The sequence below is a fragment of the Nonomuraea sp. NPDC003201 genome, assembly GCF_053590415.1.
Map to the genome: position 1 here is coordinate 30,621 of NZ_JBSFTC010000014.1, position 53,337 is coordinate 83,957.

Here is a 53,337-nt window from a genome sequence, read left to right on the forward strand (position 1 = left end):
CGCCGGCTCCTCCAGCACCCTTCCGGGCTCGCCGACGGTGTTCAACGGCAGCCTGGCCGACCTTGCCGCCTTCGCCGGTTCGCCGAGTCTCGGCGCTGGCCGGCCGACGCCTTCGAGACCCTGACCGTGGTGAGGGAGCCCAGGCCGCGGGCGTGGTCGGTACGGGGCTCGCGGGCCAGGCCGGAGTCGACCACCACCCGGACGCCGGGCACGGTCAGGCTCGACTCGGCGACCGACGTGGCCAGCACCACCCGGCGGGCCGGGCCCGGCGCGAGCACGGCGTCCTGGACGTGGGCCGGGGCCTGCCCGTGCACCTGGAGCACCGCCACGCCGTCCAGCATCCCGGCGACCCTGGCGATCTCGGCCACGCCGGGCAGGAAGCACAGCACGTCGCCCTCCCGTTCCGCCAGCGCCCTGCGGACCACCGAGGCCACGTGGGACAGCAGCGCGGGGTCGACGCGGAGGCCGTGCGGCGGGGCGACCGGGCGGGCCGGCGGGGCCCACACCGTTTCGACGGGGTACGCGGCGCCGGTGGCCGCGACGATCGGGCCGCCGATCAGCCGGGACCACGGTTCGGCGTCGGCGGTCGCCGAGGTGGCCAGCAGGCGCAGGTCGGGCCGGAGCGTGTCGCGTACGTCCAGGAGGAACGCCAGGGAGGTGTCCGCGTCCAGGTGCCGCTCGTGGCACTCGTCGAGCACGACCGCGTCCACCCCGGCGAGCTCCTGGTCCCGCTGGAGGCGCTGGAGCAGGACGCCGGTGGTGACGACCTCGACCATCGGGTTCGCGCCCGTGTGGCGCTCGCCCCTGATCGTGTAGCTCACGCCCATCCGCCTGGCCGCCGCGCGCACGGCCAGCCGCCGCGGCTCGGCGACCAGCACCCGCATGCCCGCCTCGGCCAGGGCCAGGGGCACGACCGTCGTCTTGCCCGTGCCGGGCGGTGCCGTGAGCACCGCGCTGCCGTGCTGCTCGAGCGCGGCGAGCAGGTCGGGCAGGACGTGCCGGATGGGCAGCGAGTCGTGGCGCATCAACGCGGGGCGGGGACGTCGGCGCTCGGGATCAGGGCAGGGCTCGGGATCCCGGCGGCGGAGAGGACCGAGTCGAGCAGGCCGGGGAAGCGGGACTCGAGGTCGTCGCGGCGCAGGCTCATGAACTTGAGCCGTCCCTCCTGCTTGGTGATGACCACGCCCGCCTCGCGCAGCGTCCGGTAGTGGTGCGAGGCCGTCGACTTGTGCACGCCCAGGTCGTCACCCGCCTCGCCGCAGTTCATCACGCCGCTCAGGGCGAGCCGGACGACGATCTCCAGGCGGACGGGGTCGGACAGCGCCCGCAGGACCTCCGTGAGCTCGATGTCCTCCGTAGCCGGGTGAGGTAGCAGGCGCATGGTCAAACCCTACCTTCGTTCTATTGTTTGACAACAATCCAACTATACGTCAGTTTGATGCATGTCCAACTTTTTCCTGGAGGCCCCATGACTTCGCAGCTCTACCCGCTTGCTGCCGGAAATTTCGCCATCGGTACGGGCATGTTCGTGACCGCCGGGCTCTTACCGCCCATCTCGAAGGAACTGGGGATCTCGTCCTCCGCGGCGGGGCAGCTCATGACCGTCTTCGCGTTGGCGTACGCGGTGCTGTCGCCCGTCCTCGCCGCCCTGACCGCCCGGCTGTCGCGCAGGACCGTGCTGCTGGTGGCCCTCGGCGTGTTCGTGCTGGGCAACGTCCTGACCGCGCTGGCTCCGACGTACCCGCTGGTCATGGCCACCCGGGTGGTCGCGGCGGCGGGGGCGGCGATGTTCACGCCGACCGCGTCCGGCGTGGCGAACGCATTGACCGAGCCCGAGCGGCGCGGGCGCGCGCTCGCGCTGGTGATGGGCGGGATGACGGTCGCGAACGCGATCGGCGTGCCCCTGGGCACCTGGCTGGGCTCGGTCTCGGGCTGGCGGTCCACGCTGTGGATGGTGGCGGGGCTGGGCGTGATCGGGTTCGCCTGGGTCGCGGCGGTGGTGCCGGTGGTCAGGATCCCGACGTCGGGGCGGCTGCGGGAGCGTCTCGCGCCGCTGGGCGACCGGCAGGTGCTGGCGGTGCTGGTGACGCAGCTGCTGCTGTTCGCGGCGGCGTTCACCGCGTACACCTACATCGGGTCGCTGATCGACCTGCCGCTGCCCGCCGTGCTGTGGGCGTGGGGGATCGGCGGCATCGTGGGCAACCAGCTCGGCGGGCGCTTCACCGACCTGTACGGGCCGCGCAGGATGGTGCTGCTCGCCCTGGGCGCGAGCACCCTGTTCCTGGCCCTCATCCCCGTCGCGAACCTGGCCCTGCCCGTCGCCCTCGTATGGGCGTTCCTGTGGGGCGCGCTCGGCTGGCTGGTGGCCCCCGCCCAGCAGTTCAGGACCGTCTCCGTGGTGCCCTGCAACGTGCCGATCGGCCTGGGGCTGCTGTCGTCGGCCCAGTACGTGGGCCTGTTCCTGGCCGGGCTGGCCGGCGGCGCGACGCTCGACTGGTACGGCAGGACGGGCGTGATCGTGCTGGCCACCGCGTTCGGGCTGGTGGCGCTGCTGTTCACGCTGGCCACCTACCGTCCGCAGGCGGTCTCCCCGAAGGAGGGCGTGTCCGTCGGGTAGCGCGCCTTCGGCCAGAATGGTGATCATGTCCGAAGACATCGACCCCCGGAACGAGCCCGCGCCCTTCGGGGCCGTGGTGCTCCTGACGGCCGCCTCGGCGGTGGCGGTCATGGGGCTCACCGCGTTGCTGTCCCAGCCGCCCGGGCTGAAGTTCCTCCTGCTCGGCCCGATCGCCCTCGTCGTGTTCGAGGTGGTCGTCCACGAGGTGTGGTGGCAGCGGTGGTGGGGTGCGATCCCCGGCGCGGTGGCGGGCCTGGCGCTCTACTTCGAGGGCCGCGCCGCGCTGAGCGACCTCGTCGGCGACGCCTGGGCCCACCCCGTCGCGTACGTCGCCGCCTGGACCCTCTTCGCCGTCGTCTTCGCCCTCTGCAGCCGCTACCCCCGGACCCTCCGGCCGACGTGATCTTCTCCGCCGCGTAGGGGACGCCGGATCGGTCCGCAGGCGGACGACGGGCGGCGGGCGCGGCGCCTACCGTCGTCGGCATGTTGAACGACCAGGTGACCTTTCGGCGCATCGCGGCGGGCGTACTGCTCATCGTGGCCCCGCTGCTCCAGGCCGTCGCCGTCGTCGTCGATCCAGGCACCTGGGGCGACGACCGGGAGGCGGTCAGCTACGGCGCGAACCCCGCGCTCGCCCAGACCGAGTCCGCGCTCTACCACTGGAGCTGGATGCTCATGGCCGTGGCCGCGCTCGGCCTGGCCCACCTCACCCGGCGCAAGGCCACGCGGCTCGGCCACGTGGCGGCGGGTATGACGGTGATCGGCTATCTCTCGACGTCCGCGCTGCTCATGATGGACCCCGTGGAGTGGTGGCTCGGGCAGCACCACCCGCCGGAGGAGGCCCAGCGGATCCTCGACGAGATGCTGAACCTGCCCGGGGTCATCATCGGCTTCCAGATGCCGTGGATCTTCTTCGCCGTCCTCGGCCTGCCGCTGCTGACCGCGGCCGTGTGGCGGGCGGGCTTCGTCGGCTGGTGGGTGCCGCTGCTCGTCCTCGTCGGCTACGTCGTCTCGTTCCCCGTCCCGTACGGGCCCCTGACCGTGGTGTTCTGGATCCTGCCCGTCGTCGCCCTCGGCTGGACCGGGTTGAAGATCCTGCGCATGGGCGACGAGGCGTGGGCGGCGTACTATCCGGCTCCGGCCCTCGTGTCAGCCTAGGGCCGGGATCCAGCCCGCGGTGACCGCGAGGATGAGGAAGAAGCCCAGGACGATCCGGTAGATCACGAAGCCGGTGAAGCGGTGGGTGCTGATGTAACGCAGGAACCAGGCCACGGCCAGGTATCCGACGACGAACGAGATGACCGTGGCGAGGATCGTCGGCCCCCACTCGGGGGCCGGGCCCTTGCCGATCTCGCGCAGCTCGTAGACGCCCGAGCCCAGCACGGCGGGGATGGCCAGCAGGAACGAGTATTTGGCGGCGTCCTCGCGGCGGTAGTCGAGCAGCAGGCCGGCGGTCGTGGTGCCGCCCGAGCGGGACACCCCGGGGATCAGGGCGAGCGCCTGGGCGAAGCCGTACACGATGGCGTGGGCGAAGCTGAGGTGCTTCTCCAGCGTGAGCTTGTTGCGGGCGGTGCGGTCGGCGAACCAGAGGAGGAGGGCGAAGACGATCAGCGTGGTGCCCACCAGGCGCAGGTCGCGGAAGACGGTCTCGATCTGGTCCTTGAATATCACGCCGAGCACCACGATCGGCAGCGAGCCGACGATGATGTACCACCCCATGCGGGCGGCCCAGTGGCCGCGCAGGTCCTTGTTGAACAGGGATCTGGTCCAGGTGGAGATGATCTCCCAGATCTCCTTGCGGAAATAGATCAGCACGGCCAGCTCGGTGCCGATCTGGATGACGGCGGTGAACGCCGCCCCTGGGTCCTGCCAGCCGGCGATGGCGGAGACCACCCGGATGTGGGCGCTGGAGGAGATCGGCAGGAACTCCGTGAGCCCCTGGACCAACCCCAGAACCACCGCTTCTAGCCAGCCGATCACGACGACAACCTTCCGAGAACGCGGGAGTGACGAGGGTGAGGCTAGCGGATGCCGGGGCCGGTGGGTTGCTCGCGTCGCGTACAGAGTCCCGTACGGCCACGAGGAGCACCGACCCCGTGAGATCTCAGAGGCGCTGCCACATCGCGGCGGCGGCCTCGGCGTAGTCGGTGAAGTCGCGGGCCGGGCGGCCGAGCGCCTGCCGCACGCCGTCCGCCACGGAGGCGTTGCGGCCGTCCAGGATGCCGGTGAACAGCGCGGCCAGGCCCGCGGCCTCCTCCTCGGGCACGCCGTTCTTGACGGCCGCGGTCACGTACTCCTCCGGCGTCACCCGCGCGAACGAGATCTCCCTGCCGGTGGCCCTGGACAGCTCCTCGGCCGCCTGCGCGAACGTCAGCAGTCGCGGCCCGGTGAGCTCGTAGAGCCGGCCCGCGTGGCCGTCCCGGCTGAGCGCGGCGGCGGCCACGTCCGCGATGTCGTTCACGTCCACGAACGGCTCGGGGACGTCGGCGACCGGCAGCGCGATGACGCCTTCGAGCACCTGGTCGTAGAAGAAGCCCTCGCTGAAGTTCTGCATGAACCAGCTGCAGCGGACGATCGTCCACTCGGCCCCGGACTCCCGCACGGTCCGCTCGCTGGCCTCCGCCTCCGGCTCGCCGCGCCCGGACAGCAGGACCAGCCGCCGCACGCCGCCGCTCACGGCCAGCTCCGTGAACGCCTTGACGTCCTCGTACGCGCCGGGGAAGGCCAGATCGGGGACATAGGCGAGATAGACGGCCGTCGCGCCGTCGAGGGCCGTCGGCCACGTGGAGCGGTCCTGCCAGTCGAACAGGGGGCGGGACCCGATCCGCACGGGCAGGTCGAGAGCGTTGAGTCGGTCGACCACGCGGCGGCCGGTCTTGCCCGTGCCGCCCAGAACCAGAATCGTCATATATCTAGTAAGCCGCCATACCCATAAGACTCTCCATGGTTGAGAAGCGCAATGGCATATGCGATCGTCTAACCCATGGACCAGCTGGCGGCGCTACTGGACGGCCCGCGGGCCCGTGGCGCCTTCCTGCTCCGCTCGATCCTGGATCCGCCCTGGTCGATGCGCATCCAGGACGAGGCCCCGCTGTCGCTGATCGCGCAGGTGCGCGGGGAGTCGTGGATCGCGTTCGACGCGGGTGAGCCCGTGCGCCTGTCGCCGGGGGAGGTCGCGATCGCCCGGGGGCCGCGGCCGTACACGGTGGCCTCGGAGCCTGGCCTCAAGCCGCAGGTCGTCATCCTCCCCGGCCAGGAGTGCCGCACGATCGACGGCGAGTCGCCCTACGACACCATGTCCATGGGCGTGCGCACGTGGGGGAACGACCCGTCGGGGGGCACCGTGCTGCTCACCGGCACGTACAACCTGGAGGGCGAGGTCAGCAGGCGGCTGCTGGACGCGCTGCCACAGCTGCTCACCCAGCCGGGAGACCCGATCAGCTCGCTGCTCGGCGCCGAGATCGTCAAGGACGAGCCGGGCCAGGAGGCGGTTCTCGACCGGCTGCTCGACCTGCTGCTCATCGCGGTGCTGCGCTCGTGGTTCGCCACTCACGCGAACGAGGCGCCCGCCTGGTACCGCGCGATGGGCGACGCGGTGGTGGGCCGGGCCATGCGCCTGCTGCAGAACAATCCGGCGCACCCGTGGACGGTCGCCGCGCTGGCCACCGAGGTGGGCGTGTCCAGGGCGTCGCTGGCCAGGCGCTTCACCGAGCTGGTCGGCGAGCCGCCGATGTCCTTCCTCACGGACTGGCGCCTGGCGCTGGCCGCCGACCTGCTGCGGGAGCCGAACGCGACGATCGGCTCGGTGGCCAGGAAGGTGGGGTACGGGAGCCCGTTCGCGCTCAGCGCGGCCTTCAAGCGGGTGCGCGGCGTCAGCCCGCAGGAGTACCGGGCCGGATGAAACCACTGCTGCTGCTGGACGTGGACGGCGTGCTCAACCCGATGGGCCGCCCCACTCCGGACTTCCGGCGCTACCGGTGCACGATCGACGGCGAGGTCTACACCGTGCACCTCAACCCGCGCCACGGCCGCAGGCTCCTCGACCTGGCCCTGGCGACCGGCTCCGAGCTGGTCTGGGCGACGACGTGGGAGCAGCACGCCAACGACTGGATCGCTCCCAGGATCGGCCTGCCCTCGCTGCCCGTCATCCCCGTGGACCCGAACGTGGTCTCGGAGCGCGGGGAGATGTTCAAGACGCAGCATGTGGCCCGCTATGTGGGCCGGCGGCCGTTCGTCTGGTTCGACGACCAGGTGTGGGCGGAGGACGAGGAGTATCTCAGGGTGCATCAGGGTCTGGCTGACTTCCTGCTCATCCACGTGGACCCGGCACGGGGACTGACCAGCCGACATCTGGGCATGGCACATGAGTGGCTGACCCTTACAGGGTTTTCTCAGGGTTCCTGACGGGAGTCCGTCGGCCTGTCCGTCCGTTGAACAGGTAGGTCGTCACACACGGAGGAAACATCATGTACCGCTCACGAGAGCACAGGATTCTGGCCGGCGTCTGCGGCGGTCTCGCCGACAAGATGGGCCTGCCGCCCACTCTCGTCCGGATCCTGTGGCTCCTGCTGTCGCTCATCCCCGGGCCGCTGTGGGTCGTCTACGTCGTCATGTGGATCCTCATCCCGGAGGAGCCGAAGGGCTACCGTTCGGCGGCGTGACGTCCGCGACAGGCGCCGGTGGGCCGCCCGCCGCCGCTCGGCCGAGATCGTCCTGCGCGCCACGCCGTGCAGCCAGGCGATCTCGGTGCCGGGGTCGGCACGGTAGGTGTGGGCCGAGTCCGGCACCGCCACGAAGACCTCGGCCACCAGATCCTCGCGGGCCAGGAACGGCGGTCAGGGCCGCGTGCGCCGATGCCCGGGATGCCGCTTATCCTCGAAGGATGAGGGCAAGGCCGCTGACACTCGTCCAGGACGATCTCGTCGACTACGACGCCGCGATGGAGCGCATGACCGACCTCGTCGGGCAGCGCCAGCGGGACGAGCGGCCGGACACGCTGTGGCTGCTCAGCCACCCGTCGGTCTACACGATCGGGCGCCGTACGCCGATGGCCCACCTGCCCGCCCCCGAGCGCGGCATCCCCGTCATGGAGACCGGGCGCGGCGGCCAGCTCACCTACCACGGGCCGGGCCAGCTCGTCGGCTACCTGATCGTCAAGCTCGCCGAGGACCAGGGCATCGTCGACTACGTGCGCGAGGTGGAGCTGCGGCTGGTGGAGGCACTGGGCAAGCTGGGCCTGCCCGCCGAGCGCCGCGACACGCCGCCGGGCTCGGAGCTGCTGACCGGCGTCTGGACCGCCGAGACCGGCCGCAAGATCATCTCGATCGGGATGCGGCAGAGCCGGGGCGTCACGAGCCACGGGTTCGCGCTCAACGTGGACGGCGACCTGGAGCCGTGGAACTGGGCGGTCGCCTGCGGCATGCCCGACGTGGACATGACCTCGCTCAAGCGCGAGCTGGGCACGGCCTCGATGGCCGAGGTCCGCACGGCCGTGGCCACCGCCTTCGAAGCCTCCTGAGCGCTCCTTCAGCCGCGCGGAAAGACCCGCACGTCGGCATCATGTCCGCCACCGTCGAGTTTGCCGTCGCAGGTGTAGAGCGGGGCCTCGAGCGCTTCGGCGAGTGCGAGATAGGAAGCGTCGTAGGACGTGTAGTTGTGCCGCAGCTCCCAGATGCGCTCCGCGATGCCCTTGATCTCGTAGCGGGCGATCTTCAGCGCGAGATAATCGGCTCGCGCCTGCTCCGCCGCGGCCGTGCCGAGCTTGCCGCCGAGCGAGAGACCCCGCAGGGTCGAGAGAACCTCGACATCGAGCAGGTGAGGGGCGTGGACACTCGCCTGGAGGGCGTCGATGAGCTCGGCATCCGCCGCACGTCCCGCCAATGCCTCGACCATCGCGGACGAGTCGATGACGATCATCGTCTGCCCTCGTGGACGGCGTCGAGGATGTCGGCGGTGGACGGCCCTTGGGATCGATCCCGAGACTTGAGCCGCTTGACGATTTCGGCATTGGTCGGCCTGGCGGCGATGTCTGCCAACTCCCTCGCGACGTAAGCCGAAAGAGACATGCCTGCCTCGGCCGCTCGCTCCTTCAACGACTCGGCTACGGGTTCGGGGACATCGCGAATGTAGAGCGTTGCCATAGAGAAATGCTAGCAGTTTGCAAGCAGGCGGGTACGGCCGTGGTGGCCGTACCCGCGTGCCGGGTCAGGAGATCGGGACCTCGTCGACCGTGCGGCGGGGGCCGGTGAACCAGTGCTTGGCCGACAGCGCCCACCACAGGGCGATGCCGACCAGCACCACCCCGACCGCGATCGGGGCGTAGTTGACCGAGGTCCAGTCGAAGGCCTTGTTGCCGGGCACCCCGGCGGGTGAGATCGGCATGATGAAGTAGATCGACACGACGACGATCTCGACGCAGGCGATCCAGCAGAGCACCTTGTACTTGCGGCCGAGCGTCCACGGGCCCGGCTTGAAGGCGTCGCCTGCCCGGAGCCGGAGCCAGATCGGGATGAGGAAGGCCAGGTAGAGGCCGACGACCGCGATCGACACGACGGCCAGGAACGCGACCGGCGTGGTCAGTCCGGGAGGCGCGTAGAGGGCGGGCAGGGTGATCAGGGCGGCCACGACGCAGCCTCCGATGATCGCGTTGACCGGGGTGCGGTTGCGGTCCACCTTCGACCACAGCCGCCAGCCGGGCACGCCGCGGTCGCGGGAGAACGCGTACGTCATGCGCGACATCGACGTCACGCAGCTCATCCCGCAGAAGAACTGGCCGATCGTGGAGATCGCGAACACCACGGTGGCCAGCGGGGCGGAGAGCGCGGTCTCGAAGATGGCTCCCACGAAGCCGGACTGCTTGTTGATCTCGTCCACGTTGGTGGCCGCGAACAGGAACGACAGCAGCAGGATCCAGCCGCCGATCGCCGAGTAGAAGATCGACTGCCACAGGCCGCGGGCGGCGGTCCTGGCCGCGCCCTGGGTCTCCTCCGACACGTGCGCGCAGGCGTCGAAGCCGGTGATCGTGTACTGGGTGAGCAGGAAGCCGAGCGGCAGCACGTAGAACCAGAACGACAGCCCGTCGGAGCCGGCGCCGAAGCCGGAGTTGTTGTTCGTGCCGCCGAAGACGAAGCCGAGCGACTGGTGGTGGTCGGGCGCGAAGATCAGGATCCCGACGACGATCGCGGCGCCCGCGACGTGCCACCAGACCGAGACGTTCTGCAGCAGCGAGATGAGCTTGTGGCTGTAGATGTTGATCAGCGCGTGGGCCACGAGGATGATCACGAACAGCAGGAACGCCTGTGGCAGCGTGGCCTCCCACGCGCCGTCGGTGAGCAGCTTGAGCGTCATGTTGAGGAACGTGGCGCAGCCGTAGTCCACCGACGCGGTGACGGCGATGAGGCCGATCAGGTTGAGCCAGCCGGTGAACCAGCCGTGGATCGGCTTGCCCAGCGTGGCGGCCCACCAGTAGATGCCGCCCGCCGTCGGGTACGCCGACACCAGCTCCGACATGCAGAAACCGATGATCAGGATGAACGCGGAGATCAGCGGCCAGCCCCACGAGATGGCGATCGGGCCACCGTAGTTCCAGGCCTGTCCGAAGGTGGTGAAGCAGCCGGCGAGGATGGAGATGATCGAGAAGGAGATGGCGAAGTTGGAGAAACCGCTCCAGGTGCGGGCCAGCTCCTGCTTGTAGCCGAGCTCGGCGAGTCGCCTGGAATCCTCTTCAGTGGTCATTGAGGTCTCCCTGGGGGGCGTGGAGGACGCTCCATTTGGACTACATCTAGACCATTTCTTTGGCGACGACAAGGCGTTACAGGTGGGTTTCGGGCTCGTCAGGGCGTTCGGCCAACCGCCAGGACGATCTTCCCGGTGAGAGAACCGCCGAGCTGGGCGGCCTTCGCGTCGTCCAGGTCCTCCCACGAGCCGGCCAGGCCGATTTCGAGGGAGAGGTCGTCCGCGGCCACGAGGGCGAGCAGGTGGGCGAGATCGTCGGCGGGGGCCGTCACGTCGCCGAAGGAGTTGAGCGACCTGGCCGGGCCCAGGGAGAAGGTCGAGTTCGGGGGAAAGGTGGCGGGCTGTCCGGAGGCCCAGCCGACGCTCTGGAGGTTGCCGCCGGGCTTCAGCAGGGCCCAGGCGGCGACGAGCGCCGGGCCGCCGACCGTCTCGATCACGACGTCGACCGGCTCGACCCCGTCCAGGCCGACCACGATGTCGACGACAGCTCCGAGGCCGGCCGCCAGTCGCTCGGCGCGTTCCGGTCTGCTGACGGAGGCGATGACGTGGGCGCCGGCGCGCCCGGCCAGCTGCACGGCCAGCCGTCCCACGGCCCCCGACGCCCCGGTCACCAGGACGCGCGAGCCCGGCGCGGGTCCGGCGGCCCGCAGCGAACGCAGCGCCGTGAGGCCGGCCATCGGGAGCGCGGCGGCCCGTACCAGGTCCACCCCGTCGGGCACCACCGCGAGCGAGCCGGTGTCGAACGCCGCCCGCTCGGCCCACGCGCCCGCCCCGAACGCCGCCACCCGCGCCCCCTCGCGCGGTCCCGTGCCGTCCTCGGCGGCGCGCAGGACGACCCCGGCGGCGTCGTAGCCGAGCACGGTGCCCTCCGGCAGGCGGCCCATGTGCCGCAGGTCGCTGAAGTTGACGGACGCGTGACGGACCTCGACGAGCGCCTGCCCGGGGCCCGGCTCGGGGTCGGGCACCTCCGCGAAGCGTCCCTCGGCTCCCGGCCCCGCGATCAACGCACGCATGCTCATTCTCCCCGCTGTCAGGATGCGGACTGTTGGTCCGCTTCGATGGCAGGGATAGTATGAGGACCGACGGTCCGCTTGCAAGAGGAGGTAAGGCCGGTGCGGTCAGACGCGACCCGTAATCGGGAGGCGATCCTGCGGGCCACGGAGGAGCTGCTCGCCGCCCACGGCGCCGAGCACATCTCCCTCGACCGGGTGGCCGCGGCGGCGGGGGTCGGCAAGGGCACGCTGTTCCGGCGTTTCGGCAGCCGTACCGGGCTGTTCCAGGAGCTGCTCGCCGAGCGGGCCGCCGCGCTGGCGCTGGCCATCGAGACACCCGGCTCCGCGCTCGGGCCCGGCACGCCCCCCGAGGGCCGGCTGACGGCCTTCCTGGACGAGCTGTGCGAGCTGGCCGAGCGCAACCTGGCGCTCTTCGCCGCGCACGAGCGGGCCTGCGCCGAGGACAAGTACCGCGATCCGACCTACCTGCGCTGGCACGCGCACGTGACGGCCCTGATCGCCGCGGCCCGGCCGGAAGGTGGCCTGGACGCGGAGTTCGCCGCCCACGCGCTGCTGGGCTCCTTCGATGCCGATCTGGCCCGGCACGTCATGGCGGACGGCGGGGTGGCGCGGCTCAAGTCCGCGGTCAGGAGCCTGGCCGAGACCCTGCTCCAGGGTGCGGCTACTCCGCGAACGCGTCGGTAGCGGCCTGGCAGAAGGCCTTGAGGTCGTCCGGCTTGCGGCTGCTGACCAGGGTGTTGGGCCCTGACGTGCAGATCACGACCTCCTGGTCCGCCCATGTCGCCCCCGCGTTGCGCAGGTCGGTCCGCAGGCTCGGCCAGGACGTGATCGTTCGGCCGCGCACGACGTCCGCCTCGATCAGCGTCCAGGGCGCGTGGCAGATGGCGGCCACGGGCTTGCCCAGGTCGAAGAAGGCGCGGGCGAACCGGACGGCCCGCGGGTCCATCCGCAGGTAGTCGGGGTTCGCGACGCCGCCAGGGAGCACGAGGCCGTCGAACGAGGCCGGTTCGGCGTCCTCCACCGTGGCGTCCACGGCGAACCGGTCGCCTTTGTCCAGGTGGTGGAACGCCTGGATCTGGCCCCGCTTGGTGGAGACGAGCCTGGGCGTGCCGCCCGCCTGCTTGACCGCCTTCCACGGCTCCGTGAGCTCCACCTGCTCCACTCCCTCGGGTGCGACGAGGAACGCGATGGTCTTGCCGTCCAACATGTGATCTCCCCCTTGGGTTGAGTGCTTCCCCCTCCCCTTTCCGGGCGCGGCCGTAGTATGCACCCCTACCCCTAGGGGGTATAGTGGCCGCCAAGGATCAAGGAGTGAAGGAGCGAGGCATGACCGTCACGACGTACCAGGTTGAGGGCATGACCTGCGGTCACTGCGTGAGCGCCGTTACCGAGGAGGTCGGCAGGGTCGCGGGCGTGAGCGGGGTCCAGGTGGACCTGGCGGCCAAGGCCGTGACCGTCACGAGCGAGGCGCCGATCGACCGCGTGCTGATCGACGCGGCGGTGGTGGAGGCCGGCTACGAGCTTGCGGGGGCGATCGAGCTCCTGCCGCAGGCGGGGGGTTCGTGCTGCGGCTCCGGCGGCTGCCACTGATCGCCCCGTAGGATGCCTCATCGTCCCCTTGGGGGTGCCGCATCACGGCAGTCCCAAGGGGACTGAAAATTTACACCGCAAAAGGAAACGAGAATGAAACAATTTTCCGCAGCGCGTTGACACGCGGACTCCCTATGGTGTGCCTTTCTCTACACAGGAAAACCCCCGCCTGAAGGTGAGGCACATATGAGGAAATGGATCGCGCGCCTGGCAGCGCTAGGTGTCGCGCTGTTAGTGGCGGGTCAGGGCGCGACAGCCGCCCATGCCCAGGAGCCCGCGGCGGGGAAGAAGGTACTGCGCGTCGGGGCCACGCAGACGATGGACTCGATGAACCCGTTCCTGGCGGTCCGCCTGGTCTCGACCTCGATCCACCGCTGGATGTACGGCTTCCTCACGGTGCCCGACTCCAAGACGCTGCAGCCCAGCCCGGACCTGGCCGAGTCGTGGACCACCACGCCCGACGGGCTCACGTGGACGTTCAAGATCCGTGCGGCCAAGTGGTCGGACGGCAAGCCCGTCACGGCCGATGACGCGGCCTGGACGTTCAACAAGATCATGACGGACGAGGCCGCCAAGACGGCCAACGGCCCGGCGGTCGAGAACTTCGAGAGCGTCACCGCCAGCGGCCAGGACCTGACGATCAAGCTCAAGTCGCCGCAGGCGTCCATGCTGGACAACCCGATCCCGATCATGCCCAAGCATGTCTGGGAGTCGGTCACCGACATGGCCAACTACGACGCCGAGAAGTACCCGGCCGTCACCAGCGGCCCGTACATCGCGATCGAGCACAAGAAGGACCAGTACGTCAAGCTGCAGGCCAACCCCAACTACTGGCGGGGCAAGCCCAAGATCGACGAGCTGCAGGTCATCTTCTACGACAACCCGCAGGCCGCCGTCGCCGGCCTCAAGAACGGCGACATCGACCTGCTCGGCCGCATGTCCCCGGCCGAGTTCGAGGCCATCCAGAACGACCAGAACATCGAGGCGTGGAACACCCAGGGCCGCCGCGCGGCGTACCTGCAGATCAACCACGGCGCCACCACCACGGACAACAAGCCCGTCGGTGACGGCCACCCGGCCCTGAAGGACGTCAAGGTCCGCCAGGCTCTGCACTACGCCATCGACAAGCAGAAGCTGGTCGACGAGGTCCAGAACGGCCTGGCCAAGCCCGCCGACGGCTCGATCGTGCCGCCGATGTTCAAGGACTTCTTCTGGGAGGCCACGGGCGACGAGAAGGTCGGCTACGACCCCGCCAAGGCCAACAAGATCCTCGACGACGCCGGCTACAAGAAGGGCTCCGACGGCATCCGCACGATGCCCGACGGCAAGCGCAAGCTGGAGTTCCGCTTCAGCATCCACACCGACACCCCGGTCGAGGACAAGCTCGCCGAGTACCTGACGGGCTTCTTCAAGGAGATCGGCATCACGCTGACCACCGTGAAGCTCGACTCCAGCAAGTTCACCGAGCAGACGGGCGTCACCGGTCTCTTCGACATCGCGATCAGCGGCTGGTCGGTCAACCCCGACCCCGAGGAGGTCCTGGCGACGCACCTGTGCAGCCGTCGGCCGGCCCCGGGCGGCGAGGGCGGCGGCACCGAGTCGTTCTTCTGCGACGAGACCTTCGAGAAGCTCTACCAGGAGCAGCTGAAGGAGCTCGACCGGCCCAAGCGCGCCGAGACCATCAAGAAGATGGAGGAGCGGCTCTACACCGAGGCCCCGGTCATCGCGATCTACTACCCGAACGACCTCGAGGGCTACCGCAAGGACCGGGTCACCAGCATCACCCCGATCCCCGAGGACAAGGGCCTCCTGTACGGCGGCAGCGGCTACTGGCCGTTCTACACCGTGGACGTCAAGGCCACGGCGGCGAGCGGCGGAAGCAGCGGCGGCGGCTCCAACACCGGCCTCATCGCCGGCATCGTGGGTGGCGTCGTGGTCATCGGACTGGCGGGCTTCTTCCTGAGCAGGCGGCGTAAGAGCGTCGCAGACGAGCGCGAATGACCACTCCGCTAGAAGCAGCAGAGCCCGCCGTCCAGGCGGCGGGCCCTGGTGATGAGCGCTCCACCAGCCGCGGCACGCTGCAGTACGCGCTGTCCAAGGCCGGTGGGGCGCTGTTCAGCATCGCCATGGTGATCGTGGGGACATTCTTCGTGTTCCGGCTGCTGCCCGGCGACCCGGTGCGCAACCTGGCGCAGGGCCGCAACATGACGCCGGACCAGCTCAACCTCGAACGCCACCGGCTCGGCCTGGACAAGCCGGTGCTCCAGCAGTTCTTCGACTTCGTGGGCAACACGCTCAGGCTCGACCTGGGCACGTCCTACGAGTACAAGCGGCCGGTCCTGGACCTGATCGGCGAGCGCATCGGCCCGACGCTGCTCCTCGCGGGCACGGGTCTGGTCATCGCCGTCAGCCTCGGGATCTGGCAGGGCACGCGGTCCGGATGGCGGCCGGGCACCAAGTTCGACCGCTTCTCCACCAGCGTGTCGCTGGTGCTCTGGTCGGTGCCCACGTTCTGGCTGGGACTGCTGCTGATGATGGTGTTCGGCGTCGGCATCGGGCCCATTCCCGGCCTCTTCCCGTTCAGGGGCATCGAGAGCGTGGACGCGCCGGACGGCTTCGCGTACGTGCTGGACGTGGCCTCGCACATGGTCCTGCCGTGCCTGACCCTGGTGGGCGTGGTCTACGCCCAGTACCTGCTGATCATGCGCTCGTCGCTGCTGGAGGAGGTCAGCCAGGACTACGTGACCGTGGCCAGGGCCAAGGGACTCCGGGACGACGAGGTCCGGCGGCGCCACGCGGTGCCCAACGCGCTGCTGCCCACGGTGACGCTGGTGTTCATGCGCATCGGCTTCGTGGTCGGCGGCGCGGTCACCGTGGAGACGATCTACACCTGGCCCGGCCTGGGGCAGCTGTTCTACCGCGCGATCAAGGTGCCTGACTTCACGCTCATGCAAGGGACGTTCCTGCTGATCACCGTGGCCGTGATCCTCATGAACACGCTGGCCGACGTGGTCTACCACATGCTCGACCCGAGAGTGAGGTCGGCATGACCAGCGTCGCCGCGGCCCGCAGACGGCTCGCCCTGAGCCGGTTCTGGACCGAGTTCCGCACCCACCGAGCAGGCCTCGCCGGGATGGTGGTCCTGCTCATCGCCGTGGTGTTCGCACTGGTCGCGCCGCTGTTCATCGACGAGGGCGTGACCAGCGTCGTCGACGCCACCGGGGGCAAGTTCGCCGCGCCGAGCCTCGACTTCCCCTTCGGGACCGACGAGTCCGGCCGCTCGATCCTGCTGATGATCTGGTGGGGCTCGCGTACGTCGCTGCTCATCGGCTTCCTGGCCGCCCTGCTCAGCATCGTGATCGGCACGGTCATCGGCATCGCCGCGGGGCACTTCCGCGGTTGGGCCGGCGGCGCGCTCATGCGGGTCACGGACTGGTTCCTGGTGCTGCCCTCGCTGGTGACCGCGCTGGTGCTGGCGGCCATCCTGGGCGGCACCACGTTCACGGTGATCATGGCGATAGCGGTCACCTCCTGGCCGTCGACCGCCCGCCTGATCAGGGCGCAGACGCTCGCCGTGGAGGCCCGGCCGTACATCGAGCGGTCGAAGGCGCTCGGCGGCGGGCACTGGCACATCACCACCCGGCACGTGCTCCCCAACGTGGCGCCGCTGCTGCTGGCCAGCACCACGCTGGAGGTGGCCAGCGCGATCGTCACCGAGTCCACGCTGGCCTTCCTGGGCGCCAGCGCGAACAAGACGTCATGGGGGACCATGCTGCGCTCCTCCTACGACTACGGCGCGGCCACGCAGGGCGCGTGGTGGTACATCCTCATCCCCGGTCTCGCCATCCTGGCCGTCGTCATGGCGTTCACCCTCGTCGGGCGGGCGCTGGAGGCCGTGCTGAACCCGCGGCTCAGGAGGGCGGCATGAGTCTGCTTGAACTCGATGATGTGTCGGTGACGTACCGCATCGCCTCGGGCGAGGTGCCCGCCGTGCGCGGTGTGTCGCTGACGCTCGACTCCGGGGCGGCACTCGGAGTCGCCGGCGAGTCGGGATCCGGCAAATCGACGTTGGCCATGGCGCTGATGCGGCTCCTGCCCCGCGACGCGCGCGTCGGTGGCCGGATCCTGCTCGACGGCGAGGACGTGCTCACCATGAAGTGGGGCCGCATGCGCGCCGTACGGTGGGCCGAGGCCTCCATCGTGTTCCAGGGCGCGCAGCACGGGCTCAACCCGGTGCGCAGGATCGGCGACCAGATCGCCGAGCCGCTGCTCGTCCACGGCCTGGCCAAGCCGGAGGCCGCCCGCAAGCGCGTGGCCGAGCTGCTCGAACAGGTCGGCCTGCCCACCTGGCGGGCCCGCAGCTACCCGCACGAGCTGTCCGGCGGGCAGCGGCAGCGGGTGATGATCGCGATGGCGCTGGCCTGCTCGCCCCGGCTGATCATCGCCGACGAGCCGACCACCGCGCTCGACGTGATGGTGCAGGCCCAGGTCCTGACGCTGATCAAGGATCTCGTCGCCGAGCACGGCATCTCGCTGATCATGATCTCGCACGACCTGTCGGTGCTGGCGGACGTGTGCGGGCAGCTCGCGGTCATGTACGCGGGCCGCGTCGTCGAGTACGGGCCGTCCGCCGAGGTGTTCCACGACGCCAAGCACCCCTACAGCCGCGCGCTGGCGGCGGCGTTCCCCACGGTCGGCGACCCGGCCTCGCGGCTGGCCCCGAAGGGCCTCGGAGGCGACCCGCCCGACCCGATGCAGCTCCCGGGCGGCTGCTCGTTCCACCCGCGCTGCCCGGTCGCGCTGGACGAATGCGCCACGCTGGACGTGGCGCTGTGGCCCGCGGGTGAGCGCCGTACCGCCGCTTGCGTGCACGTTCGCGAGAAGGAGGGGGCCTCATGACCGAGACGCAGACCACCGCCGAGGCGGTCTCGACGGCCCGGCCGAGCCTGCTGGAGGCCCGTGACCTGCGCGTGGAGTTCTCCTCGCGCGGCCGCCGCGCCAAGGCCGTGGACGGCGTGAACCTGGCCGTCGGCGAGGGCGAGATCGTGGCCCTGGTCGGCGAGTCGGGCTGCGGCAAGACCACGCTGGCGCGCACGCTGCTCGGCCTCGAACGCCCCACCTCGGGCGAGGTCCGCTACGGCGGCGCCGCCCTGGACTACGGCTCCAGGGCGCTCAAGGCCTACCGCAGGCAGGTGCAGCTCGTCCTGCAGGACCCGACCGGCTCGCTCAACCCCAGGCACACCGTGTACGAGGCGGTCGCCGAGGGCCCGCGCATCCACGGCCTGCCGGACGAGCGGGAGGTCGTGGCCGAGGCCCTGTCCAGGGCGGGGCTGCGGCCGCCGGACCGGTTCTTCCTGCGTTACCCGCACGAGCTGTCCGGCGGGCAGCGGCAGCGCGTGGTGATCGCCGGTGCGCTGGCGCTGAACCCGAAGGTGCTGATCGCCGACGAGCCGGTGGCCTCGCTGGACGCCTCCGTACGCGGCGAGATCCTGGCCCTGATGCTGCGGCTGCGCGACGAGCTGGGGCTGTCGGCGCTGGTCGTCACCCACGACCTGGGCCTGGCCTGGAACATCGCCGACCGGGTGGCGGTCATGTACCTGGGCCGGATCGTCGAGTCGGGGCCGGTGGAGCAGGTGCTGACCGCGCCGCGGCACCCGTACACGCAGGCCCTGATGTCGGTGCTGCCGGAGTCTCCCGAGCGGGTGGTGCTGACCGGCGAGCCGCCGGACCCGACCCGGATCCCGGGCGGGTGCCGTTTCCACGCCCGCTGCCAGGTGCTCGCCTCCGGGAAGGCAGCCGAGGCGGGGGTGGACGCCAGGTGCCGTTCGGAGCTGCTGGACATCCTGCCGGCCGTGCCCGAGGCCCAGGCGGCCTGCTACTACGCGGACGCTCTCGACGCTTAGCCCAGGTCGGCGTCGTGGACCAGGATGGCGGCCTGGACGCGGTTGGCCAGGCCCAGCTTGGCCAGCACGCGGCTGACGTGCGCCTTCACCGTCGCCTCCGTCAGGCGTAGCTCGCGGCCGATCTCGGCGTTGGACAGGCCGCGGGCGACGGCCCCGATCACGTCCTCCTCCCGCCCGGTGAGCCGGTCGAGCTGCCTGCGCGCCACCTCGGCACGGGAGGGGGCGCGGTTGGCGTACGAGGCGATCAGGCGCCTGGTGACCGAGGGCGAGAGCATGGCCTGGCCGCCGGCGACCGTGCGGACGGCGGCGGCCAGCTCTCTCGGCGGGGTGTCCTTGAGCAGGAACCCGACCGCGCCCAGGCGCAGCGCCTCGTGCACGTACGCGTCCAGGTCGAACGTGGTCAGCATGATCAACTTTGGTGCGTCCGGCTCGGACAGGAGCCGCGCGGCGGCGGTCAGGCCGTCCATGCCCGGCATGCGGACGTCCATCAGCACGACCTCGGGCCGCAGCCGCCGCACGGCGGAGACGGCCTCGGCGCCGTCGCGGGCCTCGCCGGCGACCGCGATGTCGCCCGCCGCCTCCAGGATCAGCCGCAGCCCCGAACGGACGAGCTCCTCGTCGTCCACGACGAGCACCCTGATCATGCCGGGATCCTGGCGCTCACGAGGAAACCGCCGCCGTCCTGGGCGCTGGTACGCAGCGTGCCGCCGAGCAGCTCCACCCGTTCCCGCAGCCCCACCAGGCCCCAGCCCGCGCCGGGCAGCTCCCCGGGCGGCTCCTTGGGCGCCTCGTTGCGCACCTCCACCTCCAGTTCCTCTGGCCGGTAGCGGATGAGCACGTCCGTGGCGGCGTCGCCCGCGTGCTTGTGCACGTTGGTGAGCGCCTCCTGGACCACCCGGTACGCCGTCCGCTCCACGCTCGGCTCGACGGGCCGCGCCTCGCCCTCGTCCTGCCTGGTCACCGCGATGCCCAGGGCACGGGACTGGTCGAGCAGCCGGTCGAGGTCCCCCAGGGCGGGCGGCGGTTGGAGCGGAGAGCTCTCGGGCGTGCGCAGGACGCCCAGCACGTCGCGCAGGTTCGTCAGCGCCTCGCGCCCGATCCCGCCGATCAGGGCGGCGGCCCGCTCCGTCTCCTCGTCGGAGGCCCGCATCTCCAGCGCTCCCGCGTGCAGCACCATGAGCGAGACCCGGTGCGCGACCACGTCGTGCATCTCCCTGGCGATCCTGGCCCGCTCCTGCGCCCTGGCCTGCTCGGCCCGCATGACCTGCTCGTGCTCGCGGCGCTCCGCGCGCTCCCCGGCCACTTCCCGGCGGGTGCGCACCAGGAGGCCGAGCGCCAGCGGCAGCCCGATCACGGCCAGCGCCAGGATCAGGGCGTTGCCCGTGGTGGCGGTCATCAGCTCGTACGGGCCTGCCTGGTACACGCCCGCGAGCGCGGCGACCCCGCACACGGCCAGGCAGCCGCCGAGGTAGGCGGCCAGGCGCCGCCCGCTCAGGGTCAGGCCCGCGAAGTAGGAGGCCACCAGCAGCGGCGGCCACATCACCAGCCACACGTAGCCGACGGCGCCCACCGCGGCCAGCGGCCACCAGGACCGCCGCGCCTGCCAGGCGGCCAGGCCCGCGACCGCGGCGACCGCGACGAGCACCGGGAGCGGCAGGCTCGACGGCACCCCGGCCTGCCCCTTCACCACGAACAGCGAGGCCGCGAACACACCGGCGCCGAGCAGCACGAACCGCATGCCTCACAGCGTATGGGCCACCCGGAAAAGGACATTACGACGAAAGTAGTAAGAGCCGATCGACGATCGGGGCGTCCCGGGCGGCGGCCTCCGGCACCAGCCTGGGCCCATGCGTAAAACCCTTGTGACAGTCGCGATGTCCCTGTCCGTCCTCGCCGGAGCCGCTCCGGCGCAGGCGGCCGACCTCGCCCTTCCGAAGCCGACCGGGCCGCGGTCCGTCGGCACGACCAGCCTGCACCTCGTGGATGCGAGCCGCCCCGACCCCTGGAACCCCGAGGCGTCCCGGCGGGAGCTGATGGTCTCGCTCTGGTACCCGGCCAGGAAGGCCGTGGGGCGGCCCGCGCCGTACGTGACGCCCCAGGAGTCGGCCGCCATCGTGAAGGGCTTCCCGGGCGTCTCCCCGGACGCGCTCACGAAGACCAGGACGTACGCCAGGCTCGACGCCCCCGTGCGAGGGGGGAAGCTGCCCCTGGTCGTCATGTCGCCGGGCTTCTCCTTCCCGCGCGCCACCCTGACCTCGCTGGCCGAGGAGCTGGCGAGCAGGGGATACCTGGTGGCGGCGGTGGAGCACACGTACGAGTCGGTCGCGACCACGTTCCCCGACGGCCGGACCACCACCTGTCTGGCCTGCGTGAAGGGCCAGGACAACGTCAAGGTGGCCGCGAGCCGGGTCAAGGACGTGCGGTTCGTGCTCGGCGAGCTGGTCAAGGGCCGGTGGGGCAAGGCGATCGACCGGTCGAGGATCGCCATGGTCGGCCACTCCATGGGCGGGTACGCCACCGCCCAGACCATGCTGGCCGACACCCGGATCAGGGCCGGCGTCAACCTGGACGGCACGTTCGCGCTGGAGGAGCCGCTCGACCGGCCGTTCATGCTGGTCGGGGCGCCGGGGCACGCGCCCGGCTACGGGTCCTGGGACAAGGCCTGGGTCAATCTGAAGGGCTGGAAGCGCTGGATCACGGTGGCGGGGACCGACCACTCGGCGTTCGTCGACTACGCCGTGCTCAGGCCGGCGCTCGGGCTGCCCGCGCAGGAGCTGGACGGCGCGCGGGCGCTGCGGATCACCCGCGCTCACCTGGTCGGCTTCCTCGACCTGCACCTGCTCGGTAAGCGGACTCCGGTCGAGGACCATCCCGAGGTCACCGATCACACCCGGAACGCGTCGGCGTTCTCCGAGGCCCACTGAGCGAAGCTGCGCGCGTCCCGGCCGGTGACCTCGCGCACGGTCGGGACCACCGTGTAGCCGACCTCCGGGGTGTTGCCCAGGGCCTGCATGAGGAACTCGATGGTCTGCTTGCCCATGCCGTCGGCGGCCCACTTGGCCCGCGCCTCGTCCACGGTCAGCTCCACGTACTCGACGTGGCTGCCGATCGACGTCCCCAGGATCTCGACCTTCTGCCTGAGCGTGATCGCCTCGGGACCCGTCAGCACGTACGTCCTGCCGCCGTGGCCGCCCTCGACCAGCACCGTCGCGGCCACGGCGGCGATGTCGCGCTCGTGCACGAGGGCGCTCAGCCGGTCGCCGAACGGCTCCTTGATGACGCCTTCCGTCTTCACCGTCTGCGCCCACCAGCGCAGCGTGTTGGACATGAACTCGACCGGGTGCAGCAGCGTCCACTCCAGGTCGGCCGCGGCCAGCGCCTGCTCGAGCGGGCCGTCCTCGCGCCCGCCCAGCACGGTGACCCGCCGCACGCCCGCCTTGACGGCCAGCTCCACGATCGTGGCGCCGTCCGGCAGGGGCGCGTAGTCGTCGCCCGCGAAGTTGATGAGGTGCGCGCCGGTGACGCCCTCGAAGGCGTCCTCCAGCGTCTCGGGCCGGGCGAGGTCACCGGCGACGACCTCGACGCTCTCGGGGAGTCCGGCCTTGGCGGGGTTCCTGGTCAGGGCGCGTACGTGCTGCCCGGCCGCGAGGAGCTCCTCGACGACGAGACGGCCGACGGTCCCGGTGGCTCCGGTGACGAGGATGGTCATGGCGAACCCCTTTTTCTTCGGAACGGAACGTTCTGCTCTTACTATAGCAGAACGGAACGCTTCATTCCGAATAATTCTTGAGCGAGATGGCGTTCGCGGCGCGGTGGATGGGGCCGGCGATCCTGTCGATCATCCGGTCGCGGCCGGGGAGGTGCGGGAGCAGCCTGATCATCCTGGTCTGGAGCCAGACGGCCAGGGACGAGCCGATCACCATGCCCTTGACGTTGGCCGGCCCGAGCGCCTGGTTCGCCTCGACGAACTCGCGCATCTCGCGCTCGTAGCCCTCCGTCCCGCCGCCGCCGGCCAGCTCGCCGGCCAGCACGTACGCGCCCACGAGCGCCAGGCTCGTGCCCTGCCCGGCGGCCGGCGAGGCGCAGTACGCCGCGTCGCCCACCAGCACGACGCGCCCCTTGGACCAGCGGTCCATGTGGATCTGGGTGACCGAGTCGAAGTAGAAGTCCTTGGCGTCGCTTACGGACTCCAGCAGCGCGGGAACCTCCCAGCCGACCCCCGCCATGGCCTTCACCAGCAGCTCCTTCTGGCCCTCGACGTCGCGGTGGTCGTAGGCCAGCGGCTCGGACGACCACATGAACAGCGCCTTGGCGCGGGTGTCCTGGCGCGTGCTGTAGACGTTCGCGGTCCGGCCGGGGGCCACGTGCACGGCCTCCTCGCGGTCCAGGCCCAAGGTGTTGGGGACGGTGCAGATGGAGATGTAGTAGCCGAGGTCGCGGGCGTACCGGGACTCCTCGCCGAAGGCGATCCTCCTGGTGTTGGAGTGCGCGCCGTCGGCCCCGACGACCAGGTCGAACCTGCGGGGCGCGGAGCGCTCGAACGTCACCGTGCCGTCCGCCGCGATGCCCGTGACGGAGTCGTCGAAGACGTACTCGACGTCGTGGCGGGTGAGGTCGTACAGGAGCTCGTTGAGGTCGCCGCGCATGATCTCGGCGTCGTCGCCCGTGCGCCCGCCGAACAGGTCGGCGTCCATGGTCGCGATCTTCCTGCCCCTGGCGTCGTAGTGGGTGGCGATCCGCATGTCCGTGCTCGCCGCGCGGACCGCCTCCATGAGGCCCATGCGCTCGATGACCTGGAGGGCCACGCCCCGGATGTCCACCTTGTAGCCGCCCTCGCGGATCGCGGGGGCCCGCTCGACCACGGTCACGTCGAAGCCGTGCCGCCTGAGCCAGTACGCGGTCGCGGTGCCGGCGATGCTTGCGCCTGAGATGAGGATGCTCTTCGTCATGGCCCTGACGGTACACATGTCTCAGACGTTTGTCTAGGACGGATTTTCCAGACGTTTGTGCTAGGCTGCGAGCATGGGAAACAGGGAAGATCTGCTGGCCGGGGCCAAGCGATGCTTGATCGAGAAGGGCTACTCGCGTACGACGGCGCGCGACATCGCCAACGCGTCCGGGGTGAGCCTGGCGGGCATCGGTTACCACTTCAAGTCGAAGGAGGCGCTGATGAACGAGGCGCTCTTCGAGGCGATGCGGGAGTGGGGGGACGACCTTGCGCAGACCCTGACCGCCGACGTCAAACCGGACGCCACGCCGCTGGAGCGGTTCGAGACGGCCTGGGACCGGGTGGTGGAGTCGTTCACCCGCCTGCGGCCGCTGTGGCTGACGCAGTTCGAGCTGCTGGGGCAGATCGACCACCTGCCGGAGGTGCGCGAGCAACTGGTGCGGGCCACCGGGGAGGCGCGGCTGGGGCTGGCCGAGCTGTTCGAGGGGGTGGAGCCGGGGGGTGATCCGGAGCGTGAGCGGCTGGCGGGGACGCTCTACCAGGCGCTCCTGACGGGCTTCCTGTCGCAGTGGCTCCTCGACCCGGACAGCGCCCTGTCGGGCCGCGAGGTGGTCACGGCCCTGCGCTCATTCGCTTCCTGACGAGACGGTCAGAAGGCGCTGATGGTGGCGGGGGCGCGTTCGGTGCGGCTGAGCGTGCGGATGACCGCGGTGGCCCCGTGCCGGTGGACGGCCAGCCGGGCCAGCAGCTCGACCACGGGATCGATGATCGAGGACGGCAGCTCCGGCGTGTCCAGCCCCACGCTCGCCGCCAGGTCGTCCGAGTGCACGACCAGCTCCACGAGCCGCGTGAGCAGGAAGTCGTCGAGCCGCAGCGACCACCCCGTCCACGGCAGGCCCACGACTCGGTCGTCGGGTTCGGCGGGCAGCGCGGCGGTCAGCAGGTCGAGCAGCTCCTGCGTCCGGTCCGCCAGCGCCCCGGGCCCGTCCGCGGCGGCGGCCTGGCCGCCGCGCCGGACGCTCACGTTGCTCTCGTGGTCGAGCCCCGCCTGCACCCACGGCGACCTCGAATAGTGCTCCAGGAGCCCGACCGGCTCGCCGGCCACCCCATCGGGGACGAGCACGTCACGGGCGCGGACGAGTTGGTGGGCCAGGTGTCCCGCCAGCCCCGCGACGCTGAACTCGGTCAGCGCGCTCGGCTTGTCCCAGGCCGCCGCCACGGCGGGATCGCGCAGCAGCGAGACCGCCGACGTCGCGGCTACCAGATAGGACTGCCTGATTTCCCCCATTTGCCGCCCTTCCCCTGGTTTAGGTGGTAACTCGCGCCAAGACTATCCCTCCGACAATCAGGGCGAGCGCCGCCATCCGGCCGACCGAGACGGGGTCGTCGTTGAGCACGATGCCCAGGGTGATCGCGCCGACCGCGCCGATGCCCGTGAAGACGGCGTACGCGGTGCCGACGGGCAGCGTGTTCATCGCCCGGGACAGCAGCCAGACGGCGGCGGCCATCAGGACGAGGGACACGAGCGTGGGCACCGGCCGGGTGAAGTTCTGCGTCGGTTTGATGCTCTGCGACCACGCCACCTCGACGAGTCCGGCGAGGAACAGGACGATCCAGTTCACCGGGCCGCCTCCTTGAGCGCCGCTGCCAGGGACTGCTCGTGGCTGTCGCGCAGGTGCGCCAGGGCCGGGTCGAGCCGCGCGTTGACCAGCTCCGCGTGGATGAACGTCACGTCCTCGACCCTGAAGTGCCCCTTGAAGAAGTCGCGCAGGTAGCGCTCCTGGTGGTCGTAGGGCTCGCGGGGCGTGCCCGGCCCGTACGCGCCGCCCCGCGCGCTCGTCACCACGAACGAGCGGCCTTCGAGCGACATCTTCGGGAACGTGATCTGGTCGAGCCAGGCCTTGAGCGAGGAGGGGATCGAGTAGTTGTACATCGGGGTGCCGATCAGGATCACCTCGGCCGCCACCAGCTCGTCGAGCAGCGGCTCCACGACGGCCCACGCCTGCCGCTGGGCAGGCGTCCGCACCGCCTCCCGATAGCGCGAAATGTCGGTGATCTCGTGTTCGAGGATGTGGTCGCAGAGCTCGGTCCACGCCTCGCCGATGTGCGGCACGGGCTGCGCGGCCAGGTCCCGGTACGCGTACCGGCGATCGGGATGCGCGGCCCGCCACGTGTCGGCGTACACGGCGGACAGTCTGCGCGAGAACGACGACGCCCGGCGCGCGCTCGCGTCCAGATGCAGCAGCATGATCTCTCCCTTGAAGGCGCTAAGCGGACACGCTGTCCACTTCAATATAACCGGACGCCGTGTCCACATACAATCGGACGCATGGAGAGAGCCGACGCCGCGCGGAACCGCGCGCGCATCCTGGAGGCGGCCGCGCAGCTCTTCGCGGAGCGGCTCCCGCAGGACGTGACGATGGACGACATCGCGAAGAAGGCCGGGGTGGGCCGGGGCACGCTCTACCGCCGCTACCCCGACCGGGCGTCGATCGCCGTCGCGCTCCTCGACGAGCACGAGCGGGCGCTGCAGGAGCGGCTGCTGCGCGGCGACCCGCCGCTCGGCCCGGGAGCGCCGCCCGCCGAGCGGCTCGCCGCCTTCTACGCCGCGATGGTGCGCCTGCTGGAGGACCACCGGCACCTGGTCCTCGGCTCGGAGGTGGGCCGCTCGCGCTTCGAGACGGGCGCGTACGGCTTCTGGCGGGCGCACGTGCGCGCGCTCCTGGTCGCGGCCCGCACCCCGGATCCCGACGCGCTGGTGGACGTCCTGCTCGCGCCCCTGGCCCCCGAGGTGTACGGCTACCAGCGCTCGGTGCTCGGCCTGGCCCCGGAGCAGATCACGCGGGCGCTGGCCGGGCTCACGGCGACCCTCAGGTCAGGGCCTTCCTGATGGCGGACCTGAGGAACGCGCGGGCCAGCCTCCCCCTCCTGAACCGGCTCAGCACCGGCCGCGCCGTGCCGTACCTGCGTGCCCGGATGTCGGCCACCACGTTCTCCGGCGCCCCGAGCTCGGCGAGCACGTCGAGGGCCTCCCGCTTGCTGATCATCCGCCCTTCCCGCAGCGTGACCGTGGCCCGGGCGACCGTGAGCAGGCCCAGGTCCACCCAGATGTCGCGCAGCCAGCGCCGCCGGGCCCGCGTCTTGACGAGCCAGTAGTCGCGCAGGTCGCCGCGTACGAAGTCGGTCAGCTCCTCGTCCGACACCGGCGGCAGCAGCCCGGCGGGCGGCGGGCCGTACAGCTCCAGGGCCCCTTCGTGCAGCTCGCGGCGGGTGACCGCGCTGACGGGACGGCGGAAGATGCGCTCGTGCGCCCAGGTCACGTGCTCGACCGAGGGGTCGGCCAGCTCCTCCCTGGCCAGGTACGAGCAGTGCAGGTGCGCGGCCAGCGGCCCGTCGAGCGCCCGGTGGGCGGCCTTGATCCGGCGCCACTGCTCCATCGTCACCGGGGTGTCGACGACCGCGATCAGATCCAGGTCGCTGCGGCCGGGCTGGTAGTCATCGGTGGCGAGCGAACCGTGTGCCCATAAGGCGACCAAGGGCACGGCCGGTTCGACGCCCCGGAGAAAGTCGCTCAGCAGTCGTTCGGTGGCCGCGTGCATACTGGTCACTATGATCGATAAAGCGCCGAGTGGGAAAGCCGCGCAGATCACAGCGGGTCCACGCGGCTCCGGTCAGGTCGTCACGACGCGTTGAACAGCGCGCTCACCGACTCCCCGTCGTGGATCCGGCGCATGGCCTCGGCCAGCGCGGGCGCGATCGACAGCACGGTGAGCTTGTCGATGGGCTTGGGCGACGGCACGGTGTTGGTGCAGACGATCTCCTCGACCTCCGGCAGCGCGCTCAGCCGCTCCACCGCTCCGCCCGCGAACAGCCCGTGCGTGCAGGCCACCCGCACCGAGCGGGCTCCCCGCTCGCGCAGCCGGTCGAGCAGTTCGATGACCGTGCTGCCCTTGGCGATCTCGTCGTCCAGGATGATCACGTCCTTGCCCGTGACGTCGCCGATCACGGAGCTGATCACCACGCGGTCGTCGCTGAAGCGCTGCTTGGCGCCCATGGCGACGCCGGTGCCGAGCAGGCGGGCGAAGTGGGCGGCCTCCTTGGCGTTGCCGAGGTCGGGGGAGACGACGACCGTGTTCGACAGGTCGTACTGGCGGAAGTGCGCGGCCAGCTCGCGCAGCGCGTGCAGGTGGTCGACGGGGACGCTGAAGAAGCCGTGCACCTGCGGCGAGTGGAGTGTCATGGCCAGCACGCGGCTGGCGCCCGCGGCCACCATCAGGTCGGCGACCAGCCGCGCGCCGATCGAGATGCGCGGGGCGTCTTTCTTGTCCGACCTGGCATAGGCGTAATGCGGCAGGACCACAGTGGTCCGCGCCGCGGACGCGCCGCGCGCCGCGTCCAGCATCAGCAGCAGCTCGACCAGATGCTCCTGTACGGGCGGCACGAGCGGCTGGATGAGGAAGACGTCGCGTTCACGGCAGTTGGCCTGGAGCTGTACTTCGAGGACGTCGTTGGCGAAGCGCTCGATGCGCACCGGATGGAGTGGCGTACCCAGATGCCTGCAGATCTCTTCAGCCAGCTCAGGGTGGGCGCTTCCAGAAAAAACCGTGATGTCTCGCACGATTCCGTAAGCATAGCCACCCGACCTCGGCGTTCACATGAGCGACCCGGGGGTGCGGTCAAACGAGCAGCAGATCGGCGGTCAGCTCGTCGAGGCCGGGCAGGACCCGCCAGGCCAGGGCCAGCGCGTCGGGCGCGGGCGGGTAGTGCGGGTGCGGCACGGCGATCACGCGCATGCCCGCCGCGTGCGCCGAACGCAGCCCGTTGCTCGAATCCTCCACCGCCACGCACTTGCTCGGGTCCGCCCCGATCCGCCGGGCGGCCTCGAGGTATCCGTCGGGCGCCGGCTTGCCGCGGGCGACCTCCTCGGTCGAGACCGTGGCCGCGAAGCACTCCTCGATCTCGGCCGCGTCCAGCACCACGTCGATCAGCCTGCGCGGAGACGAGCTGGCCAGCCCCAGCATGACGGCGTCGGACAGCCGCCGCACCGTCTCCACCGCCCCCGGCATCAGCGGCACCCCGTCGCGGTAGTGTGCGGCCATCTGGTCCACCACGCCCCGCGCGATCTCGTCGGGAGGCATCGACACCCCCAGCGAGTGCAGGTACGCGGCCCACTCCCCGGTGCTCATGCCCATGAGCCTGGACTGCGTGTCGGGCTGCCAGGTGCCGCCGTGTTCGGCGACGAACGCCCGGCGCACCTCCTCCCACACGGGCTCGGAGTCCACCAGCACACCATCGAGGTCGAACACACACGCTTCCACCCGACCAGCCAACCACACGGCCCCATCACTCGGCGCCGAGGAGCCGGGCCAGGTCTGTCCGTATTGCCCTAGATTCATGCTATTAGGGGTGTTTATTGAGCTATCTGGAGTGATTCCTGGGCACTCGGCTAGACATGGCAGACCTTCCATTTCACGACAAGGACGATTTCGCGGACGCCGACCGCGGCTTCATCGCGAAGCTGAGTCCGGCAGTGATCCAAGCGGCCGACGGTCGGGTCATCTGGGACAACGACTCCTACGACTTCCTCCAGGGGGAGTGCCCGGCGACGGCCCATCCCAGCCTCTGGCGGCAGGGCCAGCTGTGCGCCAGGCAAGGTCTGTACGAGGTCGCGGAGGGCGTCTACCAGGTACGCGGCCTGGACCTGTCGAACATGACCCTGGTCGAGGGGGAGCGCGGCGTCCTCGTGATCGACCCGCTGATCTCCACGGAGTGCGCCGCCGCCGCGCTCCGGCTCTACCGAGAGCACCGCGGCGACCGCCCGGTCACCGGCGTGGTCTACACCCACTCGCACGTCGACCACTTCGGCGGCGTACGCGGCGTCACCGGGGGAGGCGTGCCGATCCTGGCCCCGGAGGGGTTCATGGAGCACGCGGTGTCGGAGAACGTCTACGCGGGCCCCGCCATGACCCGCCGGGCCGTCTACATGTACGGCCCCGCCCTGCCCCGCTCGCCCGAGGGCCAGATCGGCTGCGGCCTCGGGATGACCAACTCGACGGGCACCGTGTCGCTCATCCCGCCCACGACGGACATCACCCGTACCGGTCAGGAGGAGACCGTCGACGGGATCCGGATGCTCTTCCAGCTCACGCCCGGCACCGAGGCCCCCGCCGAGATGAACTTCCTCTTCCCCGACCGCCGCGTCCTGTGCCTGGCCGAGAACGCCACGCACAACCAGCACAACATCATCACCCTGCGCGGCGCCATGGTCCGCGACGCCCGCGCCTGGGCGCGCTACCTGAACGAGGCCGTCACGCTGTTCGCCGACCGCGCCGACGTCGCCTTCGCCTCGCACCACTGGCCCACCTGGGGCCGCGGCGGCATCGTCCGCTTCCTCGAACAGCAGCGGGACATGTACGCGTACCTGCACGACCAGACGCTGCGGCTGCTCAACAAGGGCCTGACCGGGCCCGAGATCGCCGAGGCCATGCACATGCCGCCCGAGCTGGAGCAGGCCTGGCACACGCACGGCTACTACGGCTCGGTCAGCCACAACGTCAAGGCCGTCTACCAGCGCTACCTGGGATGGTTCGACGGGAACCCGGCGCATCTGTGGGAGCACCCGCCGCGGGAGAGCGCCGTCCGGTACGTCGACTGCCTGGGCGGCGGCTCGGCCGTGGTCGCGTTCGCCAGGCGCTACATCGACGAGAACGACCTGCGCTTCGCCGCCCAGCTGCTCAACCACGCCGTCTTCGCCGACGAGGGCAACAAGGAGGCCCGCGACCTGCTCGCCGAGGTCTACACCCGGCTCGGCCACGGCGCCGAGAACGCCGTGTGGCGCAACTTCTACCTCATGGGCGCGCTGGAGCTGTCCGACGGCATCGTGCCCGCCACCGTGGACGCCGGCTCGCTCGACCTGCTCGCCGCGCTGTCCGTGGAGCAGATCTTCGACTCGCTCGCCATCCGCGTGGACGGGCCGCGCGCCTGGCACGAGCGGCTGTCGATCGACTGGTACCTGACCGACCTGGGGGAGCGGTACCGTACGACGCTCTCGAACGGCGCGCTCATCCAGCAGCGGGAGCCCGCGGACGAGAGCGCCGACCTGACGCTGCGGCTGACGAAGGACCAGCTCGTGGGGCTGCTGGCGGGCAAGGGGGTCGGGGGCGTGGAGCGCGAGGGGGACACCGGGGCGCTGCAGCGGCTGGTCGCCGTGCTCGACCACACGACACCCGACTTCGCGATCGTCACGGCCTGAGCCTCCGCCCTCGCTCAGGCGGTCACGGCCTGAGCGAGGGCTCTTGCTCGGGCCGTTCGACCTCGTGGCGCAGCGCCTTGCAGGCCAGCGCCAGCAGGGTCACCACCGCGGCCCCGATGCCCGGCCCGAGCACCAGCGGCAGGGTCAGCTCGCCGGCGTGCCACACCGCCGCCAGGATCGCCGCCGAGGTCAGCACCGCCACCCCGAACATCGCCCCCCACAGCGGCAGCACGTCCAGGTACGCGAACAGCAGCGGGAACGCCAGCCACACGAACGGCGGCGCCGCCACCGCCAGCACCACCCATCCGGCCGTCACGAGCCCGAGCCACACGACCCGCCGCCGTCCGGACATCAGTGGACCGGCGGCATAGGCGAGGCCGAGCGCCAGCCCCCCGACGGCCACGGCCACCCGGTCCTCGCGCAGCGAGCCCGCCACCGCGGGCACCAGAAGCCCGCAGGCCGTGGCGTGCACCGCCCACCGCAGCAACCGCGACGGAATGTCCATCATTACTCACCAAGAGTAACCTCAGGACCCGGCGCCGTCACGCCTCGCGGCGCCGCCCGGTGAAGACGGTGATCAGGAAGTACAGCAGCCCGGCCAGCACGAGGGCGATGACCACGCCGATGTTCGCCCCACCGAACGTGCCCGCCTTCATCTCGTCGCTCATCAGGAAGCCGACGATCCTGGCGATGTTCGGGTCGCCCGAGGTGATCAGCCCGAGGCCCACGGCCGACGCCACGACCAGCGAGACCAGCCCGGCCCAGTTGAGCGCGGGCGCACCCGGCCGCAGCAGCCGTTCGTCGTACGACCTGCCGCCCGCGCGCAGCCGCCACATGTCCACCAGGAAGATCGCCACCCAGGCCGCCATCACCACCCCGATGATCGCCAGGAACGCCTGGAAGGTGCCGAGGAAGCTGCTGGACACGAACAGCAGGTAGTAGCCGCCGAGCACCATGAGCGCGCCGTCGATCAGCACCGCGTAGTGCCGCCTGACCGGCACGCCGAGCGCCAGCATCGACAGCCCGGACGAGTAGATGTCCATGATCGCCCCGGCCAGGAAGCCGCCGATGGCGGTCAGCAGGTACGGCAGCAGGAACCACGTCGGCAGCGCCTGGGCCAGCGCGCCCACCGGGTCACCTCCGGCGGCCTCGGCCAGCTTCGGATCGCCGCCCGCCAGCAGCACGCCGAACACGAGCAGCACCATGGGCGGCACCGCGCCACCCAGCGTGGTCCACAGCGCCACCGACCTCGCCCGGGAGTTCGAGGGCAGGTAGCGGGAGTAGTCGGCGCCGCAGTTGACCCAGCCCAGACCCAGCAGCGTCATGGCGAAGACGACCCCGCCGACCCACTCGCCGGGACCCGCGTCGCTCTTCAGCGCCCCGCCGAGCTTCGGCACCATGAGGGCCATGTAGACGATGGTCAGCACGACGAACGCGTACGTCAGGTACCGCTGGACCGCCATGATCAGGGCGTGGCCGTACACGCCGACCGCGATCACCACGACGGCCGCGACGGCGAAGCACGCGGCGGTGGCCGTGGTGGTGGGGACGCCGGGCGCGAGCCGCGCGAGGATCGCCGCGCCGCTCTGCGCGGAGAGCGTGACGAGCACGATCTCCCAGCCGACGTTCGAGATGTAGGAGAAAACGGCGGGCAGCTTGTTCCCCTGGTACCCGAACGGCGCCCGTCCCAGCGTCATCGTCGGCACGCCCGACCGCGTCCCCGCGACCGCGACCAGGCCCACCAGCAGGAACGACAGCGCGTACCCGACCGCCCCGGTGATGATCGCGGGGATCACGCCCAGACCGAGACCGACCATGTACACGCCGAAGGCGACACCGAACAGGGAGAGGTTGGAGCCGGCCCACGGCCAGAAGAGGTCCCCCGGCCGGCCGTGCCGCTCGGCCTCGGGGACCGCGTTGATGCCGTTCTGCTCGACGGTCATCGTGTCCATGATCGGACGTTACTCGCCCCATACCCGGTAAGAGAACCCTCAGACGGTCGGTGAGAGTCTGGACGGCATGAGCGCGGAGACCACCGGGTTCGACAGGCGGCGGCATGCACTGGCCGTGTGCCTGGTGTCGGCGTTCATGACCGGGCTGGACGTGAGCATCGTCAACGTGGCGCTGCCGTCGATCCGCGCCGGCCTGCACGCGACGGCGGACGGCCTGCAGTGGACGGTCTCCGGCTATGCGCTGACGTTCGGCCTGCTGCTGGTACCGGCCGGGCGCATGGGGGACGCCAGGAGTCGCAGGACGCTGTTCATGTGGGGGGTGGCGCTGTTCACGCTCGCCAGCGCGGCGTGCGGCTTCGCCTGGGACATGAAGGTGCTGATCGCGGCCAGGCTCGTGCAGGGCATGGCCGCCGGAACGGTGAACCCGCAGGTGTCGGGGCTGATCCAGCAGATGTTCGCGCGGCACGAGCGGGGCCGGGCGTTCGGCGCGCTGGGCGCCACCATCGGCCTCTCCACGGCCGCCGGGCCGCTGATCGGCGGCGCACTGGTCACCCTGTCCGGGCCCGAGCTGGGGTGGCGTTGGGTGTTCCTGGTGAACGTGCCGATCGGGCTGGCCCTGCTGCCGCTGGCCTGGCACGTCCTGCCGGCCCCGCGCCAGGACGTGCCGCGGCGGCGGGAGAGCATGGACCCGGTGGGCGTGCTCCTCCTGGGTGTCGGGGTGGCGGGCCTGCTGCTGCCCTTCATCCAGCGCCACCAGTGGGAGGGGAACGCCAAATGGCTGATCATCCCCGCCTCGCTCCTGGTCCTGGGCGGCTTCGTGACGTGGGAACGGTTCTACCGCCGCGAGCCTCTCGTGGACCTGGCGCTGTTCAGGAAACGCTCCTATCGCCTCGGCACGGCCATAGGGCTGTTCTACTTCGCCGGATTCACCGGCATCTTCTTCATCTTCACCCTGTACCTGCAGAGCGGCCTCCATTACAGCCCCCTGCTGGCGGGCCTGTCGATCACGCCGTTCGCCCTCGGCTCGGCGTCGTCCAGCGTGGTGGGCGGGCGGCTGGTGTCCCGCGCGGGGCGCCGCGTGGTGGTCATCGGCCTGGTCACGGTGATCGCCGGCCTGGCGGCGACCATGGCCGCCACCGTGCTGGTGCCGGGGCCCGGCGCGGGCCTGGCCACCGCCCTGCCGCTGCTGGTCGCGGGCATCGGCAGCGGCCTGGTCATCTCGCCCAACCAGGCCATCACCCTGTCGGAGGTGCCGCCCGAGGGTGGCGGGAGCGCGGCGGGGGTCCTGCAGACGGGCCAGCGGCTGGGCTCGGCGATCGGCATCGCGACGGCCGGCTCCACGTTCTTCGGCGCGCTCGGCGCGGACTGGGCGACCGCCTTCCGTCACGGCCTGGCGGTGGTCCTGCTGTTCATCTTCCTCTCCCTGGTGGCCGCCGTGTACGACCTCGCCCGCCCGCGTTAGCGGCTCCGCTCGGGACCCCTCCCGGCGCAGGCCTTGTAGAAAGGCCTCACCCCCTGCGGCCGAGCCACTTGAGCACGGCGTACCGGGCCGCAACAGCCGACGAAAGGGAGACCATGCACCCCCGGAAGGCCATCACCGCCCTGACCCTCGCCTGCGCGCTGGTCGCGACGCCGGTCCTCGCCGCGACCCCGGCCGCCGCCTCCGCCCCGAACCTGCGGGCCTGTTACGACGGGAAGTGTAAGTTCACGTTCACGAGGGCCGTGAGCTTCCGCGTCTCCAGCACGTACGGCCTAGGCAGAGTGCGCGTCTCCAAGGAGTACATGGGCGGCCTCTTCAACCAGGACATGGTCGTCGTGCGGGCCCCCGGCCTCACCTCGTCACTGGGGGAGGGCGCCAGAGGGGAGTTCCGGTACGGGAACAAGCGCACGCTCAACTTCCGTGTGCTGTCGATCACCGACCGGGGGGCGACGATCCGTTTCGAAGGATGACCAGGCGTCCCGTTCGCCGGGTCGGCTAGGCTTCGGCGCGGGGGTGGGCACCATCCGAACGAGGTTGCGCAAGCTCCGCGCGGGTGAGCGGGAGTTCGTGTGGAAGGGCAAGATCCACCACGTGTCCGGCGGGCGCGACTGCCACAGATGCGTCCGCCTGCGGGTCTGGGGCGCCGGGAAGAACAGCCGGGTGCTCCAGGCGGACCTGCTGTCGAAGGCGGTCCTGCCGTGGGGCTGCGCGAGCGACAACTCCTACCCGACCCCGAAGGACGTGCGGGAGGTCATCGACCATGCGCTGACGCACGGCTGGGACCCTGACGCCGCCGGCGGGGTCTTCTTCCTGAGCGAGGACGAGCACGCCGCCGCGTTCGAGCTGACCGACTTCCTCCTCACCGACCGCCTCAGGGACGAGGGGGCGCCGGACCCGACCGCCCGCGTGCTCAGCGCCTTCGAACGCACGACTGGCTGAGCTCCTTAGAATTTTCTCCGCTCTGACGCGAAATGATGGCCCTCCTCCCTACATAGGCACAGATGTCCGTACATCGCACTATGAAGGAGCCGGGCATGGGGATGCCTCGTGGATGAGGAACGGGCCAGGTTCGAGTCCGTCTACCAGGAAACGTACGGCCTGATCACGGCGTACGCGGCGCGCCGTTGCGACTCCCCGCAGGATGCGGCGGACGTGGTGGCGGAGACCTTCGCCGTCGCCTGGCGGCGGATACACGACCTCCCGGACGGGGAGGAAGCCACGCTGTGGCTGTACGGCACGGCACGCAAGGTGCTGGCCAACCACTATCGCGGCGAGGTCCGCCGTCAGGCGCGCAGCGTGGAGCTCGACACCGAGATGGCCGACCTGTACGGAGCCTCGCCCGACAGCCGGGTCGAGTTGTCCGCGATCACGCACGTCTTCCGGAGCCTGTCCGACGACGACCGCGAGCTGCTGGCGCTGGTCGCGTGGGAGGGCCTGGACCGGCAGGAGATCGCCACCGTGCTCGGCCTGTCGCGCAACGCCGTACGCATCAGGCTCCACCGCGCCCGCAGGCGCTTCGCCCGCGCGCTGGCCGAGGCGGACGTCCGTTTCACGTCGGAGAGCCGGCTGATCCCGGCGGAGAGGCAGCTGTGAAGAACACCGACGACATCGACACGATCACCCGCTCACTGGCCCGAGTGGAGCCGGGCCGGCCAGGGGGGCAGGCGTCCGACGCGGGGGCGCGGACGCTGCTGGCCTCGATCACCGCCACCGAGCCCGGCCCGCCCGCGGCTCGCCCACGCCCGTATCGGGCCCGGCGCCTGTTCCTGGGGCTGGCCGTGGCGGCCATGCTCGCCGTGGGCATCGTGGTGGGGCAGGGCCTGCTGCGGACCGGGGTGCCGCCTTCGTACGCGGTCACCAAGGACTCCGACGGCGTCGTGTACGTCAAGCTGCGGGATTTCCATGACGCCGCAGGGCTGACGAGGCAACTGCAGGAGCTCAACGTCCCCGCCATCGTCGACTACGTGCCTCCGGGCAAGATGTGCCGGGAACCGCGCGGGACCTACGTCGAGGACATCCCCCCGGGCCTGTACTCCGTACCGGAGAACATTCCCGGAGAAGAGGGGCGCGGCTGGCAGATGCGGATCGACACCAAGCTGTTCAAGCCCGGCCAGACCTTCGTCTGGACGATCGGAGAGCAGACCACCACCACCATCCTGATGACCGGCCCGATCGGGCCGTGCGTCCTGGAGGACAGGCCTGTTCAGAAGGAGGTCAAGCCCGACTACCGGCTGGCGACCCTGAAGGGTCGCTCGCTCGCCGGGCTCCGGGTGGACGAGAAGACCGTCGGCGAGGTCCTGCCCGAGCTCAGGAAGCGCGGACTGAAGGTCACCTTCCTCATCATGGAGATCGCGCCGGGCAACCCGGGCGGCTTCGGCGAGGGCCCCACGCGGACCACTCCCGTGGGCGACGACTGGGTCGTCTGGGAGGCGGAGGAGTCCATCCGCAAGCCCGGAGTGATCCGCCTGCTCGTCACCGACAAGCGTTACGACCGCAACCCTGTCTACGGCGGTCCACGCGACAACGTCATCAAGGAATAACGTTTCTTGATCGGCCAGGAGAAGTGGGGGATCGTGGCGAATCCAAGCCCGTTCAGGACGGAGACGGAATGCGGCCTCCGCACGAAGGCGGCGAGTACCACCTTCCCCCGCTGAGGGGTCCGTCTTCGGCATCCTCGGGCCCCCTCGCCGAACTGGTCAACACCGGATTCTCCTGGTTGAACCCCTGATCAGCAGGCCAGGGCCTTGACGCTTTCGGGCGTCCAGGCGTACTCGATCACGGGCAGTTCGACCCCTCCGGGCACGCTCTCCCAGAAGTCCCGCGTGGCGCTGCCGCCGCATCGCTCGTAGAAGGCGATGGCCGGGGCGTTGTCCCTGAGCACCTCCAGGTAGACCGCCTTGCCGGGGTGGTGGGCGGCTGCCCAGCCGAAGGCGCGGCTCATGAGCAGGCGTCCGATACCGGAGCGTTTGCGGGTGGGGCGGCGTGCAACGCCGCGATGAGGTCGGCGTCGCGCGGCGCGCCCGTTCTGAGTTGCATGGGTCAGAGCGTGCCATAACCGATGAACTGCCCTCGGACCCTCGTTCCTCAGGACAGGCGCCGGCCGGGTGGTCACCTGGCCGGCCTCCAAGAGCGCCTTGGCCTCCGAACCCCCGAAGGCCAAGGCGCTGGAGGTGACGCTCCACGCCACCAGCTTCTTCGACGGGCTCGCACTGGTGAAGCCCGTCGTTGCGCACGTCCCGGACGAGCGCATCCCTCGCCCCCTGGGAGAAGCCCCTGCTCAGCGGCGTCGCCAGGATGCCGTAGCGCTGTGGTCCCAGTGCTCACCCGTCAGTTTCCGGTACCGCCGGCTCCCCTGCCGCCACGAACGCGCCGACGGCCCCCGCCGCCGCCACCGTGCCCGCCACAGTATGAAGCCACTCATCCTTTCTCGATTGAGCCGAAAGCCTGGCAACTGGGGCTTCCGTGTCTCTTCTCCATGGCTTCCTTCTTGCGGCTCAGCGACCGTCGGCCGTTTCCGGTCACGGCGTTAGCCTCGTGATCGTGACGACCAGAAACTCACATTGCTCCTTCTGCGGCACGGCCTACGTCCCCGGCCAGGAGTGGCCGCGGACCTGCGCCGGCTGCGGCAACACCAGCTACCTCAACCCGCTGCCCGTCGCCGTGATGGTGCTGCCGGTGGACGAGGGACTGCTGGTGATCCGCCGTGACGTCGAGCCGCACCGCGGCGAGCTCGCCCTGCCCGGCGGCTTCATCGACCTGGGCGAATCCTGGCAGCAGGCGGCCGCCCGAGAGCTTCGGGAAGAGACGGGCGTCATCGTCGAGGCGGACGACGTCCGGCTGTTCGACGTGCTCAGCGCTCCCGACGGCACGGTGCTGATCTTCGGCTTGGGGCCGCGTACGAGCTCGGCCGCCCTTCCACCGGTGACGGCCACGGCCGAAACGACGGAGTGGCTGGTGATCGACCGGCCGCAGGAGCTGGCGTTCCCGCTGCACACGCGGATGGCGGGGAAGTACTTCGACGGCGGTCAGCCCGTACGCGTCCAGTAGTCATGGGGGTGACGGCCGGGCCGGAAACCCTGGGCCTCGACCATGGCCGTCGCCTCGGCGAAGCGGTACGCGATTCCGGTCGGGTCGTGGGCATCGCTGCCGAAGGTGACCGCGTCTCCGCCTTCGTCACGCCACCAGCGAACGATCTCGGGATGGAGCGGCCCCCGCGTGTTGACCTCCAGAGCCCGGCCGCTGTCGGCGAGCACCCGCAAGGCATGACGGAACTCGTCCTGGAACGCGTTCGGATCGAACGGCCCGGCCTGCGCAGGCCAGTAGCGCAGCGGGTAGTCGATGTGGGCGAGCACCCCGAAGGCGTCCGAGCTCTTGATCAGGCGAGGTATCTCGGCCAGGTATTCCCGGATCACCTCGGCGGCCGGTCGCTGACGGTACAGGTACGGCGGCTCGGAGAACTGCCGCCCCACCGGCAGGCAGTGCAGCGAACCGAGCACCCGGTCGAACTGCCCGGCGTCGAGCAGCCTCGCGACCTCGTCGCCGTACCAATGCGGTTCGCCTAATTCCACCCCGGTGATGATGCGCAGGCTCGGGAACCGATCGCGGCAGCGCCGCACGCACTCCAGGTATCCGTCGGGATCGAATCTCGGCGGAGTCAGCGTTCCGGCCGGCGTTCCGGCCGGCGTTCCGGCCGGCGTGACGAACGGCTTGAGATGCGCGTATTCGTCGAGGTCGGCGGCAAGGACCACCCAGGCCGTGAAATCCACGTGCTCGGTGAACGCGACCGCGGGCAGCCCTGACTCCACCGCCCGCGCGCAGGTCCGCTCCATCGAGCCGCCCGGCGCGTCCCACGACCATTCGCTGTGAACATGACTGTCTGCGGGCAGCATGACCTCATCCTCTCCTTCGACCGTTTAGTGGTCTGCGGGCCCGGACTGGTGCTGCTCCGGCAGGTGGCTTTCCGAATGCGCCCACACCAGGACGTTGTCATGCCGTTCCCGCTGAAAGAAATCGACCACCTCCTGATCGGAATGGCGCAGGCTGAAGTGGGTCAGCACGAACAGCGTGTCCGGGTGCGCCTCGACCACGGGTTTGAGCCGGCTCCACACCGTGTGCCCGACCCGGTCCGCGCGAGGCAGCTCGCTGTCGTGAAGAAAAGTGCACTCGGTGATGATGACCGGATAGGTGAACAGCCAGGGGTTCCGCTCGAAGACCGACACATGCGTGTCGCCGAGGAAGGCGAAAAGCGGGCGGCGTACCTGCCGGTCGACCTCCGCGCCTTCTCGCCGTTTCCGCGCCATGATCCGGCCGAACTCCGCGCCGCGTCCGTCCCGGACGAGTTCGTCCCGCAGGTCCTGGAATTCGGGCCGCAGTTCCTTGACGTTCTCACTGAACGCGTAGCCCACGCAGGGCACCTTGTGCTCGCATCCCACCACGCGAACGTGGTGGCCACGGGAGCCGAAAGCGAATTCGTCGTCCTGCCGCACGCCGTGAAGACGATAGGCCGGGGCCAGCGCCGGATCGTACGGCGCCGCGTGATTCAGCTCGGCGGACGCGCGCAGGAAAGCCTCCACGTACGGCAGCGCCTCGGCCGGCAGGTAGATGTCGGCGCCGGACGGCCTGGAGGCGAGGTAGTCGAGATCCTTGGCGTGGTCGTGGTGCGTGTGCGTCAAGAAGACCGTCTCGGGCTGCCGCCCTTCGCACAACCCGGCGTCCAGGGCGCATCGCAGCTCCGGTATGTGGAAGAAGGTCTTGTCGTTCGCCCGGGAGTAACCGGTGAGGGTGAACGCGGTGCCGGGGATCCGCCACGTCTTCCACTGCCGGAAAGGATGCCCCTTCACCAGCAGGTCCGGATGCTCTTGGGAGGTCTGCGTCATCGGGTACGCCTTCCAGATGTTCGGACACTGGCCTTGATGGATGCTCGTCAGGTTCGCGGTCCGGCGGCGAAATTTCCAGTGAATATCTCTGCCGGGGCAGGCTGCCTTTCCCATGCCGTCGGCCGAGCGCAGAATAGGCCGGTGGCGATCGAACTGGGCTTGATTCCCGCACCGGGCCGGCTCGAATGGGCCGGCGGTTCCGGGCCGTTCACAGGGGCCGTGCGTACCCGCGTCGATCCGTTGCTCCGGCCTGAGGCATATCGACTGACCGTGTCGGCCGACGGCGCCGAGATCGTGGGTGGTGACGAGGCCGGTGTCTTCTGGGGGCGTCAGACCTTACGGCAGATCCAGGGCCCGGACGCCTTTCGCCGTGCCCCCATCGCGCGAGAGCCGGTCATGGTGCCGTACGTGACCGTACACGACGCTCCGCGTTTCGCCTGGCGGGGATTCATGCTCGACGTGGCACGCCATTTCCTGCCCAAGGAAGACCTGATGCGGTACGTCGACCTGCTGGCCGCGCACAAACTCAACGTGTTCCATCTGCATCTCACCGATGACCAGGGCTGGCGCGTCCAGATCGAGCGTTATCCGAAGCTGACCGAGGTCGGCGCGTGGCGGCCGCGTACCCGCATGGGCTGGGGCGAGCCGGCGATCTGGGAGGAACGGCCGCACGGCGGGTTCTACACCAAGGACGACTTACGCGAGATCGTCGCGTACGCCGGGGAGAGGCACATCACGGTCGTCCCGGAGATCGATATTCCAGGTCATTCGCAGGCGGCCATCGCCGCCTATCCCGAACTGGGGAACACCGACGTCATCGACACCACCGCGCTGGAGGTGTGGACCGAATGGGGAAAGAGCCCTAATGTGCTCGCGCCGACCGACGCCGTACTGCGTTTCTATGAGGGCGTTCTGGAAGAGGTGCTGGAGGTTTTCCCCAGCCTGTTCATCCACATCGGCGGCGACGAGTGTCTCAAAGGCCAATGGCGCGAGTCACCCACGGCGCAGGCACGCATCAGGGAATTGGGGCTCAAGGACGAGGACGGGCTCCAGTCCTGGATGATCGGCCACTTCGATCGCTGGCTAGCCGAGCGTGGCCGTCGTCTCATCGGCTGGGACGAGATCTTGGAGGGCGGCCTGGCGGAGGGCGCCGCCGTCGCGTGCTGGCGCTGGTACACGGGCGGCATCGCCGCTGCCGAGGCCGGGCACGATGTGGTGATGTGCCCTCAGCAGGAGGTCTACCTCGATCACGTCCAGTCCCACGATGCCCGGGAGCCCGTGCCGTTCGGCTGGGTGCACACGCTGGAGGACGTCTACCGGTTCGAGCCTGTACCGCCCCGGCTGGCGGGCACGGCGCACGCGGCCCGCGTCATCGGCACCCAGGCCAACCTGTGGACGGAAGTCGCCGAAAATCGCGGCCGAGTGGACTACCAGGCGTTTCCCCGGCTGGTCGCGTTCGCCGAAGTGGCCTGGTCGGACCTGCCGGCTCCCGACGAACGCGACTTCGACGGCTTTGAGCGCCGGATGAACGCGGCACACTACGCCCGCCTGGACGCGCTGGGCGTCGCCTACCGCCCGCCCGACGGACCCCGCCCATGGCAGCAACGCCCCGGCATCCCCGGACGCCCGCACAACAAACCTCGACGAACCTGGCGAATGGCCTGACCTGCCACACGACCGGTAATGCGGCAACCAACCACTCTCCGGACCTCTGGGCGTCTGGACGTCTGGGCGGCGATCCATCGCTCGATCAACGCCAGCAAGGCCGACAAGGATCCCAACCTTCCAGACGCACACCCCTTCAGCTCGTTCTGAACGCCACCGATCGCGAAGAGACTCAAGTCGGTCAACTCACTGTGCGCGGCCCGGCGGTGAAGCAGTATCAGATTTGCTGCTCATCATTCGAACAAAGGAGAACCCCCGTCATGTCGTCGACCGTCCTCTACATGTCCATGTCCCTCGACGGCTTCGTCGCCGGCCCCAATGAGGGACCCGATAACGGCCTGGGTGACGGCGGACACCGCCTCCACGAATGGACGGGAGGCGTCGGCGACGCCGAACAACCGGACGGCGCCGATCGTGAGGTCCTTGACGATTCTCTCTCCACCGGAGCGGTGCTCGCCGGCCGGGGGACCTTCGAACCAGCCGGAGGCTGGGACGGAGATCATCACGACGGCGTGCCCATCTTCATTCTCAGCCGCCACCAACCCGGCCCCCGATACGCGAAGTGGCCCAACGTCACTTATCTGAGCGATCTCAAGGACGCCGTACGCCGCGCCAAGGAGGCCGCCGGCGAGAAGAACGTGCTGGTCCATGGCGTGGGTACCGCCCAGGGTTGTCTCCTGGCCGGACTCCTCGACGAGATACAGATCCACCTGGTCCCGGTCCTGCTCGGTGAGGGCCGCCGACTCTTCGAACACCTCGGCGCCGACCACATCGAACTGGAGACCATCCAGGTCATCCGAGGACGGGATGCCACACACCTCCGCTATCGCGTCCGCCGATGACCTCGCCTACCGCGCCGAGTCGCTGGAAGGCCATCGGGATTCGATGAGCGTCCACAGGCGATTCCTGTGCGGGCGGTCGCGATCTCCTCGCGCTTCGCTCAGGCCTGACCAACCGAGCCGATCAGCGAAGGCCTGATGAAGTCGGCGCGGTGCAACCGCACTCCGGTGGCACGCTCGGCCAGCGCGAGCGCGCTCGGCAGCGGTTCTTCGGTGCCATCGTCCAGGTCGAGCCCCAACTCGTGTACGTCGGCCAGGAGCGGGTCAGGGTCGAGACCGTGGCGAAGGGAGTAGGCGTACCAGCTGAATGAGCTGATCCGCCGGCCGTCGACGAGGGACGGCCCCGATCCGCCGAAAGGCTTCATCGGGAGGCAACCCCCGCACGAAGGTCAGGCACAGCCCTGCCTCGCCATCGTCACCAGTGCACTCCTCCGCCAACCACGCATAGTCAGCCGCTGTCGCACCGCTCATGAAACATCTCTCCTAACGACGAAAGACCGCCTCACCAGATTGGGCAACGTCCCGCGATGCTTCCCGAAGAGGTGCGCCGCCGGCGCGGGAATCGCAAGCACCTTGGCTCGTAATGGCGCTGACCTGCGCCGGAGACCGCTCCTCGGCCCGCTGACGGCAACGATCAGCCGGCGCATGGCCTTGTCGGCGTCGATGCGAAGCGAAGCACTGGCAGTCGATGGAGGCCGAACGTATTCAAAGCAGGCCATCCTCGCGGGAGACCCATGCGCGCGTCTCGTTCCGGAAGAGGGCAAGGGGCATCGCATCTCGTTCCAGCGGCACGTCGGAACCTTCGCAGGCAAGCACGTTCTCAAAGAGCACCTTCGGCTCCCTAGCGCTGCAGGAAGGGGACACAGCCCAGCCGCCATCTTGACCGAGCCGCACGCCACAATTTCGGTTGCCTGGCTTCATCCGATCGGCAACACTGCAGCGTGCACTCCCATGAGGAAGCCCGGCAGGTCTTCGACGAGTTGACAGGCCGGATCTACGTGGCGTTGCGCGACGGCGCCCTTGACGCCGAACCCGTCATCGCGCTGGCCTGCTTGCTGGAGGAAGCCGACATAAGCACCCCTGCCACGCGGGAACTCCTCGAACGCCCAACCGCTCATCTGACAACGGCCGACGTGACCCGCCTGGGCAAGAGGCTTCTCCGTGACGTCCGGTTCGAGCCCACCTTCGCCCTCGAACCAAGTCTGTGGGCGGCGTTGGAACAGGCGCTGAAGCTCGTCGAGCGCGACGTCCGCAGCAGGGGAATCACCGGAACCCTCCGATTGGTCCTCCCTGACTGGGATGACAGCAGTCATGCCAGGGTGGAGTTCCGGGGTGGTTACCACGGCAACGGCATCTGGCCTGCCGAGGGACGTGATGCTCAGGAGGCGCTCGCGAGCGTCGCGGATGCCACCCAGGAAGTGATCATGGAGCTGCTCTGGAAGGTCTGGCCCGTCTGCTCCGCTCATGATCTAGGCCTGCGCGCCGAACTGGAACACAAAGTCGCCGTCTGGCGATGCACAGGCAATGGAACCCACACGGTGGCGCCAGTCGGCGAACTTCCTCCCGAACCCCATTAGTACATCTGCCCTGCGACCCGAAACTTCCCGCCGATCGCCCCAAGCACAAGCACAGCCACAACTGTGGCCACCCCTGACAAACGCAGGACCGCGAGGCCGCACGGAGCGGCACCCCTTGAGCTGCGCCGGCAAATATCGGTCGGCATACTTCTCGCCCTGCCGGCAACGGTGACCTGGAGCGACGTGGCGACACGAAAGCGCGCCCAGATTCGATCGGCGCCTTCGTCGTACTCCTCTCACGGCGACCTTTTATCCTGCCGGTCATGCGGACGACCATCACGCGAGGGTTAGCGACCATGACCATCGCGGTAGGTCTGGCCGCATGTTCGGCCGAGGCTCCGGCGGCTCGGCTCCCGATCGCATCCGCCCCGTTCATGCGCCTGAACCAGCCGAGATTCCCTCCGCGACCCGCTCGAACCCGGCTTCAGCTTGGGAACTCTTTCAAGATCATGGCCTGTGTACAGGGGAAACGCTGACCTGGGCAGATGTCGGCCGGGTCCCCGTGACTCCCCGCCGCTCACTCTACGAACGGGCACGCAACGGGCACGTCCTGGCTTCTGCGGCGCTCACCGTACGCTCCGGTGAGGCGGCAGGGTCGGGGGTAGCCATCGAGCGACTCGGGTCCGTTCGCCGACGCTCTGAGAGATGATGCCGTTGCGCAGGAGGATCGGCTGGTGATGCTCGGCGTCCGGCAACTCGAGGAAGCCCAGCCACTCGCTGGTTTGGATGTCCAAGAAGACCAGCGCGGTGGATTGCCAGCCGAGATGGCCGCCAACCCACCGCTCCCGCTCCACGACACCCGCGAGCACCTGACCTTGGACGAACAGCGGCCCGCCCAAGCCGATCTCCTCGTCATCGGTGCCGAGCGCGCGGAGTGCGGCGACGAACTGCTGATGCGGTTCATCGCCTGCTCGGAGCAGCTCGTAGCCACTGGCGAGGTCTCGCCTGCTCGAGGTGGGGTCCCGCCAGCGAACTGCCGACACGTTCTCGTCAGAGTCGAGCACTATCAGCTCGCCGGCTGCCGAGAACGCGATCCCCGTCACCCGTTCACCAGGAATGGCGGCAGCCAACGATGGCGGACAGGGGTCGGCGCCATACAGCTGTAGTCGGTCCTCCACCACCTCGGCGACGGCCAGGACCACGGTGTCATCGCCAGAGCATGCCGCGAACGCGACGGCGGTCGACGGCGCTTGCGCGCAGGCGACCTCGACCCCTTCGCCCCAGCTTTCCAGCGGCGCCCCACCGGCCATGTCTCCCAGCGGCAAGGTGCTGATGCGGGTCAGTGTCCTCGCGTCGAGCAGGTTCAGCCGGGCAGTGCCGTCCGGCCGCGCTTCCCCGAAGAGGAGGTGCGAGCCGTCGGCGGTGAACTGCAGCCAGCCAGCCTGGCGCCACTCCGGAGGTGTGGACCTGGTTCGGCTGCGGGTCGTCATGTCAGTTCGACCGTCCCGCTCTGGGCTACCGCCTGGGAACTTGTGCGCCTCACCGCGGGAACGCCACAGTTCAACCGTCAGGTCGTGACGCAGAATCGCAATACTCTCACCGGCGGGGTGGACAGCCAGCTCTTGGTATCGCCCAGTCAACCCACAGGACACCACCGAGGTGAGCCCATCATGGGCATCATGCACAGTGACGACCTCCCGCTGCGCGAGAGCGACGTACCGCCCAGCCGGGTCCACTGAGACAAGCCTGCCGGCGGCATCCCCAACCTCAGCGATGGCCCCGACATGCACGCATCAGTTCTACCGTGCCCTGGATCGGTTCCGTAACCAAAGCAATGATCTTCGGTCCTTACGATCTCAGCATGGGCCTACGCCACCCGGTGCCGGCGGGGGGCAGCGAACGCCGAGACGCCCCCGTCACGGACAGAGCCACACGCGACGCTGCCAGACAGCTACAGATCAGCGGCACGCATGGGGCACGACAACGTCCGATGAGGTGATCATCAACGCCATCGATCGGCAGCTCGAAGCGCGAGATGATGGCGACAAGGGTACGGCGGGCGCACTGGTCCCCACAGGGTGATCAAGAGCTGATGACCTGGCGTCCGGAAACAATCAAGGCCCGGGTCGGGATTCATGTCCTCACCTGGGCCTTCACGATGAGAGCGGGTGACGGGAATCGAACCCGCGCTGTCAGCTTGGGAACTGCATTGATCACGGCCCACTGGGGCGCTGAGCTGGACGGAAGATCGGTCCTGAGTGACCGTGGTTGACCTCTCGTCACTCCTCTTAATGGCCCGACCGACCAACGCGTGACCTGCCCGGACAGAGCGAGCCGCTGCTCTCCCGTTGCAGCGTTCCGTGATGCTGGGGTCGACCCAGGTGATTTTCACGACATCAAACACCGGAGTGCCGCGAAGGGGTTTGCTGCGGTCTCATACCACAATCGGTCGCAATGTGGCTGTGGCGTGATCGGCCGCACGTGCCCTCGGGGCGGCCGGGGTGATTCTCTGGTCCTCGTTGATCCCGTCCTTCGGATGACGATTTCCGACATCACGAACCACGGTCTCCACGTTAAGTAACATATCCGTCACTCAAATGACTATGGTTACCATTAGTGATCGCTCGAAAACATTGAGTCTCCCGAAGAGCGGAGGCGGATGTGGCCAGTGAGTTCCAGCGCAGAAAGGTCGGCAGAGTCTTCCGGGCGATGGATGTGGACGGCGACGGCCGACTGACCCAGGCCGACTTCCAGGCGCTCGCCCACCGCTGGACGGCCGTCGGGGGGTCCGTCGACCCAGAGCGACTGGCCTCCATCATGACCGGTTGGTGGCCGGTGCTCCGAGCCGCCTCCGGCCCCGGTGGCGACGACGCCGTCTCCCTCGACCAGGTGCTTCTCGTCGTGGAAAGACTCGGTGACATGACCGACGCGGTCTCCGGCACTGCCGACGCGATGTTCGAGGCCATCGACCTCAACGGCGACGGCCTCATCTCCTGTTCGGAATACGGCGCGCTCATCGAGACGTGGAACGGGGCGCCCTCAGCGACCGATGAGATCTTCCCGCGCCTCGACCTGGACGGTGACGGCCACCTTACCCGCGACGAGTTCCGCACCCACTGGACAGAGTTCTGGGCCGGCGACGACCCGGACGCTCCCGGAACCTACGTATTCGGCGCGCTGGTGGAATAGCCCGAAGGTGGCGTCATCAGTGAGGCCGTGGAGCGCACCGAACGCCGGGGCGTTCCGCCATGGCAGGACATTGTCACAGGTGGAGGGTGCGGCCCTGCGCAGGTTCAGCTCCGGCCGGTGTGCCACGCCGTGTCGTCGATGGCGACGCGCGGCCCGATCAGGTATCCCGTAAGCCGCCAGCAGGACGTTCCGCTCCTCTGGGCGTCATCCCTCGTTCCCGGCGAACTCCAGGACCAACGTCTGGTTCTTGCCGAGGCGCCGGGGATCGGTATCCCGGAGGTCCATCCTGCCGGAGTTGCGCGAGTACATGAGGATTTACGTCAAGCCGGAGGATGACGCGCTCGTCTTCGCGAGGGTCAAGGGCGGCCCGATGCGGCGGAGTGGTTCAACAAGTGAGCGGTTGGACGCATGCCGTACGTGCCATCGGGGTGCCGGGGGCTCCATCTGCACGACCTTCACCACACGGGGAACACGATCGCGGCGGAGTCCGGTGCGGGGCCTCAAGGACCTGATGGTTCGGATGGGCCATGACAACGTGCGCGCCGCGATGATCTATCAGCATGCGGTGCGCGGGGCGGATCCAGGTGATCACGCAAGCGATCGACAAGCACCTGATCGGGAACGAACGAGCACGCGGTGACGGGAGTCGAACCCGCGCTGTCAGCTTGGAAAGTCTTCAAGATCATGCGTTCTGAGCCGGAAACACCGACCTGGGCGTACGTGAGTCGAGTGCCACCGAATCCCGTGACTCCCCGCTGATCGCTGTCCGAACGGGCACGCGCCCTTCTGGTCCGTGGGTCCCTGATCGACGTCCAGGACCGTTCAGAGCCAGTCGCCATGCCGTTCATCGGAAGTCCTGGAGGCCAGGGCTACGGTCACGCTCCCTCCCCAACAGGGCGTTAAGGTGCACACCCTCGCGCCGAACCTGCGTCAAGAACAGGACCAGCACTGCGCCGGCCAAGTAATGCAGGAACGGCCCGCGCTCCACAACGTCCCATCCGACGAAACGGAATGTGTATACGCAGCTATCCGAGACAATCTCGAAGGCGTAGGGGATGGTGAACACAATGGCGACCACCACGAACAGGGTCGCCGTCAGCCATCCGGCGAGCGTTCCCCACCTGCTCCGAAGGGCGAGAGTTACGCTTAGTCCCAGCGCCATCATCAGGGTGGGCCAGCCGTACGACTCGGCGGCCGCGGCGTGCCAGTTGATCTCCATCAGCCAGCCGACATCCTCGTAGCCAGGTGGCCCAGCGTATACGGGAGCGTCTACGGACAGAGCAAAGGGACAGCGGATGAACGCCGTTCTGTAGATCGTCCCTTCGGGGAGATAGCGCGAGATGGTGCGCGAGGCGGGGGCCGCCAGAGCCGCCAGAGTCAGCAGGGGCGCTCCCCAACGAGGGGGAATCGTCGGTGACGGAAGCAAGAGACCGCCAGGTGGTCGTAGGAGGGAGCACTCAGTTTAGATCACCCGGCACGGTCGGCAGCTCGCACACCTTCGGGCCAGCGGACTCCACGCCGAGTCACTGCATCCCCGCACGAACCACTCTTCCAAATCATGGGTCCCGACCTGGGACGAAGCCTCAAGATCCATTCCGTGCATGCTGCGGGAAGGGTCAACCCTTCGCGCGAAGGTAGCAGCACTGCTCCGGCCGTCGGCGAGCTGCGCATCGCGCAGCCCTGTCATCCCCTGCCGACGGGTTCTGTGCCTGTCGGTGCCGGCCGGCAGCATGGCGACATGTCTTTGCGGCCCATCGATGTCTCTTGGCTCTGCGGCGAATACTCCTGGGAGTCCTACAGTTTCATCTACGTGCGTGCCACGCCTGAACAGGTGGTCGCGCGCCTCGGCGGTCGATGGGAGGACTTCACGCCTGGCGCCTTCCCCGACGACCCGGATGACTTCCCAGGCCCATGGGAGCCTCTCGGCGTCACCTCCATCGGCGATTGGACGTTCGTCTTGGACCCTGACTGGCTCGGCACCTGCGAAGGCGTGATCACTGAGCTCTCCAGGGGCATCCGCCTCGTTTCCCAATCCGCACTCGCCATCAAGTGCATCGACTACTTCCACTGGTGCGAGGACGGCGAGATCAGATTCTGCCGGGGAGACGATGAGGGATATCTGATAAAGACCCCGGACGAACTCGTGGACACGATGGCGGACATCGACCGGCTCTACCCGCGGTTTTCCTATCTCTACAAAGGGCCGGCTTTCCTGCTCGTCGAGCACCTGACCGGAATCAGGACGACGGAGCGACTGCTGAAGGGCTCCACGTTCAGGTGGGGCGTCGTCCCAGACCCGGCCAAGTCGAAGCCACAATAGACACGGTCTGAGCTTGATCGGCGCGAAGCGGCCCCCTGGCGAAGGCCTTGCCAGTGGAGCGGGTGACGGGAATCGAACCCGCGCTGTCAGCTTGGGAACTCTTTCAAGACCATGGCCTCTGCGCAGGAGAATTGCTGACCTGGGCAGATGCCAGCCGAGTGGCCGTGAGTCCCCGCTTTGCACCAACCTGACGGACACGCAAACGGGCACGGCCAAGGGCCCACGATCAGAACTCGCGCGCCACCGACGCGACCGTCCGCTCACCCACCGGCCAGCCGTCGACTTCGCTGATCGCCACAACCGCCATCTCACCATGCTGGGGCACGGCTGACGCACACGCTCATGCCGCCGCTCGGCCTACTGCGTGCGTAAAGTCGCACGTCGGATCGAGCGCGCCCGTACGGCTGGCAGGCTTGGCGTTCGCCGTTCAGCAACAGGCGAGTCAGCCGTCGAACTCGGAAACGTCCGCCTCGGCGGTTGCGACGAGCCGCCGCATGCGGTCGGCGTACCTTCCAGGGCAGGGGCCTTACAGTCTCCCGGCCACCCGCTGAGCCACGGAGGCGATGCGCCCGCAGCGCTCGCGCGGATCAATGCGCTGAACATCATCGGGCTGAGTCATCCACAGTGTCACCAGAAATCGCCCCTTCCGGAACACCAGCGCGCCGGCCGATCGGGCATAGGGCCGGGTCACGCAGTACGACTCCTCGCCCGCAGGACGGGTCAGCGGCTGGCCGCCGTCGAGCGGCCTGGTGAAGTCGATAGAGTGCGCGGGCGCGGCATCGGCCATGTAGCTGATGACCTCTACCTGCAGTTTGTATCGGTCGGTGAGGTAGTTGTCCCCCGTGCTCCGCTCGCACCGTGTGTAGACGTAGGCGTACTCGTTCTGGTCGGGGATGCCCGTGCCGATGCTGAAGTTCGTCCTGCCGGCCGCGCTGCCGAACTCCTCCCCGACGAACGGCGCGGCCGGCCGGTGGAACAGCGTCTGGAAGTCCTTGGCCTCGATGACGGCGCACGCGGGCGCCGGCTTCGCGGTGATCAGAGGGCTGTCATAGGCGATCGAAGGGATGCCCGCCGGATCCGCCGAGCGCTCCACCAGGTTGCCGGCGATCGTCTTCAGCAGCGCCCGCCTGAGCTTCTCCTGCTGGGGTCCGCGCTGTAACGACAACTCCACTTGCACGACCGTGTTCTTCAGCCGTAGAACGTAGTGCAGGTAGTCGATGGTCTCGTTCACTCGGCTTGAGCTGCGCTTGCGCTCCCGCACCGTCACGTCGCCGATCGCCGGCCTCGTGCTGTAGCGATCGAAGGAGTAGTCCATGGCGCGGGAACTGGTGTAGCCCTCCTGAAACACCGCGATCTCCACCGGGGACTTCGGCCACAGCACGTACTTGCAGCTGTTCGGCGCGTCAGTCGGGACGAACAGCCCGCCCTTCTCGATCGGACCATTGCCCTGCCCGTCGAAGTAGGAGCGCCGGTACGATCCGATCAGAGGATTGGGGTGCAGAAGCAGCCCGAGCTTGTTCAGATCGGCGAACGTCAGCAGAGTGCAGGCCGAGATGACCGGTGAGCCGGCGTACCGGCGCGGCGAGCGGCCGGGTTTCGCCACCAGCGGCCCGGGATCGGCGATCCCCTCTGCCTCCTCCCCTTTCAGCTCGTCGTAGCCGTCACGCTCGACCGTCTTCAGCTTGGCGCCGCCCTCGGCGATGTCCCGCCCGGGTGTCGGCGACGTGGTGCGGTCTCCCCGCGCGATCGGACGGACATCGCCTCGCAGCTTGGACACCGCCACGAAGCCGACGGCGATCACCAAGGCGGCTATCAGCAGCCCTGAGACGCCCAACAACGCCGCCGTACACCCCGAATTCCTGCGTCGCCGCGGGGGCGGTGGCCCTCCAGGTGCGTACGGCGGACCAAACGGGTAGGGCGGTTGCGGCTGCCGCGCATTCCCGTATATGCCCTGCGGCCCGCTTCTGGCATGGCGCGGTTGGCCCTGCGGCTGCCACGCACCGGGCCCGGCGTGGTAGGGCGGCTGCGCCACGATGCCTCCGTTCGCTGATCGCTACTAGCGCGGTCCACCGGCCTTCGTATAGGAGCCCGGCAAAGGGGGAGCGTAGCTCTCCAATGGCGACCAGCCGTAACACTTCCGGCTTTGGTGAAGCTTTCAGGCCAGGCTTTGCGGAGGAAGAACGAATAGCGGCGGTTTTCGCACCTCACCCCCGTCCGCCGAGGACGTACGTGATGAACCGCCTGGCGCCTCGAAATGGAACAAGGTGGAGGTGCGCCACGAGGCGCCACCGTTCTCCCGCGACCTGGTCTTGTTCGCGCGACGCGCGCACCCCACGCGCCCGACGCTCCTATGTGCAAGGGCGTTGCGCGGAGTTTCGTCACAAGCCGTGCTTGTCGGAGGACAAGGCCGGGTGGGCGGCGCCAGCCGAGTTCAGGACGTTGATCCACTCAGGATGGTCGAGATAGGCGTTGTCCGGAGTGAGGTGCCTCGCAGATTCCGGACGGTCGGCTACATAAGCTGACGGAAGTCTGGAAGAGGTAGGTACGTGACGAGGCGTCAGCTTGGGAACTGCATCGATCACAGTCCACTGGCGCGCTGGGCTGGGCAGCGAGCCGGTCCTGAGTGACCGTGGTTGACCCCTCGTCACCGGGGTCAATGGCACGACGATCATCAGAAGCTCCTGCAATGGCGGCCTGCGCAGGCGGTGCCCGGCGAATGCCTGGGGGTCCCAACCGGGCAACTGCAGCCTTGAACTACTGGGCGTCTGCGACTGTCGGTGGTGGCTGGCAGCATGGCGCCATGACTACGCATCCCCTTGACGTCTCCTGGCTCTGCGGAGAGTACACCGAGTATGGCTACAGCTTCATCTACGTCCGCGACGCGCCCGAGCAGGTAATCACTCGCCTCGGCGGCCGATGGGAGGACTTCACGCCCGGCCCATTCCCCGGTAACCCCGACAAGTTCCCATTCCCCGGCGACCCGATCGGCATCGCCTCCATCGGCGAATGGTCGTTCATCGTCGAATCTGGCTCGCTTGGCACCCGCGAAGAAGACGTGCTCCCTGCTCTGTCCAAGGGCACCCGTCTTGTCTCCCAGTTCGCGCTCAGTATCAAGGGCTTGGACTACTTCTACTGGTTCGAGGACGGCAAGATCAGATTCGGCTTCTGGGCGCAAGAGGGATACATGATGGAGACGCCGGATGAACTCGTAGACACCATGGCGGAGATCGACAGGCTCTATCCCGGGTTACCCTATCTCTACGAAGGGCCGGCCTTCCTGCTCTCCGAGCGCCTCACCGGGATAACACTGACCCAGCAACTGTTGGCAGATTCCACCTTTTACTGGGGAGTCGTGCCAGAACCACCCCTATTAGCCGTCGCCAATGGCAGGGCAACCAGCCCGTGACCTACGGTCTTGTCGCCGCACTGCGCGCACCTGCCC

General features: G+C 69.3%; 60 protein-coding genes and 1 pseudogene. 30 read left to right on the forward strand and 31 right to left on the reverse strand.

Annotated features, from left to right (window positions below; all coding sequences use genetic code 11):
• Positions 1-41: 41 nt before the first annotated feature.
• Both ACWDX9_RS08630 and ACWDX9_RS08635 read right to left on the reverse strand, forming a co-directional pair.
• The gene (locus ACWDX9_RS08630; RefSeq protein WP_449950678.1) at positions 42-1,025 is read right to left on the reverse strand and encodes a DEAD/DEAH box helicase; all 984 of its coding nucleotides are present in this window, start codon (positions 1,023-1,025) and stop codon (positions 42-44) included.
• Positions 1,025-1,381 (reverse strand): ArsR/SmtB family transcription factor, encoded by a 357-nt coding sequence (locus ACWDX9_RS08635; RefSeq protein WP_350741841.1) that lies wholly within the window; start codon positions 1,379-1,381, stop codon positions 1,025-1,027. Before ACWDX9_RS08635 ends, ACWDX9_RS08630 begins: the two co-directional genes overlap by 1 nt.
• Positions 1,382-1,468: 87 nt before the next feature.
• On the opposite strand from ACWDX9_RS08635, the gene ACWDX9_RS08640 reads away from it, so the two are divergent.
• The 3 genes from ACWDX9_RS08640 to ACWDX9_RS08650 all read left to right on the forward strand — a co-directional run bounded on the left by ACWDX9_RS08640 (position 1,469) and on the right by ACWDX9_RS08650 (position 3,775).
• On the forward strand, positions 1,469-2,617 hold the full coding sequence (locus ACWDX9_RS08640) for an MFS transporter (RefSeq protein ID WP_449950681.1): 1,149 nt from the start codon (positions 1,469-1,471) through the stop codon (positions 2,615-2,617).
• A 25-nt stretch (positions 2,618-2,642) separates the two neighbouring features.
• Positions 2,643-3,020 (forward strand): hypothetical protein, encoded by a 378-nt coding sequence (locus tag ACWDX9_RS08645; protein ID WP_449950684.1) that lies wholly within the window; start codon positions 2,643-2,645, stop codon positions 3,018-3,020.
• An 80-nt stretch (positions 3,021-3,100) separates the two neighbouring features.
• The gene (locus tag ACWDX9_RS08650; RefSeq protein WP_449950686.1) at positions 3,101-3,775 is read left to right on the forward strand and encodes a hypothetical protein; all 675 of its coding nucleotides are present in this window, start codon (positions 3,101-3,103) and stop codon (positions 3,773-3,775) included.
• Here the strand turns inward: ACWDX9_RS08650 and ACWDX9_RS08655 are convergent.
• Both ACWDX9_RS08655 and ACWDX9_RS08660 read right to left on the reverse strand, forming a co-directional pair.
• On the reverse strand, positions 3,767-4,597 hold the full coding sequence (locus tag ACWDX9_RS08655) for an undecaprenyl-diphosphate phosphatase (protein ID WP_449950689.1): 831 nt from the start codon (positions 4,595-4,597) through the stop codon (positions 3,767-3,769). The two genes, ACWDX9_RS08650 and ACWDX9_RS08655, sit on opposite strands and share 9 nt — an antisense overlap.
• Before the next feature lie 124 nt (positions 4,598-4,721).
• Entirely contained in the window at positions 4,722-5,525 is an 804-nt protein-coding gene (locus tag ACWDX9_RS08660) for an NmrA family NAD(P)-binding protein (protein WP_449950692.1), read from the reverse strand.
• 75 nt (positions 5,526-5,600) lie between these two features.
• Here ACWDX9_RS08660 and ACWDX9_RS08665 point away from each other — a divergent pair, with 75 nt between their 5' ends.
• The 3 genes from ACWDX9_RS08665 to ACWDX9_RS08675 all read left to right on the forward strand — a co-directional run bounded on the left by ACWDX9_RS08665 (position 5,601) and on the right by ACWDX9_RS08675 (position 7,278).
• The gene (locus tag ACWDX9_RS08665; protein WP_449950695.1) at positions 5,601-6,518 is read left to right on the forward strand and encodes an AraC family transcriptional regulator; all 918 of its coding nucleotides are present in this window, start codon (positions 5,601-5,603) and stop codon (positions 6,516-6,518) included.
• Positions 6,515-7,021: an HAD domain-containing protein gene (locus ACWDX9_RS08670; protein ID WP_449950698.1), complete on the forward strand. Its 507-nt coding sequence runs from the start codon at positions 6,515-6,517 to the stop codon at positions 7,019-7,021. Before ACWDX9_RS08665 ends, ACWDX9_RS08670 begins: the two co-directional genes overlap by 4 nt.
• A gap of 62 nt (positions 7,022-7,083) precedes the next feature.
• Positions 7,084-7,278 carry a PspC domain-containing protein gene (locus ACWDX9_RS08675; RefSeq protein ID WP_355392851.1) on the forward strand — a complete coding sequence of 65 codons (195 nt, stop codon included), beginning with the start codon at positions 7,084-7,086 and terminating at the stop codon, positions 7,276-7,278.
• Positions 7,279-7,311: 33 nt separating this feature from the next.
• On the opposite strand, the pseudogene ACWDX9_RS08680 reads toward ACWDX9_RS08675, so the two are convergent.
• A pseudogene (locus ACWDX9_RS08680) lies at positions 7,312-7,425 on the reverse strand (RNA polymerase subunit sigma); the annotation flags it as partial.
• Between the two features lie 74 nt (positions 7,426-7,499).
• Between ACWDX9_RS08680 and lipB the strand changes: the two are divergent.
• Positions 7,500-8,135, forward strand: a complete 636-nt coding sequence (gene lipB / locus ACWDX9_RS08685; protein ID WP_350741863.1) for a lipoyl(octanoyl) transferase LipB — start codon at positions 7,500-7,502, stop codon at positions 8,133-8,135.
• Positions 8,136-8,143: 8 nt separating this feature from the next.
• Here lipB and ACWDX9_RS08690 read toward each other — a convergent pair whose 3' ends face one another.
• From ACWDX9_RS08690 to ACWDX9_RS08705, 4 genes are all read right to left on the reverse strand, one after another.
• Positions 8,144-8,533 (reverse strand): type II toxin-antitoxin system VapC family toxin, encoded by a 390-nt coding sequence (locus ACWDX9_RS08690; RefSeq protein ID WP_449950702.1) that lies wholly within the window; start codon positions 8,531-8,533, stop codon positions 8,144-8,146.
• A complete protein-coding gene (locus ACWDX9_RS08695; RefSeq protein ID WP_185070191.1) occupies positions 8,530-8,757 on the reverse strand; it encodes a FitA-like ribbon-helix-helix domain-containing protein in 228 nt (75 codons plus the stop codon). Before ACWDX9_RS08695 ends, ACWDX9_RS08690 begins: the two co-directional genes overlap by 4 nt.
• Before the next feature lie 64 nt (positions 8,758-8,821).
• A complete protein-coding gene (locus ACWDX9_RS08700) occupies positions 8,822-10,351 on the reverse strand; it encodes an amino acid permease (RefSeq protein WP_363961881.1) in 1,530 nt (509 codons plus the stop codon).
• A 98-nt stretch (positions 10,352-10,449) separates the two neighbouring features.
• Positions 10,450-11,364 carry a zinc-binding dehydrogenase gene (locus ACWDX9_RS08705; protein ID WP_449950706.1) on the reverse strand — a complete coding sequence of 305 codons (915 nt, stop codon included), beginning with the start codon at positions 11,362-11,364 and terminating at the stop codon, positions 10,450-10,452.
• A 99-nt stretch (positions 11,365-11,463) separates the two neighbouring features.
• Between ACWDX9_RS08705 and ACWDX9_RS08710 the strand changes: the two genes are divergently transcribed.
• On the forward strand, positions 11,464-12,048 hold the full coding sequence (locus ACWDX9_RS08710) for a TetR/AcrR family transcriptional regulator (RefSeq protein ID WP_449950708.1): 585 nt from the start codon (positions 11,464-11,466) through the stop codon (positions 12,046-12,048).
• On the opposite strand, the gene ACWDX9_RS08715 is transcribed toward ACWDX9_RS08710, so the two are convergent.
• A complete protein-coding gene (locus ACWDX9_RS08715; RefSeq protein ID WP_449950711.1) occupies positions 12,026-12,571 on the reverse strand; it encodes a type 1 glutamine amidotransferase domain-containing protein in 546 nt (181 codons plus the stop codon). The two genes, ACWDX9_RS08710 and ACWDX9_RS08715, sit on opposite strands and share 23 nt — an antisense overlap.
• Before the next feature lie 119 nt (positions 12,572-12,690).
• Here ACWDX9_RS08715 and ACWDX9_RS08720 point away from each other — a divergent pair, with 119 nt between their 5' ends.
• The 6 genes from ACWDX9_RS08720 (at position 12,691) to ACWDX9_RS08745 (ending at position 18,857) form a co-directional block, all read left to right on the forward strand.
• Positions 12,691-12,954: a heavy-metal-associated domain-containing protein gene (locus tag ACWDX9_RS08720; protein ID WP_449950714.1), complete on the forward strand. Its 264-nt coding sequence runs from the start codon at positions 12,691-12,693 to the stop codon at positions 12,952-12,954.
• Between the two features lie 186 nt (positions 12,955-13,140).
• Positions 13,141-14,955 carry an ABC transporter substrate-binding protein gene (locus ACWDX9_RS08725; protein ID WP_449950716.1) on the forward strand — a complete coding sequence of 605 codons (1,815 nt, stop codon included), beginning with the start codon at positions 13,141-13,143 and terminating at the stop codon, positions 14,953-14,955.
• Positions 14,952-16,004 carry an ABC transporter permease gene (locus tag ACWDX9_RS08730; RefSeq protein ID WP_449950719.1) on the forward strand — a complete coding sequence of 351 codons (1,053 nt, stop codon included), beginning with the start codon at positions 14,952-14,954 and terminating at the stop codon, positions 16,002-16,004. Before ACWDX9_RS08725 ends, ACWDX9_RS08730 begins: the two co-directional genes overlap by 4 nt.
• Positions 16,001-16,882 (forward strand): ABC transporter permease, encoded by an 882-nt coding sequence (locus ACWDX9_RS08735; RefSeq protein ID WP_449950722.1) that lies wholly within the window; start codon positions 16,001-16,003, stop codon positions 16,880-16,882. Before ACWDX9_RS08730 ends, ACWDX9_RS08735 begins: the two co-directional genes overlap by 4 nt.
• On the forward strand, positions 16,879-17,853 hold the full coding sequence (locus tag ACWDX9_RS08740; RefSeq protein ID WP_449950725.1) for an ABC transporter ATP-binding protein: 975 nt from the start codon (positions 16,879-16,881) through the stop codon (positions 17,851-17,853). Before ACWDX9_RS08735 ends, ACWDX9_RS08740 begins: the two co-directional genes overlap by 4 nt.
• Positions 17,850-18,857: an ABC transporter ATP-binding protein gene (locus tag ACWDX9_RS08745; protein ID WP_397369089.1), complete on the forward strand. Its 1,008-nt coding sequence runs from the start codon at positions 17,850-17,852 to the stop codon at positions 18,855-18,857. The genes ACWDX9_RS08740 and ACWDX9_RS08745 overlap by 4 nt, the downstream gene beginning before the upstream one ends.
• Here ACWDX9_RS08745 and ACWDX9_RS08750 read toward each other — a convergent pair.
• Positions 18,854-19,501 (reverse strand): response regulator, encoded by a 648-nt coding sequence (locus ACWDX9_RS08750; RefSeq protein WP_449950728.1) that lies wholly within the window; start codon positions 19,499-19,501, stop codon positions 18,854-18,856. The two genes, ACWDX9_RS08745 and ACWDX9_RS08750, sit on opposite strands and share 4 nt — an antisense overlap.
• A complete protein-coding gene (locus ACWDX9_RS08755; protein WP_449950731.1) occupies positions 19,498-20,595 on the reverse strand; it encodes a sensor histidine kinase in 1,098 nt (365 codons plus the stop codon). The genes ACWDX9_RS08750 and ACWDX9_RS08755 overlap by 4 nt, the downstream gene beginning before the upstream one ends.
• Positions 20,596-20,704: 109 nt before the next feature.
• Between ACWDX9_RS08755 and ACWDX9_RS08760 the strand changes: the two genes are divergently transcribed.
• Complete coding sequence (locus ACWDX9_RS08760; RefSeq protein ID WP_449950734.1) at positions 20,705-21,781, forward strand: alpha/beta hydrolase family protein; 1,077 nt, start codon at positions 20,705-20,707, stop codon at positions 21,779-21,781.
• Here the strand turns inward: ACWDX9_RS08760 and ACWDX9_RS08765 are convergent.
• Entirely contained in the window at positions 21,742-22,566 is an 825-nt protein-coding gene (locus ACWDX9_RS08765; RefSeq protein ID WP_449950737.1) for an NmrA family NAD(P)-binding protein, read from the reverse strand. The two genes, ACWDX9_RS08760 and ACWDX9_RS08765, sit on opposite strands and share 40 nt — an antisense overlap.
• Before the next feature lie 61 nt (positions 22,567-22,627).
• A complete protein-coding gene (locus ACWDX9_RS08770) occupies positions 22,628-23,806 on the reverse strand; it encodes an FAD-dependent monooxygenase (protein WP_449950740.1) in 1,179 nt (392 codons plus the stop codon).
• A gap of 73 nt (positions 23,807-23,879) precedes the next feature.
• Here ACWDX9_RS08770 and ACWDX9_RS08775 point away from each other — a divergent pair, with 73 nt between their 5' ends.
• Positions 23,880-24,446 carry a TetR/AcrR family transcriptional regulator gene (locus ACWDX9_RS08775; RefSeq protein WP_449950743.1) on the forward strand — a complete coding sequence of 189 codons (567 nt, stop codon included), beginning with the start codon at positions 23,880-23,882 and terminating at the stop codon, positions 24,444-24,446.
• Between the two features lie 8 nt (positions 24,447-24,454).
• Here ACWDX9_RS08775 and ACWDX9_RS08780 read toward each other — a convergent pair whose 3' ends face one another.
• The 3 genes from ACWDX9_RS08780 to ACWDX9_RS08790 are packed head-to-tail and all read right to left on the reverse strand — an operon-like array spanning position 24,455 to position 26,053.
• Positions 24,455-25,093: a maleylpyruvate isomerase N-terminal domain-containing protein gene (locus ACWDX9_RS08780; RefSeq protein ID WP_449950746.1), complete on the reverse strand. Its 639-nt coding sequence runs from the start codon at positions 25,091-25,093 to the stop codon at positions 24,455-24,457.
• A gap of 19 nt (positions 25,094-25,112) precedes the next feature.
• Positions 25,113-25,427: a DMT family transporter gene (locus tag ACWDX9_RS08785; RefSeq protein WP_449950749.1), complete on the reverse strand. Its 315-nt coding sequence runs from the start codon at positions 25,425-25,427 to the stop codon at positions 25,113-25,115.
• Complete coding sequence (locus tag ACWDX9_RS08790; protein ID WP_449950752.1) at positions 25,424-26,053, reverse strand: FMN-dependent NADH-azoreductase; 630 nt, start codon at positions 26,051-26,053, stop codon at positions 25,424-25,426. Before ACWDX9_RS08790 ends, ACWDX9_RS08785 begins: the two co-directional genes overlap by 4 nt.
• 81 nt (positions 26,054-26,134) lie before the next feature.
• Between ACWDX9_RS08790 and ACWDX9_RS08795 the strand changes: the two genes are divergently transcribed.
• A complete protein-coding gene (locus ACWDX9_RS08795) occupies positions 26,135-26,695 on the forward strand; it encodes a TetR/AcrR family transcriptional regulator (protein WP_449950755.1) in 561 nt (186 codons plus the stop codon).
• Here the strand turns inward: ACWDX9_RS08795 and ACWDX9_RS08800 are convergent.
• The 3 genes from ACWDX9_RS08800 to ACWDX9_RS08810 form a co-directional block, all read right to left on the reverse strand.
• Positions 26,676-27,404: a nucleotidyltransferase domain-containing protein gene (locus ACWDX9_RS08800; protein ID WP_449950758.1), complete on the reverse strand. Its 729-nt coding sequence runs from the start codon at positions 27,402-27,404 to the stop codon at positions 26,676-26,678. The genes ACWDX9_RS08795 and ACWDX9_RS08800 overlap by 20 nt on opposite strands.
• A gap of 80 nt (positions 27,405-27,484) precedes the next feature.
• Complete coding sequence (locus ACWDX9_RS08805; protein WP_449950761.1) at positions 27,485-28,423, reverse strand: ribose-phosphate diphosphokinase; 939 nt, start codon at positions 28,421-28,423, stop codon at positions 27,485-27,487.
• Positions 28,424-28,481: 58 nt separating this feature from the next.
• Positions 28,482-29,111, reverse strand: coding sequence for an HAD family hydrolase (locus ACWDX9_RS08810; protein ID WP_449950764.1), 630 nt, complete (start codon positions 29,109-29,111; stop codon positions 28,482-28,484).
• Between the two features lie 146 nt (positions 29,112-29,257).
• Between ACWDX9_RS08810 and ACWDX9_RS08815 the strand changes: the two genes are divergently transcribed.
• A complete protein-coding gene (locus ACWDX9_RS08815; protein ID WP_449950767.1) occupies positions 29,258-31,057 on the forward strand; it encodes an alkyl/aryl-sulfatase in 1,800 nt (599 codons plus the stop codon).
• A 22-nt stretch (positions 31,058-31,079) separates the two neighbouring features.
• On the opposite strand, the gene ACWDX9_RS08820 is transcribed toward ACWDX9_RS08815, so the two are convergent.
• Together ACWDX9_RS08820 and ACWDX9_RS08825 are read right to left on the reverse strand one after the other, a co-directional pair.
• Positions 31,080-31,565, reverse strand: a complete 486-nt coding sequence (locus tag ACWDX9_RS08820) for a hypothetical protein (RefSeq protein ID WP_449950770.1) — start codon at positions 31,563-31,565, stop codon at positions 31,080-31,082.
• A gap of 34 nt (positions 31,566-31,599) precedes the next feature.
• A complete protein-coding gene (locus ACWDX9_RS08825; RefSeq protein WP_449950773.1) occupies positions 31,600-33,009 on the reverse strand; it encodes a purine-cytosine permease family protein in 1,410 nt (469 codons plus the stop codon).
• A gap of 67 nt (positions 33,010-33,076) precedes the next feature.
• Between ACWDX9_RS08825 and ACWDX9_RS08830 the strand changes: the two genes are divergently transcribed.
• From ACWDX9_RS08830 to ACWDX9_RS08850, 5 genes are all read left to right on the forward strand, one after another.
• The gene (locus ACWDX9_RS08830) at positions 33,077-34,471 is read left to right on the forward strand and encodes an MFS transporter (RefSeq protein WP_449950776.1); all 1,395 of its coding nucleotides are present in this window, start codon (positions 33,077-33,079) and stop codon (positions 34,469-34,471) included.
• A 113-nt stretch (positions 34,472-34,584) separates the two neighbouring features.
• Positions 34,585-34,959, forward strand: a complete 375-nt coding sequence (locus ACWDX9_RS08835) for a hypothetical protein (protein ID WP_449950780.1) — start codon at positions 34,585-34,587, stop codon at positions 34,957-34,959.
• Positions 34,960-35,023: 64 nt separating this feature from the next.
• Positions 35,024-35,428: a hypothetical protein gene (locus ACWDX9_RS08840; RefSeq protein WP_449950783.1), complete on the forward strand. Its 405-nt coding sequence runs from the start codon at positions 35,024-35,026 to the stop codon at positions 35,426-35,428.
• A 108-nt stretch (positions 35,429-35,536) separates the two neighbouring features.
• Positions 35,537-36,082, forward strand: a complete 546-nt coding sequence (locus tag ACWDX9_RS08845; RefSeq protein ID WP_364259149.1) for an RNA polymerase sigma factor — start codon at positions 35,537-35,539, stop codon at positions 36,080-36,082.
• Entirely contained in the window at positions 36,079-37,029 is a 951-nt protein-coding gene (locus ACWDX9_RS08850; protein WP_449950786.1) for a hypothetical protein, read from the forward strand. Before ACWDX9_RS08845 ends, ACWDX9_RS08850 begins: the two co-directional genes overlap by 4 nt.
• A 188-nt stretch (positions 37,030-37,217) precedes the next feature.
• On the opposite strand, the gene ACWDX9_RS08855 is transcribed toward ACWDX9_RS08850, so the two are convergent.
• The gene (locus ACWDX9_RS08855) at positions 37,218-37,739 is read right to left on the reverse strand and encodes a GNAT family N-acetyltransferase (RefSeq protein ID WP_449950789.1); all 522 of its coding nucleotides are present in this window, start codon (positions 37,737-37,739) and stop codon (positions 37,218-37,220) included.
• Between the two features lie 290 nt (positions 37,740-38,029).
• On the opposite strand from ACWDX9_RS08855, the gene ACWDX9_RS08860 reads away from it, so the two are divergent.
• Positions 38,030-38,536 (forward strand): NUDIX domain-containing protein, encoded by a 507-nt coding sequence (locus ACWDX9_RS08860; RefSeq protein WP_449950792.1) that lies wholly within the window; start codon positions 38,030-38,032, stop codon positions 38,534-38,536.
• Here ACWDX9_RS08860 and ACWDX9_RS08865 read toward each other — a convergent pair.
• Together ACWDX9_RS08865 and ACWDX9_RS08870 are read right to left on the reverse strand one after the other, a co-directional pair.
• Entirely contained in the window at positions 38,515-39,378 is an 864-nt protein-coding gene (locus ACWDX9_RS08865; RefSeq protein WP_449950795.1) for a PHP domain-containing protein, read from the reverse strand. The two genes, ACWDX9_RS08860 and ACWDX9_RS08865, sit on opposite strands and share 22 nt — an antisense overlap.
• A gap of 24 nt (positions 39,379-39,402) precedes the next feature.
• Positions 39,403-40,365 (reverse strand): MBL fold metallo-hydrolase, encoded by a 963-nt coding sequence (locus tag ACWDX9_RS08870; RefSeq protein ID WP_449950798.1) that lies wholly within the window; start codon positions 40,363-40,365, stop codon positions 39,403-39,405.
• Positions 40,366-40,506: 141 nt separating this feature from the next.
• On the opposite strand from ACWDX9_RS08870, the gene ACWDX9_RS08875 reads away from it, so the two are divergent.
• Both ACWDX9_RS08875 and ACWDX9_RS08880 read left to right on the forward strand, forming a co-directional pair.
• Complete coding sequence (locus ACWDX9_RS08875; protein ID WP_449950801.1) at positions 40,507-42,030, forward strand: beta-N-acetylhexosaminidase; 1,524 nt, start codon at positions 40,507-40,509, stop codon at positions 42,028-42,030.
• Positions 41,961-42,872 (forward strand): dihydrofolate reductase family protein, encoded by a 912-nt coding sequence (locus ACWDX9_RS08880; RefSeq protein ID WP_449950804.1) that lies wholly within the window; start codon positions 41,961-41,963, stop codon positions 42,870-42,872. The genes ACWDX9_RS08875 and ACWDX9_RS08880 overlap by 70 nt, the downstream gene beginning before the upstream one ends.
• A 98-nt stretch (positions 42,873-42,970) precedes the next feature.
• On the opposite strand, the gene ACWDX9_RS08885 is transcribed toward ACWDX9_RS08880, so the two are convergent.
• The 3 genes from ACWDX9_RS08885 to ACWDX9_RS08895 all read right to left on the reverse strand — a co-directional run bounded on the left by ACWDX9_RS08885 (position 42,971) and on the right by ACWDX9_RS08895 (position 43,700).
• The gene (locus ACWDX9_RS08885) at positions 42,971-43,234 is read right to left on the reverse strand and encodes a DUF6461 domain-containing protein (protein ID WP_449950807.1); all 264 of its coding nucleotides are present in this window, start codon (positions 43,232-43,234) and stop codon (positions 42,971-42,973) included.
• Entirely contained in the window at positions 43,134-43,340 is a 207-nt protein-coding gene (locus tag ACWDX9_RS08890) for a DUF6461 domain-containing protein (protein WP_449950810.1), read from the reverse strand. The genes ACWDX9_RS08885 and ACWDX9_RS08890 overlap by 101 nt, the downstream gene beginning before the upstream one ends.
• A 234-nt stretch (positions 43,341-43,574) precedes the next feature.
• Positions 43,575-43,700, reverse strand: a complete 126-nt coding sequence (locus tag ACWDX9_RS08895) for a hypothetical protein (protein WP_449950812.1) — start codon at positions 43,698-43,700, stop codon at positions 43,575-43,577.
• A 110-nt stretch (positions 43,701-43,810) separates the two neighbouring features.
• Here ACWDX9_RS08895 and ACWDX9_RS08900 point away from each other — a divergent pair, with 110 nt between their 5' ends.
• Positions 43,811-44,446 (forward strand): hypothetical protein, encoded by a 636-nt coding sequence (locus ACWDX9_RS08900; RefSeq protein WP_449950815.1) that lies wholly within the window; start codon positions 43,811-43,813, stop codon positions 44,444-44,446.
• A gap of 566 nt (positions 44,447-45,012) precedes the next feature.
• Here ACWDX9_RS08900 and ACWDX9_RS08905 read toward each other — a convergent pair.
• Positions 45,013-45,876 carry a hypothetical protein gene (locus tag ACWDX9_RS08905; protein ID WP_449950817.1) on the reverse strand — a complete coding sequence of 288 codons (864 nt, stop codon included), beginning with the start codon at positions 45,874-45,876 and terminating at the stop codon, positions 45,013-45,015.
• A 1,171-nt stretch (positions 45,877-47,047) separates the two neighbouring features.
• On the opposite strand from ACWDX9_RS08905, the gene ACWDX9_RS08910 reads away from it, so the two are divergent.
• Positions 47,048-47,575 carry an EF-hand domain-containing protein gene (locus tag ACWDX9_RS08910; RefSeq protein WP_449950820.1) on the forward strand — a complete coding sequence of 176 codons (528 nt, stop codon included), beginning with the start codon at positions 47,048-47,050 and terminating at the stop codon, positions 47,573-47,575.
• An 844-nt stretch (positions 47,576-48,419) separates the two neighbouring features.
• Here the strand turns inward: ACWDX9_RS08910 and ACWDX9_RS08915 are convergent.
• The gene (locus ACWDX9_RS08915; RefSeq protein WP_449950823.1) at positions 48,420-48,794 is read right to left on the reverse strand and encodes a hypothetical protein; all 375 of its coding nucleotides are present in this window, start codon (positions 48,792-48,794) and stop codon (positions 48,420-48,422) included.
• A 339-nt stretch (positions 48,795-49,133) separates the two neighbouring features.
• Here ACWDX9_RS08915 and ACWDX9_RS08920 point away from each other — a divergent pair, with 339 nt between their 5' ends.
• A complete protein-coding gene (locus ACWDX9_RS08920) occupies positions 49,134-49,895 on the forward strand; it encodes a DUF6461 domain-containing protein (RefSeq protein ID WP_449950826.1) in 762 nt (253 codons plus the stop codon).
• 526 nt (positions 49,896-50,421) lie between these two features.
• Here ACWDX9_RS08920 and ACWDX9_RS08925 read toward each other — a convergent pair.
• Complete coding sequence (locus ACWDX9_RS08925; RefSeq protein ID WP_449950829.1) at positions 50,422-51,696, reverse strand: hypothetical protein; 1,275 nt, start codon at positions 51,694-51,696, stop codon at positions 50,422-50,424.
• A 999-nt stretch (positions 51,697-52,695) separates the two neighbouring features.
• On the opposite strand from ACWDX9_RS08925, the gene ACWDX9_RS08930 reads away from it, so the two are divergent.
• Complete coding sequence (locus ACWDX9_RS08930) at positions 52,696-53,301, forward strand: DUF6461 domain-containing protein (RefSeq protein WP_449950832.1); 606 nt, start codon at positions 52,696-52,698, stop codon at positions 53,299-53,301.
• Positions 53,302-53,337 lie beyond the last annotated feature (36 nt).

Bases quoted from the DNA above. Each gene is read 5' to 3' on its own strand.
- ACWDX9_RS08630 (WP_449950678.1), bottom strand. From the start codon at position 1,025: ATGCGCCACGACTCGCTGCCCATCCGGCACGTCCTGCCCGACCTGCTC.
- ACWDX9_RS08635 (WP_350741841.1), bottom strand. From the start codon at position 1,381: ATGCGCCTGCTACCTCACCCGGCTACGGAGGACATCGAGCTCACGGAG.
- ACWDX9_RS08640 (WP_449950681.1), top strand. From the start codon at position 1,469: ATGACTTCGCAGCTCTACCCGCTTGCTGCCGGAAATTTCGCCATCGGT.
- ACWDX9_RS08645 (WP_449950684.1), top strand. From the start codon at position 2,643: ATGTCCGAAGACATCGACCCCCGGAACGAGCCCGCGCCCTTCGGGGCC.
- ACWDX9_RS08650 (WP_449950686.1), top strand. From the start codon at position 3,101: ATGTTGAACGACCAGGTGACCTTTCGGCGCATCGCGGCGGGCGTACTG.
- ACWDX9_RS08660 (WP_449950692.1), bottom strand. From the start codon at position 5,525: ATGACGATTCTGGTTCTGGGCGGCACGGGCAAGACCGGCCGCCGCGTG.
- ACWDX9_RS08665 (WP_449950695.1), top strand. From the start codon at position 5,601: ATGGACCAGCTGGCGGCGCTACTGGACGGCCCGCGGGCCCGTGGCGCC.
- ACWDX9_RS08670 (WP_449950698.1), top strand. From the start codon at position 6,515: ATGAAACCACTGCTGCTGCTGGACGTGGACGGCGTGCTCAACCCGATG.
- ACWDX9_RS08675 (WP_355392851.1), top strand. From the start codon at position 7,084: ATGTACCGCTCACGAGAGCACAGGATTCTGGCCGGCGTCTGCGGCGGT.
- lipB (WP_350741863.1), top strand. From the start codon at position 7,500: ATGAGGGCAAGGCCGCTGACACTCGTCCAGGACGATCTCGTCGACTAC.
- ACWDX9_RS08690 (WP_449950702.1), bottom strand. From the start codon at position 8,533: ATGATCGTCATCGACTCGTCCGCGATGGTCGAGGCATTGGCGGGACGT.
- ACWDX9_RS08695 (WP_185070191.1), bottom strand. From the start codon at position 8,757: ATGGCAACGCTCTACATTCGCGATGTCCCCGAACCCGTAGCCGAGTCG.
- ACWDX9_RS08700 (WP_363961881.1), bottom strand. From the start codon at position 10,351: ATGACCACTGAAGAGGATTCCAGGCGACTCGCCGAGCTCGGCTACAAG.
- ACWDX9_RS08705 (WP_449950706.1), bottom strand. From the start codon at position 11,364: ATGCGTGCGTTGATCGCGGGGCCGGGAGCCGAGGGACGCTTCGCGGAG.
- ACWDX9_RS08715 (WP_449950711.1), bottom strand. From the start codon at position 12,571: ATGTTGGACGGCAAGACCATCGCGTTCCTCGTCGCACCCGAGGGAGTG.
- ACWDX9_RS08720 (WP_449950714.1), top strand. From the start codon at position 12,691: ATGACCGTCACGACGTACCAGGTTGAGGGCATGACCTGCGGTCACTGC.
- ACWDX9_RS08725 (WP_449950716.1), top strand. From the start codon at position 13,141: ATGAGGAAATGGATCGCGCGCCTGGCAGCGCTAGGTGTCGCGCTGTTA.
- ACWDX9_RS08730 (WP_449950719.1), top strand. From the start codon at position 14,952: ATGACCACTCCGCTAGAAGCAGCAGAGCCCGCCGTCCAGGCGGCGGGC.
- ACWDX9_RS08735 (WP_449950722.1), top strand. From the start codon at position 16,001: ATGACCAGCGTCGCCGCGGCCCGCAGACGGCTCGCCCTGAGCCGGTTC.
- ACWDX9_RS08740 (WP_449950725.1), top strand. From the start codon at position 16,879: ATGAGTCTGCTTGAACTCGATGATGTGTCGGTGACGTACCGCATCGCC.
- ACWDX9_RS08745 (WP_397369089.1), top strand. From the start codon at position 17,850: ATGACCGAGACGCAGACCACCGCCGAGGCGGTCTCGACGGCCCGGCCG.
- ACWDX9_RS08750 (WP_449950728.1), bottom strand. From the start codon at position 19,501: ATGATCAGGGTGCTCGTCGTGGACGACGAGGAGCTCGTCCGTTCGGGG.
- ACWDX9_RS08755 (WP_449950731.1), bottom strand. From the start codon at position 20,595: ATGCGGTTCGTGCTGCTCGGCGCCGGTGTGTTCGCGGCCTCGCTGTTC.
- ACWDX9_RS08760 (WP_449950734.1), top strand. From the start codon at position 20,705: ATGCGTAAAACCCTTGTGACAGTCGCGATGTCCCTGTCCGTCCTCGCC.
- ACWDX9_RS08765 (WP_449950737.1), bottom strand. From the start codon at position 22,566: ATGACCATCCTCGTCACCGGAGCCACCGGGACCGTCGGCCGTCTCGTC.
- ACWDX9_RS08770 (WP_449950740.1), bottom strand. From the start codon at position 23,806: ATGACGAAGAGCATCCTCATCTCAGGCGCAAGCATCGCCGGCACCGCG.
- ACWDX9_RS08775 (WP_449950743.1), top strand. From the start codon at position 23,880: ATGGGAAACAGGGAAGATCTGCTGGCCGGGGCCAAGCGATGCTTGATC.
- ACWDX9_RS08780 (WP_449950746.1), bottom strand. From the start codon at position 25,093: ATGGGGGAAATCAGGCAGTCCTATCTGGTAGCCGCGACGTCGGCGGTC.
- ACWDX9_RS08790 (WP_449950752.1), bottom strand. From the start codon at position 26,053: ATGCTGCTGCATCTGGACGCGAGCGCGCGCCGGGCGTCGTCGTTCTCG.
- ACWDX9_RS08795 (WP_449950755.1), top strand. From the start codon at position 26,135: ATGGAGAGAGCCGACGCCGCGCGGAACCGCGCGCGCATCCTGGAGGCG.
- ACWDX9_RS08800 (WP_449950758.1), bottom strand. From the start codon at position 27,404: ATGCACGCGGCCACCGAACGACTGCTGAGCGACTTTCTCCGGGGCGTC.
- ACWDX9_RS08815 (WP_449950767.1), top strand. From the start codon at position 29,258: ATGGCAGACCTTCCATTTCACGACAAGGACGATTTCGCGGACGCCGAC.
- ACWDX9_RS08820 (WP_449950770.1), bottom strand. From the start codon at position 31,565: ATGATGGACATTCCGTCGCGGTTGCTGCGGTGGGCGGTGCACGCCACG.
- ACWDX9_RS08825 (WP_449950773.1), bottom strand. From the start codon at position 33,009: ATGGACACGATGACCGTCGAGCAGAACGGCATCAACGCGGTCCCCGAG.
- ACWDX9_RS08830 (WP_449950776.1), top strand. From the start codon at position 33,077: ATGAGCGCGGAGACCACCGGGTTCGACAGGCGGCGGCATGCACTGGCC.
- ACWDX9_RS08835 (WP_449950780.1), top strand. From the start codon at position 34,585: ATGCACCCCCGGAAGGCCATCACCGCCCTGACCCTCGCCTGCGCGCTG.
- ACWDX9_RS08855 (WP_449950789.1), bottom strand. From the start codon at position 37,739: ATGCGCTCGTCCGGGACGTGCGCAACGACGGGCTTCACCAGTGCGAGC.
- ACWDX9_RS08865 (WP_449950795.1), bottom strand. From the start codon at position 39,378: ATGCTGCCCGCAGACAGTCATGTTCACAGCGAATGGTCGTGGGACGCG.
- ACWDX9_RS08870 (WP_449950798.1), bottom strand. From the start codon at position 40,365: ATGACGCAGACCTCCCAAGAGCATCCGGACCTGCTGGTGAAGGGGCAT.
- ACWDX9_RS08880 (WP_449950804.1), top strand. From the start codon at position 41,961: ATGGCAGCAACGCCCCGGCATCCCCGGACGCCCGCACAACAAACCTCG.
- ACWDX9_RS08885 (WP_449950807.1), bottom strand. From the start codon at position 43,234: ATGAAGCCTTTCGGCGGATCGGGGCCGTCCCTCGTCGACGGCCGGCGG.
- ACWDX9_RS08890 (WP_449950810.1), bottom strand. From the start codon at position 43,340: ATGAGCGGTGCGACAGCGGCTGACTATGCGTGGTTGGCGGAGGAGTGC.
- ACWDX9_RS08905 (WP_449950817.1), bottom strand. From the start codon at position 45,876: ATGACGACCCGCAGCCGAACCAGGTCCACACCTCCGGAGTGGCGCCAG.
- ACWDX9_RS08915 (WP_449950823.1), bottom strand. From the start codon at position 48,794: ATGGAGATCAACTGGCACGCCGCGGCCGCCGAGTCGTACGGCTGGCCC.
- ACWDX9_RS08920 (WP_449950826.1), top strand. From the start codon at position 49,134: ATGGGTCCCGACCTGGGACGAAGCCTCAAGATCCATTCCGTGCATGCT.
- ACWDX9_RS08930 (WP_449950832.1), top strand. From the start codon at position 52,696: ATGACTACGCATCCCCTTGACGTCTCCTGGCTCTGCGGAGAGTACACC.